At 70.3% G+C, this 41347-nt stretch carries 37 protein-coding genes and 1 tRNA gene (1 of these 38 cut by a window edge); 18 read left to right on the top strand and 20 right to left on the bottom strand.

Features of this window, described 5'->3' with window-relative positions:
• Positions 1–1528, bottom strand: a 1528-nt coding sequence (locus VF522_RS19575) for a HAMP domain-containing protein (protein WP_330909990.1), incomplete at its 3' end; no start/stop codon positions are given.
• A gap of 526 nt (positions 1529–2054) precedes the next feature.
• On the opposite strand from VF522_RS19575, the gene VF522_RS19570 reads away from it, so the two are divergent.
• A complete protein-coding gene (locus VF522_RS19570; protein WP_330909987.1) occupies positions 2055–2753 on the top strand; it encodes a hypothetical protein in 699 nt (232 codons plus the stop codon).
• A 133-nt stretch (positions 2754–2886) separates the two neighbouring features.
• Here VF522_RS19570 and VF522_RS19565 read toward each other — a convergent pair whose 3' ends face one another.
• Entirely contained in the window at positions 2887–4278 is a 1392-nt protein-coding gene (locus VF522_RS19565) for an amidase (RefSeq protein ID WP_330909986.1), read from the bottom strand.
• 41 nt (positions 4279–4319) lie between these two features.
• On the opposite strand from VF522_RS19565, the gene VF522_RS19560 reads away from it, so the two are divergent.
• Positions 4320–5330, top strand: a complete 1011-nt coding sequence (locus VF522_RS19560; protein WP_330909985.1) for a LysR family transcriptional regulator — start codon at positions 4320–4322, stop codon at positions 5328–5330.
• Here VF522_RS19560 and VF522_RS19555 read toward each other — a convergent pair.
• The 7 genes from VF522_RS19555 to VF522_RS19525 all read right to left on the bottom strand — a co-directional run bounded on the left by VF522_RS19555 (position 5302) and on the right by VF522_RS19525 (position 12473).
• Positions 5302–6267 (bottom strand): tripartite tricarboxylate transporter substrate binding protein, encoded by a 966-nt coding sequence (locus tag VF522_RS19555; protein ID WP_330909984.1) that lies wholly within the window; start codon positions 6265–6267, stop codon positions 5302–5304. The genes VF522_RS19560 and VF522_RS19555 overlap by 29 nt on opposite strands.
• A gap of 48 nt (positions 6268–6315) precedes the next feature.
• Entirely contained in the window at positions 6316–7002 is a 687-nt protein-coding gene (locus tag VF522_RS19550) for an RraA family protein (protein ID WP_330909983.1), read from the bottom strand.
• Between the two features lie 114 nt (positions 7003–7116).
• Positions 7117–7923: an alpha/beta hydrolase family protein gene (locus tag VF522_RS19545; RefSeq protein WP_330909982.1), complete on the bottom strand. Its 807-nt coding sequence runs from the start codon at positions 7921–7923 to the stop codon at positions 7117–7119.
• Positions 7898–9040: a DUF3182 family protein gene (locus VF522_RS19540; RefSeq protein ID WP_330909981.1), complete on the bottom strand. Its 1143-nt coding sequence runs from the start codon at positions 9038–9040 to the stop codon at positions 7898–7900. Before VF522_RS19540 ends, VF522_RS19545 begins: the two co-directional genes overlap by 26 nt.
• A 79-nt stretch (positions 9041–9119) precedes the next feature.
• Positions 9120–10124, bottom strand: a complete 1005-nt coding sequence (locus tag VF522_RS19535; protein WP_330909980.1) for a hypothetical protein — start codon at positions 10122–10124, stop codon at positions 9120–9122.
• Between the two features lie 125 nt (positions 10125–10249).
• A complete protein-coding gene (locus VF522_RS19530; protein ID WP_330909979.1) occupies positions 10250–11365 on the bottom strand; it encodes an alpha/beta hydrolase in 1116 nt (371 codons plus the stop codon).
• 100 nt (positions 11366–11465) lie between these two features.
• Positions 11466–12473 carry a tripartite tricarboxylate transporter substrate-binding protein gene (locus VF522_RS19525; protein ID WP_330909978.1) on the bottom strand — a complete coding sequence of 336 codons (1008 nt, stop codon included), beginning with the start codon at positions 12471–12473 and terminating at the stop codon, positions 11466–11468.
• 130 nt (positions 12474–12603) lie between these two features.
• Between VF522_RS19525 and VF522_RS19520 the strand changes: the two genes are divergently transcribed.
• From VF522_RS19520 to VF522_RS19485, 8 genes are all read left to right on the top strand, one after another.
• Positions 12604–13515 carry a CoA ester lyase gene (locus tag VF522_RS19520; RefSeq protein WP_330909977.1) on the top strand — a complete coding sequence of 304 codons (912 nt, stop codon included), beginning with the start codon at positions 12604–12606 and terminating at the stop codon, positions 13513–13515.
• On the top strand, positions 13512–14654 hold the full coding sequence (locus VF522_RS19515; protein ID WP_330909976.1) for a CoA transferase: 1143 nt from the start codon (positions 13512–13514) through the stop codon (positions 14652–14654). Before VF522_RS19520 ends, VF522_RS19515 begins: the two co-directional genes overlap by 4 nt.
• A gap of 32 nt (positions 14655–14686) precedes the next feature.
• Positions 14687–15664 (top strand): Bug family tripartite tricarboxylate transporter substrate binding protein, encoded by a 978-nt coding sequence (locus tag VF522_RS19510; RefSeq protein WP_330909975.1) that lies wholly within the window; start codon positions 14687–14689, stop codon positions 15662–15664.
• A gap of 227 nt (positions 15665–15891) precedes the next feature.
• Positions 15892–17598, top strand: a complete 1707-nt coding sequence (locus tag VF522_RS19505; RefSeq protein WP_330909974.1) for a methyl-accepting chemotaxis protein — start codon at positions 15892–15894, stop codon at positions 17596–17598.
• 130 nt (positions 17599–17728) lie between these two features.
• Positions 17729–18739 carry a Gfo/Idh/MocA family oxidoreductase gene (locus VF522_RS19500; protein ID WP_330909973.1) on the top strand — a complete coding sequence of 337 codons (1011 nt, stop codon included), beginning with the start codon at positions 17729–17731 and terminating at the stop codon, positions 18737–18739.
• A 29-nt stretch (positions 18740–18768) separates the two neighbouring features.
• Complete coding sequence (locus VF522_RS19495) at positions 18769–19722, top strand: tripartite tricarboxylate transporter substrate binding protein (protein WP_330909972.1); 954 nt, start codon at positions 18769–18771, stop codon at positions 19720–19722.
• Entirely contained in the window at positions 19719–20609 is an 891-nt protein-coding gene (locus VF522_RS19490) for a polysaccharide deacetylase (RefSeq protein WP_330909971.1), read from the top strand. The genes VF522_RS19495 and VF522_RS19490 overlap by 4 nt, the downstream gene beginning before the upstream one ends.
• A 4-nt stretch (positions 20610–20613) precedes the next feature.
• Positions 20614–22191, top strand: coding sequence for a gamma-glutamyltransferase (locus tag VF522_RS19485; protein ID WP_330909970.1), 1578 nt, complete (start codon positions 20614–20616; stop codon positions 22189–22191).
• Positions 22192–22199: 8 nt separating this feature from the next.
• On the opposite strand, the gene VF522_RS19480 is transcribed toward VF522_RS19485, so the two are convergent.
• From VF522_RS19480 to VF522_RS19450, 7 genes are all read right to left on the bottom strand, one after another.
• A tRNA-Leu gene (locus tag VF522_RS19480) sits at positions 22200–22284 on the bottom strand.
• 66 nt (positions 22285–22350) lie between these two features.
• A complete protein-coding gene (locus VF522_RS19475; protein WP_330909969.1) occupies positions 22351–22608 on the bottom strand; it encodes a hypothetical protein in 258 nt (85 codons plus the stop codon).
• Positions 22609–22793: 185 nt separating this feature from the next.
• Positions 22794–23273, bottom strand: coding sequence for a hypothetical protein (locus VF522_RS19470; RefSeq protein WP_330909968.1), 480 nt, complete (start codon positions 23271–23273; stop codon positions 22794–22796).
• Between the two features lie 71 nt (positions 23274–23344).
• Complete coding sequence (locus tag VF522_RS19465; protein ID WP_330909967.1) at positions 23345–23746, bottom strand: hypothetical protein; 402 nt, start codon at positions 23744–23746, stop codon at positions 23345–23347.
• An 18-nt stretch (positions 23747–23764) separates the two neighbouring features.
• On the bottom strand, positions 23765–24550 hold the full coding sequence (locus VF522_RS19460; protein WP_330909966.1) for a thioredoxin family protein: 786 nt from the start codon (positions 24548–24550) through the stop codon (positions 23765–23767).
• 102 nt (positions 24551–24652) lie between these two features.
• Positions 24653–25321, bottom strand: a complete 669-nt coding sequence (locus VF522_RS19455; RefSeq protein WP_330909965.1) for a glutaminyl-peptide cyclotransferase — start codon at positions 25319–25321, stop codon at positions 24653–24655.
• A 48-nt stretch (positions 25322–25369) separates the two neighbouring features.
• Positions 25370–26590 carry a helix-turn-helix domain-containing protein gene (locus VF522_RS19450; protein ID WP_330909964.1) on the bottom strand — a complete coding sequence of 407 codons (1221 nt, stop codon included), beginning with the start codon at positions 26588–26590 and terminating at the stop codon, positions 25370–25372.
• Between the two features lie 427 nt (positions 26591–27017).
• Here VF522_RS19450 and VF522_RS19445 point away from each other — a divergent pair, with 427 nt between their 5' ends.
• Positions 27018–28712 carry a multicopper oxidase family protein gene (locus VF522_RS19445; protein WP_330909963.1) on the top strand — a complete coding sequence of 565 codons (1695 nt, stop codon included), beginning with the start codon at positions 27018–27020 and terminating at the stop codon, positions 28710–28712.
• Positions 28696–29376 carry an SCO family protein gene (locus tag VF522_RS19440; protein ID WP_330909962.1) on the top strand — a complete coding sequence of 227 codons (681 nt, stop codon included), beginning with the start codon at positions 28696–28698 and terminating at the stop codon, positions 29374–29376. The genes VF522_RS19445 and VF522_RS19440 overlap by 17 nt, the downstream gene beginning before the upstream one ends.
• Before the next feature lie 7 nt (positions 29377–29383).
• Here VF522_RS19440 and VF522_RS19435 read toward each other — a convergent pair whose 3' ends face one another.
• A complete protein-coding gene (locus VF522_RS19435; protein ID WP_330909961.1) occupies positions 29384–30127 on the bottom strand; it encodes a sulfite exporter TauE/SafE family protein in 744 nt (247 codons plus the stop codon).
• Positions 30128–30203: 76 nt separating this feature from the next.
• Between VF522_RS19435 and VF522_RS19430 the strand changes: the two genes are divergently transcribed.
• The 6 genes from VF522_RS19430 to leuD all read left to right on the top strand — a co-directional run bounded on the left by VF522_RS19430 (position 30204) and on the right by leuD (position 37644).
• Positions 30204–31091 carry a LysR family transcriptional regulator gene (locus VF522_RS19430; protein WP_330909960.1) on the top strand — a complete coding sequence of 296 codons (888 nt, stop codon included), beginning with the start codon at positions 30204–30206 and terminating at the stop codon, positions 31089–31091.
• An 87-nt stretch (positions 31092–31178) separates the two neighbouring features.
• The gene (locus VF522_RS19425; RefSeq protein WP_330909959.1) at positions 31179–33983 is read left to right on the top strand and encodes a PAS domain-containing protein; all 2805 of its coding nucleotides are present in this window, start codon (positions 31179–31181) and stop codon (positions 33981–33983) included.
• Positions 33984–34058: 75 nt separating this feature from the next.
• Entirely contained in the window at positions 34059–35045 is a 987-nt protein-coding gene (locus tag VF522_RS19420; protein ID WP_330909958.1) for a tripartite tricarboxylate transporter substrate binding protein, read from the top strand.
• A gap of 6 nt (positions 35046–35051) precedes the next feature.
• The gene (rraA, locus tag VF522_RS19415) at positions 35052–35600 is read left to right on the top strand and encodes a ribonuclease E activity regulator RraA (protein WP_330909957.1); all 549 of its coding nucleotides are present in this window, start codon (positions 35052–35054) and stop codon (positions 35598–35600) included.
• Entirely contained in the window at positions 35597–37027 is a 1431-nt protein-coding gene (gene leuC, locus VF522_RS19410) for a 3-isopropylmalate dehydratase large subunit (protein WP_330909956.1), read from the top strand. The genes rraA and leuC overlap by 4 nt, the downstream gene beginning before the upstream one ends.
• Positions 37028–37029: 2 nt before the next feature.
• Complete coding sequence (gene leuD / locus VF522_RS19405) at positions 37030–37644, top strand: 3-isopropylmalate dehydratase small subunit (RefSeq protein ID WP_330909989.1); 615 nt, start codon at positions 37030–37032, stop codon at positions 37642–37644.
• Positions 37645–37651: 7 nt separating this feature from the next.
• Here the strand turns inward: leuD and VF522_RS19400 are convergent, their stop codons facing one another.
• The 3 genes from VF522_RS19400 to VF522_RS19390 form a co-directional block, all read right to left on the bottom strand.
• Positions 37652–38731: a hypothetical protein gene (locus VF522_RS19400; RefSeq protein ID WP_330909955.1), complete on the bottom strand. Its 1080-nt coding sequence runs from the start codon at positions 38729–38731 to the stop codon at positions 37652–37654.
• Positions 38732–38758: 27 nt separating this feature from the next.
• Positions 38759–40843, bottom strand: coding sequence for a winged helix-turn-helix domain-containing protein (locus VF522_RS19395; RefSeq protein WP_330909954.1), 2085 nt, complete (start codon positions 40841–40843; stop codon positions 38759–38761).
• Between the two features lie 114 nt (positions 40844–40957).
• On the bottom strand, positions 40958–41347 hold the final stretch of the coding sequence (locus tag VF522_RS19390) for a hypothetical protein (RefSeq protein WP_330909953.1). Its footprint extends 636 nt past the window's final position; the window shows 390 of its 1026 coding nt (coding positions 637–1026); its start codon lies off the right edge, out of view; the stop codon is at positions 40958–40960.

The raw sequence follows: 41347 nt of genomic DNA, 5'->3' as shown, positions 1-41347 counted from the left end.
CCACCCGCGTCACTTCGGAGGCGAAGCCGTTCAGCTGGTCCACCATCGTGTTGATGGTGTTCTTCAACTCCAGCACCTCGCCGCGCACGTCCACGGTGATCTTCTTCGACAGGTCGCCGTTGGCCACGGCCGTCGTGACTTCCGCGATGTTGCGCACCTGGCCCGTGAGGTTCGAGGCCATGAAGTTCACGTTGTCCGTGAGGTCCTTCCAGGTCCCTGCCACGCCGGGCACCTGCGCCTGGCCACCGAGCTTGCCTTCGGTACCCACTTCGCGCGCCACCCGCGTCACTTCGGAAGCGAAGCCGTTCAGCTGGTCCACCATCGTGTTGATGGTTTCCTTCAGCGCCAGGATCTCGCCCTTCACCTCCACGGTGATCTTTCGGCCGAGGTCGCCGCGCGCGATGGCGGTGGCGACGTCGGCGATGTTGCGCACCTGGCCGGTCAGGTTGTTCGCCATCGAGTTGACGTTGTCGGTCAGGTCCTTCCACGTGCCCGCCACGCCCGGCACCTGCGCCTGGCCACCGAGCTTGCCTTCGGTCCCCACTTCACGCGCGACGCGCGTCACTTCCGAGGAGAAGCCGTTCAGCTGGTCCACCATCGTGTTGATGGTTTCCTTGAGCTGCAGGATCTCGCCGCGCACGTCCACCGTGATCTTGCGCGAGAGGTCGCCCTTGGCGATGGCGGTCGCCACGTCGGCGATGTTGCGCACCTGCGCCGTGAGGTTCGACGCCATGAAGTTCACGGAGTCCGTGAGGTCCTTCCAGGTGCCGGCCACGCCGGGCACCACCGCCTGGCCGCCGAGGCGGCCGTCGGTGCCCACCTCGCGCGCCACGCGCGTCACTTCCGAGGCGAAGGAGCGCAGCTGGTCCACCATGGTGTTGGTGGCTTCCTTCAGCTGCAGGATCTCGCCGCGCACGTCCACCGTGATCTTCTTGGACAGGTCGCCGTTCGCCACCGCGATCGTCACTTCCGCGATGTTGCGCACCTGCGCCGTGAGGTTGCCCGCCATCTGGTTGACGGAATCGGTCAGGTCCTTCCACACGCCCGACACGCCCTTCACCTTGGCCTGGCCGCCCAGCTTGCCCTCGGTACCCACTTCGCGCGCCACCCGCGTCACTTCGGAGGTGAACACCGACAGCTGCTCGATCATGGTGTTGACCAGCTTGGCGGATCGCAGGAACTCGCCCTTCAGCGGACGGCCGTCCACCTGCAGGTCCATCGACACGCCCAGGTCGCCCTTGGCCACGGCGCCGATCGTGCGCGAGATGTCGTTGGTGGGCCGCACCAGGTCGTCGATCAGCGTGTTGAGCGAATCGACCTGCGTGGCCCAGCTGCCCATCGCACCGGGCGCCGAGATCCGCTGCGACAGCCGGCCTTCCTTGCCCACGGTGTTGGACAGGCGCGCCGCTTCGGCGGTGATGCGATCGGCATTCTGGATGCAGTGGTTGAACGCCTCCGCGATGCGGCCGTCCACGCCGGACCAGTCCGCCGGCAGGCGCGCATCGAAGTCGCCGCCGGCGAAGGCCATGAGCGCGGCGAGCACCTGGCGCGATCGCGCCTCGGCGGCATCCGCCTGGGAGAGGGTCCGGATCGGAGGGATCTTCACCGGGGCCTGCTTCGCCGGTGTGCGGGACGAGGCGGCGGCGCCCTTGCTGCCCGGGGCGCGCGCCGCGGCTTTGGCGCCCTTCTTCTTCGACGACGGGGAAGTGACGGCCTGGTCCATGGTGACTCCGGGTTGGCGGAAGCTTCTTCGCGCGCGGCAGGCTGACATCCTGTATTTGTCGAACGTCGAAGGCAGGATCGCGCGCCAGAAAAAAGTTCGAGTACCTGCCCGGCGTGAAACGGAAGGTTTTCCGCCGGCCGCGTAGTGTCGACGTCATTTTCCGAGCTTGCCGTAGGACTGCGCCGACATTGGTTCGTGAACGGATGGGCAGATCGCCAGCTGCGTGAATCCTTCACGGTGGCATGTGCATGACCCGCACATCGTATTCAGCGAACGTTCATGCCTCCACCCGCAGACTGCCTCCATGCCAACCCTGACGGAGAACCTTGCCATGAAGAATACTTTCCGCTTCCACGCCGCCGCCGCTCTGGCCCTGCTGCCCCTGGCTGCTGCCGTGCTTCCCGCTTCTGTCGCAGCGCAGCATCGCGACCCGGTGGCGCGCGTGGCGACCGTCGCCGCTACCCCGGCGATCGAGCGCTTCACCGTGCGTCCCGACGGCAAGCTGCTCCCGGGCCGCCAGTTGCGCTTCCAGTTGGTCGGCCTGGCCGGCGCGCGCGCCTCGCTGGACATCCCCGGCGTCGTGCGCAACGTCGCCCTGCGCGAGACGCGGCCCGGCGTCTACGAAGGCCGCTACACGATCCGCCGGCGCGACGACCTCCAGGCCTTCGACCGCGCCGTCGCGACGCTGCGCCGCGGCCCCGAGCGCTTCACCGCGCAGGTGGCGTTCGCCGAGCGCGGCGACCGCAGCGCGCCGCGCATCTCGCAGGTGACGCCCGGCAACGGGGCGCGCGTCGGCGAACGCGGCCGCACCTTCATCCAGGCGCGCCTGAGCGACGACCGCAGCGGCGTCGACCCGCGCTCGGTACGCCTGATCGTGGACGGACTCGACGTGACCGCCGACGCGCGCATCCGCGACGACGAGATCGGCTACCGCGAGCGCCTGGGCCGCGGCCTGCACCACGCCGAACTGGTGGTGCGGGATCGCGCCGGCAACGAGGCGCGCTCGGCGTGGACTTTCGCCGTCGTGTGACCCTGTGCACCACCACCGCAGGCTGGCGGTGGAGCGAAGCGCAACCCCGGCGATGCGCCGCAAGCGCTGGGGATCGGCCTTCGGCGCTCACCGCCAGCCTACGAGCACCCCAGCCCCAGCCCCAGCCCCAGCCTCAGCCCGGCCGCCGCTGGTGCCAGTCCGTGGCCTGCTGGTACGCCCACCCGATGCGCAACGCGGTCGCTTCCTGGTAGCCGCCGCACACGACCTGCAGCGACGTCGGCAGGCCGTCCGGCGCGATGCCGTTGGGCACGGCCAGCGCGCACAGGTCCAGGAAGTTGCCGAAGCGCGTGTAGTGCGCCGGGGCCTTGGCCTGGTCCACTTCCTCCAGCGGCAGCGCGGTCGTCATGGTGGTGGGCGTCAGCAGCGCGTCGATGCCCTCCATCGCCGCCGCGTACTGCCGCTTCATGTCCTCGCGCACCTGCAGCGCCTCGATGTAGGCCTGCGCGCTCAGGCCGCGGCCGGCGGCGATGCGCGGACGCACGTGCGGATCCAGCGGAGCCCGCTCGTCGTCGATCAGCTCGCGATAGAGCGCGTAGCTCTCCGCCGCCATGATGCGCAGGTTGTACGCGGCGACGTCGGCGAACAGGAAGGGCAGCCGCACGTCGACGATCTCCGCGCCCAGCCGCTCCAGGTCGGCCAGCGAGCGGTCGTAGGCCGCCAGCACGTCGGCCGAGGCGAACTGGCGCTCGCCCTGCGGCATGCGCGCCAGGCGCAGCCCGCGCACCCCGCGTTTCAGCGTCGGCATCGGATCGTCGAAGCGCACGCCGCGGGTATGCGGATCCTGCGGGTCCTCGCCCTGCAGCGCGACGTACAGGAGGGCGGCGTCTTCCGCCGAACGCGCCATCGGGCCGGGCGTGTCGAGCGTCGGGCTCAGGGGCAGCACGCCATGCGTGCTGACACGGCCGATGGTGGTCTTCAGCCCGGTGATGCCGCACCACGACGCCGGCAGCCGCACCGAGCCGCCCGTGTCGGTGCCGATGGCCCAGGGCGCGAGCGCCGCCGCCACCGCGACTCCGGAGCCGCTGCTCGAGCCGCCCGGCGTGCGCGCGCGCTGCAGGTCCCAGGGGTTCCAGGGCGTGCCGCGGACGGAGTTGGTGCCCCAGCCGCCCATCGCGAATTCGACCGTGTGGGTCTTGCCCAGGACGATCATCCCCTGCGCCAGCAGCTTGCGCGCCAGCGTGGCGGTGCGGGTGGCGCGGCGGGCTTTCCACGCCTCGCTGCCGCCGGTGACCACCTTGCCTTCCAGTTCGACCAGGTCCTTCAGCGCCACGGGGATGCCGTGCAGGGGCCCGACCGCATGGCCGGCGCGGATCGCCGCCTCGGCGGCGCGGGCGGCCAGGCGCACCTCCTCGCCGTAGACCTCCACGAAGGAATGCAGCTTCGCATCGTGCTGCGCGATGCGGGCGAGGAAGGCTTCCGTGAGTTCCACGGGGGACAGGCGGGCGGACTGGAGCAGTGGCGAAAGCTCGTGCGCGGGCAGCAGGGTGAGGTCTTGACCGGTCATTTTTTTCTCCGTGTCGGGGGGCTTGATAGGATTTGCGGATCATGCGAGTCACGCTCCGCCAGATCGAGGCCTTTTACTGGACGGCCAAGCTCGGAAGCATCCACGCCGCGGCCGATCATCTCAACTTCAGCCAGCCGGCGCTTTCCTCGCGGGTGAAGGAGCTGGAAAGCGCGATGAACATGGAACTGTTCTCGCGCAAGAACCAGCGGGTGCAGCTCACGCCCGGCGGGCGCAATGCGCTGGCCCACGCCGAACGCGTGCTGCACGCGGCGCAGGACTTCGAGCGCCTGGGCGGCGGCGTGCCGCCGCTGGAGGGCGTGCTGCGCCTGGGGTCGGACGAGTCGACCGCGATGCTGGCGCTGACCGAAGTCCTGAGCCAGCTGAAGCTGCGCCATCCCAAGCTGATCGTCGAACTGAGCATCGACCTCGGCGCGGTGCTCACCGAGAAGCTGCGCAAGCGCGAACTGGACGTCGCGCTGCACACCTACGGCGGCGCCGCCTCGCACGTGATCGACGAACTGCTCGGATGGGAGGAGTTCGAGTGGGTCGCGTCGCGCGAGCTGGACATCCCCGACGGCGACTTCACGCCCGCGGTGGCGGCCCGCTTCCCGATGGTCACCAACTCCCCGCCCTCGACGCTGAACGCGCTGGTGCGCAAGTGGCTGGAAGGCGGCGGCCAGGAATTCGAGGGCGTGAACTCGTGCAACTCGCTGCAGCTGATGCTGCAACTGGTGCGCGCCGGCCACGCGATCGCGGTGCTGCCGGTGCCGGTCGTGCGCGAACACCTGGCCAGCGGCGAGCTGCGCGTGCTGCACGCGCGGCCGCACATCCCGCCGGTGCCCTATTACGCCTGCTACCTGAAGGAAGCGCGCGGCCCCGGCATCGCGGCGATCGTGGAGATCGCCCGCTCGGTGCTGGAGAACGTGCGCTTCCTGGCCCGCATGACGGAGCCGGTGCCGCAGGAACTGGGCGCCGCCCAGGATCCGGCGGCGGCGCGCGCGGAGCCGGATCTGCCGCAAGCCCTTACTGCGGCTCGACGCCCGCGGCCTTGAGGATGCGGCCGTACTCGGCCTGGTCCTTCCTGATCGCGTCCGTCATTTTCTGCGGCGTGCCGCCGGCCGGATCGAGCGCGATGTCGGCGAACTGCTTGCCCATCTCGGCCTGCAGCCCCTTGTTCAGTTCCGCGTTGACGCGGTCGATGATCGCCTTGGGCGTGCTCGCGGGCGCCACCATTCCGATCCAGGTCACCGATTCGAAGCCGGGGATGCCGGCTTCCGCGACGGTGGGGACGTTGGGCAGCGACGGCGAGCGCCTGGCGCTGGTGATCGCGATGCCGCGCAGCTTGTTCTCCCTGATGACCGGCACCGCGGTGGGCGAGGTCTCGAACATCGCGTTGATCTGGCCGCCCAGCAGGTCGGCGAGCGCCGGCGCGCCGCCCTTGTAGGGCACGTGCAGCACCTTGGCACCCGTCGTCGTTTCGAACTGGCGCGCGGCGATGTCCTGGCCGGTTCCGATGCCGGCATTGCCGATGGTGACCTTGCCCGGCTGCGCCTTGGCCAGCGCGATCAGCTCCTTCAGGTCCTTCGCCGGCACCGAGGGATGGACCACCAGGACGTGCGGCTGGATCACCAGCTGGATCACCGGCGCGAAGTCCTTCAGCGTGTCGAAGCCGGGGCGCTTGTAGAGGAACTGGTTGGCCGCCAGCACGCCGGAGCTCGCGACGAAGAAGGTGTGGCCGTCGGCCTGCGCGCGCGCGGCGGCTTCGGCGCCGATGTTGCCGGAGGCGCCGGCGCGGTTGTCCACGATCACCGGCTGGCCCAGCGCGTCGCTCATGCGCTTGCCGACGGCGCGCGCCACCATGTCGACGCTGCCGCCCGCCGGGAACGGCACGATGATCTTGATCGGCCCGGTGGGCCAGGTCTGGGCGGAAGCGGTGCCGGCGGCGAGAAGCGCGAGGGCGAGCAGGCTGCGGCGGATGCGGTCGATCATGGTCTTGTCTCCTGATTCGGTAGGGTTCGGGGAATGGCGGCGAAGCGCTTACTGCTTCAGCTTCTGCCGGTGCTTTTCGATGGTCTCGAGGATCACCTGCGTGGTCCCCATGATGTCGGGGTACTTCTCGCCGGCGTCGAGGCGCGCCAGCGTCTTCTTCTCGTCCTTCATCATCTGCAGCGCGCGCCTGGCGGAGTATTCGATGTCGGCCGCGGGCAGGACCAGGATGCCGTTCTCGTCGGCGAGGATCGCGTCGCCCGGGTTCACCGCGACACCGCCGCAGGTGACGGGCACGCAGAACTCGCCGCCCAGGCCGAGGGTCTTCACGGTGACGGCGGAGGTGCCCTTGGACCACACCGGCACGCCGTAGGCGCGCAGCTCGCCGAGGTCGGTCACGAGACCGTCCACCACGATGCCGGCCACGCCGGCCCTGCGCGCCGCGTAGGCCACCGCGCCGCCGAGCGAGGCGATCGACATGTCGCCGCAGCGGTCGATGACGATGATGTCGCCGGGACGCGCCTGGCCCACGGCGTAGTGGACCATCGCGCCGTCCATGCCGGGCATGCGGATGGTGATCGCGGTGCCGGCCACGCGGCGGTCCTGGAACAGCGCGCGGAGTTCCGGGTTCATGAACCCGGTGTAGCGGAAGTGGCCGATCACGGCCGGCTCGGCCTGCACCAGCAGGTCCAGCAGCTGGGGGTCGACGGCGGGAGGAAGGGAATGGAGCTCGTACATCGCGGGGCGTTTGGGCAGGCTTGGCAACAAGTCGGCCAATGTGCCAGCAGCCCCGCGACGAGAAAAGCTCGTTATCTGGACGCTATTTGATCAGGATTTTGGATCACACGCGTCTCAGTCGCCGCCGCGCGGGGTGCGCTGCACGGAATCGGCCAGGGGCACTTCCGCCGGCGCGCCCGTCTTGCCCGCGCGCGCGTTCAGCACCATTTCGTTCATCCAGTTCACCAGCAGGGAGGTGTAGTTCTGCTGCCAGGACTTCTCGGACAGCGCGTGGTCCGCGCCCGAGATCACGCGGTAGGTGAGCGACTGCGCCTGCGAGCAGGCGTCGCGGTAGTTCTGGATGGTCTGGTGCGGCACCAGGTCGTCGTGTTCCGATTCGACGATCAGCGCGTCCCCCTTGAAGGCGGCGCAGGCTTCCAGCGCGCGATTGCCCTCCGGGGGCAGCTCGCGGTGGCGGTAGGCCATCAGCCGCTCGCGACCGAGCTTGTTCTTCGGGACCTCCCAGTCGGCGTCTTCGTACAGGGCGGGCACGCGCAAGCCGAGCCAGCGCACCTTGCGCAGCGAGGTCGCGATGGCCGCGAGGTAGCCGCCGTAGCTGCTGCCCACGATGGCGATCGCATTGGGATCGACCGCGGGGTGGCCCACCAGTTCGTCGTAAGCGGCGAGCAGGTCGCGCAGATTGTCCTCGCGCGTGACCGCGTCGCGCTCGGCCTTGTGGCGCACGTGGCCGCGCAGGTCGAAGGTGAGGCAGATGCAGCCGAGGCTCGCGATCTCGTGCGCGCGCGCGATGTACTGGTCCTGGCTGCCGTCCCAGCCGTGCACCAGCACCACGCCGGGCACCCCGGTGTCCGGGCCCACGAGCGTGCCCGCGATGTGCTTGCCGTCGACCGCGATGTCAATGGTGTTGGCGCGCGTCGTCATCCTGCCGAACGATCGTGTACTTGGTCACGCGGCCCATGTGGGGATCGTCGCCGCGGTAGTAGACCGTGGCGCGGGCGGGCGGCTCCGGGCTGTCGCCGAAGACCTCGTAGCAGGAGGCGCGCACCAGCCGGCGGTCCGGCTCGGCACGGAAGCATTCGAGCGCGGCGATCTCGGGACCGGTGGCGCCGCCGGCACGCCAGGATTGTTCCAGCACGGCGGAGCGCGTGGTGCCCGCCGCGTCGCGGCCGAGCAGGATGTCGTAGTTGCTGCGCGAGGCATAGAAGCCGGGGAAGCAGGCGCGCACGGCCGCGTCGTAGCGCCGCGCCTGCTCGATCGCATGGCGGATCTTCGGCGCCGGATTGCACGCCAGCAGCGCATCGAAGCCGCCGCGCGCGACCGTGAGGTCCGAGCCGCCGAACACCTGGTGGCCTTCGTTGTTGGGCGTCAGGCGCTGGAAGCCGTAATAGGTGGCGACGAGGTCGCCCACCTGCACCTGGCCGACGCTGAAGGTGGACTCCTCCTCCAGGTCGCCCTCCAGCACCAGTCCGTGCCGCTCGATCTCGTCGCGATCCATCGCGTCGAGTGCGGCGCGCAGTTCCTCTTCCCTGCGCACCACCGACTGCCCGCGGCCGCCGCTCGCGCGCACCGGCTTCAGGCGCAGCGGGCCCGCGGCCAGCAGGCGCCGGCCCGCCGCCAGCGCGTCCTCGCGAGCGAACACCGTGTAGCCGGGCAACACCGCGTCGGCGATGCTCGCGCCGAGCTTGCGCGACCAGCCCTCCACCGCGCGCGCATCCGCGTCGACGAGAGGATGGCTGATCGCCTTGGTGGCGACGAAGGCATGCGGCACCACGCCGCCGAACAGGTCGTGCAGGCCGGCGATGCCCAACGCCTGCGCCTGCCGCGCGGTGAGCGTGCTGCTCGGCACGAAATACAGGGGAGCGTCGTAGCCCAGGGCGGGATCGAAGAAGCCGCCCGCGACGTCGCCGCGCAGCCGCGCGATGCGCCGCGCGAACTCGCGCAGGGTGCAGCGCTCGTGCTCGCTCGCATGGTCGTTCGGATCGGGTATGTGCGCGACCACGATGCCGCGCGTTCCTGGGAAATGCTGGTCGATCGCCACCGTCGCCCCATGAGCCGGGATGCCCCAGTGTTTTGCGGCGACCTGCCCGGCGCTGTCGGACGGGAAGCCGAAGCCTGCCTCACTCCTTCTTGTTCGACCGCAGCAAGGCCATCAGCGTGCCCGGCACGGTGCGGCGGGCCTGGATGTCCGGCGCGGCCTCGACCTGCGGCAGCGACTCGAACTCCGGCACGGAAGGCGGCTCCTGGCTGCGCCGGCGCAGCAGGTTCTGGAAGACGGCGGCCTTGCCCGGATCGGTGGTGATGCTGCCGGCCAGGTACAGCGCCGTGAGCGCCTGCACCAGCACCTCCGGCCGCAGGCGGGTGCTCGCCCCGAGCGCGGCCAGCGTCTGCGGCGCGGCCATCAGGTCCGACAGCACCAGCAGGTCGACGTCGCCCAGCAGGCGGCGCCGGATCTTGGGCACCGCGCGGAACAGGATCGGCAGGCTGCGGTACTTGTCCGGCAGCAGTTCCAGCCGCATGCGCTTGGCGTACAGCCACATCATCTCGGCGAACCCGACGCGCTCGAAGCCGAAGGGAAAGCCCGCCACCTTCCTTCCGTGCGGGATGCACTCGGCCTCGCCGATGTCGTGCGGCCGCGCGTGCGGATGCACGGCCACCCAGTGCGCCACGTTCACCACGCCGACCAGCTGGTCGCCGCGGCGCAGCTCGTAGGTGGGATGGGACAGGCGGCCGGCCGCCTCGATCAGGCGGCCGGCGACGGCCAGCTGCACGGCGAGCGGCAACAGCTCCTTTTCCGCCTCGCGCAGGGCCGCGTCGATGCTCCTGGCATCCCGCGGGTCGAAAGCGGACGGCGCGTGCAGCTTCGGGTCGGCCAGAGGCAGCGAGAACCAGAAGGGACGCTGGATCGAGTGCAGGTCCAGCGTGGTGGCGACCGGAGGGAAATCGGTGGTGACGACGCGCACCATGCCGTTGTCGAGCACCTGCGCGCCCGCGCCGTTGATCCAGAGCGCATCGGCGTCGACGGCGGCCCAGCTTTCCCAGCGCACGGTCACCCGCGTCCTCAGCACGATGGCGAGGAAATCCTCGTCGGCAAAGCCGATGAGGCCCATGCGCAACCTGGGCACGGTCAACCGGTCCTCCCTCCACTCTGGCGCTCCTGTTGCACATGTTGCGTTCTTCACGGGGAAGAACGCAATCCCCAGCATGGATGAACGGTGTCGTTACCGGTTGTCCTGACGGCGGGGAAGCCTCAGTCGCCCACGCGCAGCACGCCGCTGCTGGCGCCCTTCACCCGGCCGTCGCGCAGCCACTCGACCGTGGCGTCGTAGAGCTGGCGGCGATGCTTCTCCCACATCGCGTTGTGCGAGGAGCAGCCCATTTGCAGCAGCACCTTGTCGCGGCCGCCCCAGTCTTCGTAGAGCTCGCGCACGCGCTGCGGCAGTACCTGCTTGTCGTGCTCGCCGGCCACCATCAGGAAGGGCGTCTGCAGGCGCGACGCCACCGCGCGGTTGAAGCCCCAGGTGGGCACCGCCGGCGCGCGCCGCACGCCCGGCCCCCAGCGGGCGCCGGCCGGGTCGGACTCGAGCATCTCGTCGAAGATGCGCGCGGCCGCGGCCGCGTCGTACTGGTCGCGGCAACCGACCTGGAGGTCCCAGTTGGCGATGAAGTCCTGCCGCGACTGCACCGTCATGCTGGCCGGCAGGCTGGGCAGTGGATTCGGCGCGGCGGTCGCGGAGTCGCGCGTGTACGCCGGCGCCAGCACCGCGATGCGCTCGACCTTCTGCGGGTGCAACGCCGTGAAGCCGACGATGCGCGGCCCTCCCTGGGACCAGCCCACCAGCGAAACGCGGTCGACGCCACGCAGGCGCCGCACGTAATCGACCACCGCGTCGAGATCGTCCCAGTCGGACGACATCGTGCTCATCGGCCGCGGATACGAAGGCTCGCAGGGCGCGGGAATCATGGCGGGGATGAAGCGGGCCTGCTGCTCCTTCGACAGGTTGCAGGGGTCGTTCAGCGCCGCGGGACGCGTCGAGCGGCCGTAGCCCGTGAGGCTCACGGAGAACACGTCGAAGCCGGCCCGCGCCACGCTGGCGAGCCAGCTGTAGTCCGGCATGCTGGAATCGAAGGACACTTCGGCGGGCGTACCCGAACCGTGCACGAAGACCACGGCCTTGCGCGGGCCGGCCGGCGCGGCCGGCGCGATCTCGCGCACGTACAACTGCACCTGCTGGCCCTGCGTGGCCGGCGCCGTGGACACGACCGGCACGCGGTGCTCGGTGGTGACGAGGCCCGGCCCGGGCGAGAGGCTGGAACAGGCGGACAACAGCGCGGCGGCAGCCGCGCAGAACAAGCGTACGCGCATGGAGTCTCCTGGTGGACCGCAGCTCGTGGCGGCTGCGTGCGCGCGATGCTAATGGGCGCGGACGCGCGCGGCAAGGCGGCGCGTCCGACGGCCGGTGGACTTACTCCACGTACACCCCCGCCGCCTTGATCGCCGGCGTCCACTTGGCGATTTCGCCCTGCACGAACTTCTTGTGCTCCGCCGGTTCGACGCGGTTGTCGTTCACCACCACCGCGCCCAGGCCTTCCTGCTTCCTGATGAAGTCGGGATCCTTCACCGCCACCTTCAGCGCCTCGTTCAGTTTCTTCAGGATGCCGGGCGGCGTGCCCTTGGGCGCATAGAGGCCGTGGAAGATGCTCACGCTGAAGCCCTGGTGGCCCATCTCCTGCAGGGTGGGCAGGTCCTTCAGTACCGGCGTGTTCACGCGCTGCGCCGTGGTGACCGCGTAGGCCTTCACCTTCTTCGCCTCGATCTGCGAGGTGGTGTTGGTGGTCTGGTCGCACATCAGGTCGATCTGGCCGGCGATCAGGTCCGTCATGGCGGGACCGGTGCCCTTGTATGCGACGGCGGTCATGTCGGTGCCCGAGGCCTGCTGGAACAGCATGCCGCACAGGTGCGAGGCGGAGCCGACGCCGGCGTTCCCGAGGTTGATCTTGCCCTTGTTCTGCTGGATCCAGGCCTGCAGCTCCTTGTAGTCGTTGGCCGCCAGCGCGGGCTTGCCGATCACGGTCATGGGCACGTCGTTGATCAGGCCCAGGTACTCGAAGTCGTTCTCCACGCTGAACGGGATGTTGCGCACCAGCGAAGGCATGGTCGCCATGCCGATGTGGTGCACCAGCAGCGTGTAGCCGTCGTTCTTGGCCTTGGCCACCTTGTTGGCGCCGATCGATCCGCCGGCCCCCGCGGCGTTGTCGACCACGATGGTCGCGTTGCCCAGGGGCTTGCGCATCGCCTCGGCGAGGTCGCGCGCGACGCGGTCGGTGGGACCGCCGGCGGCGAAGGGCACGACGATCGTGATGGCCTTGTCGCCGGGGTAGCCGGCGGCCTCGTCCTGCGGCTGCTTGCTGCAGCCGGCGGCGGCGATGAGGATGGTGAGCGGCAGTGCGAGCCGCAGCAGTTTCTTGTCCATGTTCTTTCTCCCGATGAGACGCACCGATGATAGGCAGCGCCGCGCTGGCCGTGGGGTGAGCCCGTGTAGGAGAAAGCAGCAAGGGTAATCCGCGAAGCGGCCGCGCAGCTCGGCCACGCAGAATCGGACGATGACCCGACCTTCCCCGGAACCCTGTTCCATGCTGTTCGTGCCGGCCGATACCGACCGCTTCGTCGACAAGGCCGGCCAGCGCGGCGCCGATGCCCTCATCCTCGACCTCGAAGACGCCGTGGCGCGCCCCGCCAAGGCCGCCGCCCGCGCCAATCTCGCCGCCTTCGCGTCGCGGCTGCAGCGCAGCGGCGTGCCCGTCTACGTGCGCGTCAACAACGAGCCGGAGCTGCTCGCGCCCGATCTCGAAGCCGCGGTGGCCTGCGGCGCCGACGGCCTGCTGATGCCGAAAGTGGACACGCCCGAGCAGGTGCTGCAACTCGACGCGGACCTGCGACGGCTGGAAGCGAAGCACGGCCGCGCGGCCGGCGCGATGCCGGTGCTGGCGCTGATCGAATCGCCACTCGGCCTCACGAACGTCGTGCAGATCGCGCGCTCCTCGCCGCGCCTGAGCGGCCTGCTGTTCGGCGTGGAGGACTTCGGCGCGGTGATGGGCATGGAGTCGCGGCCGGAAGGCATGACCGGTCCCGCGCAGACGATGGCGATTGCCGCGGCGGCCGCCGGCCTGCAGCCCATGGGACTGCCCGGCAGCGTCGCGGAGTTCAGCGACCTCGACGCCTATCGCGCGCTCGCGGTGCACGCGCGCCGCATCGGCCTGCGCGGCTCGATCTGCATCCATCCGGCCCAGGTGCCGGTGATCAACGAGGTGTTCGGCGGCAGCGACGAGGAAGCGGACAACGCGCGGCGCATGCTCGAAGTGTTCGATGCCTCCATCGCCGCCGGCAAGGGCGCCGTAGCCTTCCAGGGCCGCATGGTCGACGAGCCGATCGCGGCGCGGGCGCGCCGCTTCCTGCAGCGGCACGACGCGCTCAAGGCGCGCCGCCGGCAGGCCGCGGCGGAGGCCGCGCGATGACGCAGAAGAACGAGACGCGCCTGCCGCTGGCGGGCATCCGGGTGCTGGACCTGTCGCGGCTGATGGCGGGCAACATGCTCACGCTGCAGCTCGCCGACTTCGGCGCCGAGGTCATCAAGGTCGAGAGCGCGCAGGGCGACACGCTGCGCGACTGGAAGAACGACGGCAAGGCGCTGTGGTGGAAGGTCTACGGCCGCAACAAGAAGAGCATCTGCCTGGACCTCAAGAGCGAGACGGACCGCGGCAAGCTGCTGCGCCTGCTGCCCGAGGCGGACGTCGTGGTGGAGAGCTTCCGCCACGGCGGCATGGAAGCCTTCGGGCTGGGCCCCGAAGTGCTGCACGCGGCCAACCCGAAGCTCGTGATCGTGCGCATCTCCGGCTGGGGCCAGACCGGTCCCTACGCCGAGCGTCCCGGCTTCGGCACGCTGCTGGAAGCCTTCTCGGGCTTCGCCGAACGCAACGGCTTTCCCGACAAGCCGCCGGCACTGCCCAACCTCGGACTCGCCGACATGATCGCGGGCCTGTCCGGCGCGTTCGCCACGCTGGCCGCGGTGCGCGAGGTGGAAGTCAACGGCGGCCAGGGCCAGGTGGTGGACCTCTCGCTGCTCGAACCCATGATCGGCGTGCTCGGTCCCGACGCCGCGATCTTCCAGCACACCGGCAGGCGGCCGCGCCGCCTGGGCAACCGCGCCGAAAACGCCGCGCCGCGCAATGCCTACGCGTGCAAGGACGGCCAGTGGATGGTGATGTCCGGCTCGACGCAGCGCATGGCGGAGCGCGTGTTCGACGCGATCGGCCGCGGCGAACTGAAGGCCGACGCGCGCTTTCGCGACAACACCGCGCGCATCGCGAACATCGAGGAACTCGATCGCCTGATCGGCGACTTCGTGCGCGGGCGCACGCTGGAGGAGAACCTCGCGCACTTCGGCGAATTCGAGGTGACGGTCGGCCCGGTGCTCAACGTCGACCAGCTGATGCAGGACCGCCACGTGCGCGAACGCCAGGTGCTGGTGGACGTGCCCGATCCCGAGTTCGGCAGCGTGACCATGCACAACGTCACGCCGCGCCTGTCGCGCACGCCGGGGCGCATCCGCACCACCGCCCCTTCGATCGGGCAGGACCAGAAGCTGGTCGAGTGAACATTCCAACCATTCCAACAGGAGACGATCCCATGACGCGCCCCATCGGCCGCCGCACCTTCGCCGCGGCCACTGTCCTCGCACCCTTCGCCTTGCCTTCGTTCGCGCAGGGCACGCTGCCCAAGACGATCACGTTCCTCGTGCCGAACGCCGCCGGCGGCTCCAACGACGTGATGGCGCGCGCAGTCGCCATGCGGCTGTCGCAGTTCCTCGGCTCCAGCGTCGTCGTCGACAACAAGCCCGGCGCGGGCGGCAACCTCGGCTCGGCCTGGGTGGCCAAGTCCGCGCCGAAGGACGGCAGCACCTGGCTCGTGACGGTCAACAGCGCGCAGACCATCAACCCCGCGCTGTACCGCCACACCGGCTTCGACCCGATCGCCGACTTCGACGCGGTGGCCGGCATCGCCGTCGTGCAGCACGCCCTGCTCGCCACGCCCAGCCTGCCGGCCGGCAACCTCGCCGAACTCACCGCGCTGGCGAAGAAGGAGCCGGGCAAGTACACCTACGGCTCGGCCGGCAACGGCAGCTTCGCCCACCTGCTGATGGAGATGTTCAAGAAGACGCAAGGGGTGAACCTCACGCACGTGCCCTACAAGGGCGTCGCGCCCGCGCTCACCGACCTGGTCGCGGGCAACCTGCACGTGCTGGTGAGCACGATCCCGGCCTGCATCCAGTTCATCAAGGGCGGCCAGGTGAAGCCGCTGGCGGTGCCTTCCCTGCACAAGGCGCCGGCACTGCCCGCCGTGCCGCTCGCCAACGAGACGGTGCCCGGTCTCGCCGGCGACCTGTGGGTCGCGGTCTACGCGCCCAAGGGCGTGCCGAAGGAGATGATCGAGCAGATGCGCGCCGGCATCGGCAAGGTGCTGGCGCTGCCGGAGATGGACACCTTCTTCGCGGCGCAGGGCGCGTCCGCGCTGAAGGCCGGTCCCACCGAGCTGCTCGCGATGACGCGCGAGGAACTGGCCAAGTGGGGCCCGGTGGTGCGCGACTCGGGCATGAAGATCGATTGAGGCTTGCGCCTTAGCGCCTAAGTCTTCACCACGGGCAGCGCGCCTTCGCCGCGCAACGCGCGCTGCCCGCTGGTCCCGCACGCGACGCCGCCAATCCGCGGACGGTGTCCCCGGGATGTAAGGGTTTGTACCATGCTCTTCCGTGGGGGCCGCAGAGAACACGCCGCCACGTCAACCGGCGGGGCACACGCGACGCGATGCACCCGCGCCAAGCAGCAAAGAACCCGATGTCCGACATCCACTTCCAGGGCGGTGGCTTCGCGCGCCGCGTGAGCATCCGTGTCCGTCTTGCCGCCGCTTTCGGCGTGCTCATCTTCCTCATGGCCGCCATGGCCGGCATCGGCACCTGGCGCCTCGCCGAGCTCGATCGACGCACCAACGAGATGGCCACCGTCAACCTGCGCGTGGAGCGCGTGGTCGGCGAATGGCTGGCGCTGACCCGCGCCAACCTCGTGCGCCGCCTGGCCGTGACGCGCACCGACGACCCGCTGCTCGGGAAGGTGTTCGGGCCCGAGCTCGCGGCCGGCACGAACCGGATCAACGAGTTGACGAAGGAAGTGGAGACGCTGGTGCGCACGCCCGCGGCGCAGGCCCTGCTGAAGGACGCCGACCAGAAGCGCCAGGCCTTCCTGCAGGTGCGCAAGCAGGTCGCCGACCTCAAGTCCGCGGAAGACCACGACGGGGCCAACGCGATGCTGGAAAAGAAGATGGTGCCCGCCCAGAACGCCTACATCGACGCGATGCAGGCGCTGCGGGACCACTACACCGCGCTGGTGGAGCACGACGCCGTGGAAGCGGCGGCCAGCGCCCGCACCGGCCGCACCCTGCTGGTCGGCTTCTGCCTGGCCGGCGCGCTGCTGGCCCTGCTCGCCTCCTGGCTGATCGCGCGCTCCATCACGCGTCCCCTCGACCAGGCGGTGGAGGCGGCGCGCCGCGTCGCCGACGGCGACCTCACGGTGTCGCTGGCCGCCGGCGGCCGCGACGAGATGACGCAGATGCTGCGGGCGCTGGGCGACATGACGGCGCGCCTGCGCACGCTGGTCGGCGAGGTGGCGCAGGGTGCGCGCAGCGTGGCCGACACCAGCGCGCAGATCGCGCAGGGCAATGCCGATCTCTCGCAGCGCACCGAGGAGCAGGCCAGCACGCTGGAAGAGACGGCGAGCTCGATCGAGGAGCTGACCTCCACCGTCGGCCAGAACGCCGACAACGCGCGCGTGGCGAACGAACTGGCCGCCGGCGCCGCCGCCGTGGCGCGCGAAGGCGGCAGCGCGGTGGGCCAGGTGGTCACCACGATGACCGGCATCTCCGCCTCGTCGCGCAAGATCGCCGAGATCATCGGCGTGATCGACGGCATCGCCTTCCAGACCAACATCCTCGCGCTGAATGCGGCGGTGGAAGCCGCGCGCGCCGGCGAACAGGGCCGCGGCTTCGCGGTGGTCGCTTCCGAGGTGCGCAACCTTGCGCAGCGCAGCGCGCAGGCCGCCAAGGAGATCAAGGCGCTGATCGGCGACTCGGTGCGCCAGGTGGAAGCCGGCACCGCGCAGGTCGACCTCGCGGGCCGCAAGATGCAGGACATCGTGCAGTCGGTGACGCGCGTGAGCGAACTGATCGCGGAGATCGCGTCGGCGAGCCAGGAACAGAGCAGCGGCATCGGGCAGGTGAACGTGGCCATCGCGCAGATGGACCAGGTGGTGCAGCAGAACGCCTCGCTGGTCGAGGAAGCGGCTGCCGCCACCGAGTCGATGAAGGGCGAGGCGGCGGTGCTGCTGCGCCTGGTGGGCCGCTTCCACGTGGGCGAACGGGACGCCGCGCCGGTGGCCGCTGCAACGATCGCGCCCATCGCCTTCGTGAAGTCCGAGGCGTCCGGGGCCGAAACGCAGCGCCTGGGCCTGCGCGCCCCGGCGCAGCCCGCGGGGGAATGGCGGACCTATTGATGGGCCAGCGGCGGCCCGCAAGCTGACAAATTACTGAATTTGCGGTGCGCCGGCGCCCCGCAGCGCGGGTAAATGGGGGTGCCGGACGGCAGGCTCCTCGCTAGATTGGCGCGCAGCTAGGAGACCGCCGATGATCCGCGCCGCCATCGTCGGCCTGGGCACCTGGGGACAGAACCTTGTCCGCAGCGTGCAGGGCCAGAGTCCGTACATCCAGTTCACCGCCGCCGCCACCCGCACGCCCGACAAGGCGCGCGACTTCGCGGCGGCGCAGGGCGTGCGCATGCTGCCTTCCTACGAGGACTTGCTGCGCGATCCCGCGGTCGACGCGGTGGTGCTGGCCACGCCGCATTCGCTGCACACCGAGCAGATCGTGGCGGCGGCCCGCGCCGGCAAGCACGTGTTCTCCGAGAAGCCGCTGGGCCTCGACGCGCAGGATGCGGAGCGCGCGGCGCAGGCCTGCGCCGAACACGGCGTCACGCTGGGCGTGGGCTACAACTGGCGCTACCAGCCGGCGCTGCGCATGGTGCGCCAGCTGATCGACGACGGCGTCCTCGGCCGCGTGCTGCACATCGAAGGCAATTTCTGCGGGCCGAGCGCCTACCGCTTCCCGAAAGGCCACTGGCGCCACGACCGCGAGGAAGTGCCCGCCGGCGGCATGACCGGCCGCGGCGTGCACGTGGTCGATGCCATGCTGTACCTGGCCGGGCCGATCGAACAGGTCACGGCGCAGAGCGTGCGCCTGGCGCAGGACTTCGGCGTCGACGACACCACGTCGATGCTGTTCCGCTTCGCGAGCGGCGCCACCGGCTACCTGGGCACCGTGATCGCCACCGCGGAGACCTGGCGCATGCAGGTATTCGGCAGCAACGGCTGGGCCGAAGTGGGCGACGTCGAACACCTGCACACCTGGGACCTGAAGGTCTGCCGCATCGACCGCGAACACGTCACGGTCAAGCAGCGCCCCGAGGTGATCACCTTCCCCAAGACCAGCACCGAGCGCGCCGAACTGGAGCACTTCGCGCGGCAGGCCGCGTCGCGCCAGCCGCTGGTGCAGCCCGGCGGCCATGCCATCCACAACGTGGCGGTGCTCAAGGCGATCCTGGAATCCGTGGACACGCAGCAGTCCGTGCGCGTGGCCTGAACCGATCTTTCTTTCCTGGAGAACCGGCGATGAAGCGACGCATCTGGATCGCGGCGGCGGCCGCGCTGATCGGGGGCCTGGCGAGTGCCCAGGGCTTTCCCGCCAAGCCGATCAAGGTGGTGGTGCCTTCGCCCGCGGGCGGGCCGCCGGACCTGATCCTGCGCGCGATCATCCCGAAGCTGACGGCCTCGCTGGGCCAGCCCGTGGTGGTGGAGAACCGCGCCGGCGCCGGCGGACTGGTGGGCACCGCCTACGTCGCCGGCCAGCCGGCCGACGGCTACACGTGGCTGTTCACCACTGCCTCGCACGTCAACATCCCGCCGTTCAACGAGAACGCGAAGTACGACCCGGTCAAGGACTTCACCCACGTGACGCTGGCGGCGCAGAACTTCGGCCAGGCGCTGGTGGTGCACCCGGACGTGCACGCGAAGAACGTGCAGGAACTCATCGCGCTGGCGAAGAAGAGCCCCGGCAAGCTCACCTATGCCAATGCCGGCGACGGCACCGCGAGCCACATCCCGGCGGAAGTCATGAAGTCGATGACGGGCACCGACATCCTGTCCGTCCCCTACAAGGGCGTGGCCGAGGCGACCAACGACCTCATGGCCGGGCGCATCGACATGTTCTTCGTCGGCACCAACATCGCCCTGCAGCACGTGCAGAGCGGCAAGCTGCGCGCGCTCGCGCTCACCGGCAACAAGCGCTGGAAGGGCCTGCCCGAAGTGCCGACCATGGACGAACAGGGCCTCAAGGGCTTCAACAAGGTCAACTGGTTCGGCCTGTGGCTGCCCGCGCATGCGCCGGCCGACGTCGTGCAGAAGATCCATGCGGCCGTGGCCTCCGCGGTGAACGATCCCGAGGTGAAGCAGCAGTTCGACACGCTCGGCCTCGAAGGCGTGGCGATGCCGCCGCGCGAGTTCGCGAACTTCGTCGTCGAGGAGTCGCGCGCCGCGCAGGACATCGCCCGGAGGATCCGCAAATGAGCGAGGCGCTGCAGCCCTGGCAGTGGCCGGAGGAGCACTGGCGCGGCGTCGTCGACCACGTGCGGGCCGGCCGCTCGTACCAGCCGAAGTCCTGGCCCGGCGGCGCGCGCTGCGCCATCGCGCTGTCCTTCGATTCGGACCACGAGACCAACGAACTGCGCGAGGGCGGCGAGTCGATCGGCAAGCTGTCGCAGGGCCAGTACGGCAACCGCCAGGGCATCCCGCGCATCCTGGACATCCTGCGTCGGCACGACGTGCGCGCCAGCTTCTACGTGCCCGCCGTCACCGCCCTGCTCTATCCGGACGAACAGCGGCGCGTTACCGCCGAAGGCCACGAGGTGGCGCTGCACGGCTGGATCCACGAACGCAACTCCGTTCTGCCCGAGCCGGCCGAACGCGACCTGATGCTGCGCGCCGCCGACGTGCTGGAGAAGACCTCGGGCCAGCGGCCGGTGGGCATCCGCACGCCCTCGTGGGACTTCAGCCCCGCGACGCTGGCGATCGCGCGCGACATGGGCCTGCTGTACGACTCCTCGCTGATGGCCGACGTCGATTGCTACGAGCTGCTGCTGGATGGCACGCCCACCGGCGTGGTGGAACTGCCGGTGGAGTGGATCCGCGACGACGCCGTCTACTTCAACATGAACCGCTTCGCGGGTCTCCGCCCCTACACGCCGCCGTCCGACGTGTTCGACATCTTCCGGCGCGAGCTCGAAGCGGCGCATGCGGAAGGCGGCATCTTCCAGCTGACCATGCACCCGCACATCAGCGGCTACCGCTCGCGCGTGTGGATCCTGGAAGAGATCATCCGCCATGCCAAGCAACTGGGGAACGTGTGGTTCGCCACCCATGCGGACGTCGTGCGGCACGCGAAAGCGAATGGGTAGCGGGATGATGGTCAACGACAACCTCTCCAACGCGCAGGTCGTGCGCAAGACGGTGATCGCCACCGAGCATGGCGTCGTCGCCTCGCAGCACAAGCGCGCCGCGCAGGTCGGCGCCGCGGTGCTGGCCGCGGGCGGCGACGCCGTCGATGCGGCGGTCGCCACCTCGTTCGCGCTCGGCGTCGTCGAACCCTGGATGAGCGGCGTCACGGCCGGCGGCTGCATGGTGCTGTGGCGCGCCGCCGAAAAGAAGGCGCACGTCGTCAACTACGGCATGCGATCGCCGCGCGAGCTCGACCCGGCGGACTATCCGCTCACGGGCGACGGCCGCAGCTCGGACCTGTTCCCCTGGAAGGCCGTGGTGGACGACCGCAACGTGCAGGGCGCCACCGCGGTCGCCGTGCCCGGCGTGGTCTCCGGCATGGGCCTGGCGCACAAGCGCTACGGCATCAAGAGTTGGCGCGAACTGGTGAAACCGGCGGTGCAGCTCGCGCAGGAAGGCATGCTGTGCGACTGGTACTCGGGCCTCATCGCCGCGTCGAACGCCAAGGCGCTGGCGAGGGATCCGGACGCGGCGGCGATGTTCCTCGACGAAGGCACCTGGCCCATCGTCGGCGCCTGGACCGGCGGGCCGGAGCGCCGGCTGGACCAGCGCGCGCTGGCGGCGACGCTGCAGCAGATCGCCGAAGGCGGTCCGCGCGCCTTCTACGAAGGCCCCGTCGCGAAGGCGCTGGTGCGCGACGTGCGCGCCAAGGGCGGTTGCCTGGGCGTGGACGACCTGGCGTCCTACGAGGCCGAATGGGCCGAGCCGCTGGCGGTGCCGTACCGCGGTGGCTGCGTCTATGCCGCACCGGGCCTGACCGGCGGGCCCACCTTCGCGCAGGCGCTGCGCGCGCTGGAGAAGGAACTGCAGCCCGATGGCAGCGGCCCCGGCGCGAAGGCCTACCAGGCGATGGCGCGCGCGCTGGACGCCGCCTTCCGCACGCGGCTGGAGAACATGGGCGACCACGAGAGCCCGCAGGCGCCGCCCTGCACCACGCACTTCAGCGTGGTCGACCGCAGCGGCAACATGTGCGCCGTCACCCAGACGCTGCTGTCGATCTTCGGCTCGCGCGTGGTGTCGCCCTCCACCGGCCTGGTGTTGAACAACGGGATCATGTGGTTCGACCCGGAGCCGGGCAAGCCCAACTCGCTGGCGCCGAACAAGCGCGTGCTGGCCAACTACTGCCCGGTGGTGGGCGTGGGCGCGGACGGCCGCCAGTTCGCGATCGGCGCCTCCGGCGGCCGCAAGATCCTCGGCGCCGTGATGCAACTGAGCTCCTTCATGCTGGACCACGGCATGTCGCTGGAACAGGCCTTCCACCAGCCGCGCATCGACGTGAGCGGCGGCGGGCAGGTCACGGCGGACCAGATGCTGGGGCCGGAGATCCTGGCGGCGCTGGCGGAAACGATGCCGGTGGTGCCGGCGAGGAGGATGGCGTTCCCCTACCTGTTCGCGTGCCCGGCAGGCGTGATGCGCGCGGAGCGCCGGAACATGGGGTGCACGGAGATCATGTCGCCGTGGGGCGACGCCGTGAGCGGCTGAAGCGCCGCTGGTGCCCAGGAGAGGACTCGAACCTCCACGGAGTTACCCGCTAGTACCTGAAACTAGTGCGTCTACCAATTCCGCCACCTGGGCTTTCAGGAAGGCGGGATTGTAGGGGACGTTGCAACGCCAAGCTGATGCGGAGCTGAATCCGCGCGATCAGCCGTGCAGCAGCACGCCGTTGGACGGCACGCGCTTCTCCAGGTCGGCGCACTTGCCGGGCGCGGACTGCTGCGCGGCCGGCGTGCCCGGGATCCAGATACGGCACGAACCCGCCGGCGGATAGGCGCTGCGCGGGATGTCGAGCCGCTGCGGCGCGGCCGGCGGACCCGAATCGTTGCCGGGCAGCTTTTCCATCAGGGCACAGCCCGCAAGCGAAACGGTGAGCAGCAGGGCGGTGGCGGACAGGATGCGCATGTTCCGGGTCTCCTCTTTTTTTCTCCGGCATGGAGACTAGCCAGCCGGCCCGAAGCGGGTCCCCTCGTGCGATGCAAGGCTGCGCCAAAGGCACGAGCGGCGGCGCGCGTGCAGTCCGCACGTCTCGCGCAGGCGACAGGATGGGAGCCGGCGAGGCCGGCATCAAGGCCTGAAGCGAACCGCGCTCAGTCGCCCATGTGGACCCACTGGTCCTCGGGCAGGCCGATGAGGAACTCGAACATGTCCGGCAGCAGCCCGCGGCCGGCAGCCCACTCGATCTGTTCGCGCAGCCGCGCGCGCTTGGCCAGCGAGGGCGCGCGGCGGAATTCCTGCCCGGTGAGCGGCGCCGGGCCGTCCGTGCCGCCGGCATCGAACAGCACCGAGTGCAGGCGCACCCATTGCGCTTCGATGGGGCAGATGCGGTTGTAGCGGCGCGCCTCCGCCATCAGTTCGTCCACCGACAGCGTTCCGCCGCGGGTGGCGGCGTGCTGCTCCAGCGCCGCCAGCCCGGAGGGCGCGGTCTCGGAGAAGCCGTTCGAGTGCTGCGCCTGCAACTGCAGGAACATCTTCCACGTCGTCTCGGTATTGCTCTCGACCACTTCCGGCAGCGGCCCGAGGTCCACCAGGGCGGAAGGCCGGGTTCGCTGGTTCCAAAGCTCGTCCATCGTCACTCCAGGTACTGCGTGAGACCATCGAGTCTGGACCATGGTCGAGGTGGGGACGACAGGTAAACGGCTTAATCCGGGACTGCCGATGCCCTAGCCGTCGCGCGCGCCCCAGGGACATGAAGTGCGAGCCGCGCAAGGGCCGCGGCGATCGCCGTGCCGGCCAGCATCCCGGCCCCATGCGTGCCGATGGCCGCGAGCGGAAACCAGGTCGCTGCCTGCGACGCAGCGGCGGTGGCACCCGCGCGGCACACGTCGTCCAGCGCCGGTCCCGCAGCTTGCAGCGTTCCCGTCACGAACGGCCACAGCATCCAGCCGGCCTGCCCCGCGGCGAGCGGAACCAGCAGCCGCAGCCAGCCGCCCGGGTCGTGCGGCCGCGCGCCGCAGGCCACGAACATCCATCCCGCCGCGGGACTCATCCCGTGCAGGGCGCCGGCACCGGCCAGCGCCAGCCAGGCCCAGAGGCTGTCCATGTGCCTGCGCCCCGCGGTTCAGGCTTCGGAATGGCAGCACCCGGCGGCCCCCACGCTCCTGGCCGCGGCCGCGGGCTCGTAGCGATCGTGGTGGCGAACCCATTCCATCGTGTAGGCGACGTCGCGCTCGTCGCGCCCCTTGGGCGTGAGGTCCATCATCCGGTAGGCGCCCATCATCGCTTCCACGCCGCGGCCGAAGGTGGAATAGGCGTGGAAGACGTCGCCCGCTTCGTCCTTGCAGAACACGCTGACGCCGGGCGCCTCCTCGGCGGGGAACGGCGTCCAGCCGTAGTTGTAGTAGACCTCGCCCTTGGCCAGCTCCTCCGGCGTGAAGCTCACGGCGAAGTCACGGTTGAACTCGTTGGCGTTGGACGAGACCCAGCGGAACTGCCAGCCCATGCGCTGCCGGAAGCGCTGGATGTCCGCCAGCGGCGCGCGCGACACGGCCACGAAGGTGATGTCGCGATGGGCGAGATGCACGTTCATGCCGTCGGTGTGGTCCGCCATGTACGAGCAGCTCGGGCAGCCCTGCTCCCAGCCGGGCCCGAACATGAAGTGCTGCACCATGAGCTGGCTGCGGCCGTCGAACAGTTCCGCCAGCGCGCGCCTGCCTTCGTTCGTGTCGAAGACGTAGGGCTTCGCGATGCGCCGCCAGGGCAAGGCGCGGCGCGCGGCGGACACCTGGTCCTGCAGGTGCGTCAGCTCCTTCTCGCGGGCGAGCAGCTGCTTGCGCTGCGCCAGCCATTGCTCCTCGGAAACGACGGCGTGCGTGCCGCCGGCGATGCGTGCATGGGATGAAGTCATCGTGTGCTCCTCTGGCCGGACCGGCCGCTGGTGAAGAAACGATCCGTCCATGCGGCGGCCCGGCCGGGACCGGCCGCCATCGCTCGTGGACGGGAAATTGCCTTAGGTGCGCGCGGCCTTCGGGCGCTTCACGGCGCGCACCTTGCCGCTGTTGCCGCCGCCGCAGTAGAAGAGGTCGGCGCCGTCGGACTCGAGGCCGCTCACCATCACGCCGGCCGGCATCTCCAGGCGCTGCAGCACCTCGCCGCTTTGCGGGTGGATGCGGCGCAGCTCGCTCTCGTCGCCCTCCCAGGTGCCGTGCCACAGCTCGCCGTCGACCCAGGTGACGCCGGTGACGAAGCGGTTCGATTCGATCGTGCGGCGGATCGCGCCGGTGGCGGGATCGATCTGGTGGATCTGGCGGCCGCGGTAGTTGCCCACCCACAGGCTGCCTTCCGCCCAGGTGAGGCCGGAGTCGCTGCCGGCGCCCGGCGCGGGGATCGATGCCAGCACCTTGCCGCTGGCGGGATCGATCCTGTCGATGCGCGATTCGGCGATCTGGTACAGGTGCTTGCCGTCGAAGGCCGTTCCCGCATCGCAGGGAATGTCCAACGAACGCGTCACTTCGCCGCGCTGCGGGTCGATCGCGAGCAGCTGCGCGCCGGTGGCGGCCCACACGCGGGCGCCGTCGTAGCTCACGCCGGCCACCCCGCTCTCGCCGGGAAAGGGGCCGTACTCGCGCACGATCTCGGCGACGTGCGAGGCAGGCTGGGGGGTCGTTCTCGTGCTCATGGCGGCGGCTTCCTTTCGGCGTTCCATTGCGATGCGATGGAAGGAACTCTACGCACCCGGCAGCGAAGCGGGGAGTAACAAGATTGTCGTGAAATCCACCAGCGGCGGCGCCAGCCAGCGCCGCGCCCGCGCCTGGCCGATCGCGCGCACCTGGCCCGCGGCCTGCAGATCGGCCAGCGCGCGCTGCACGGTGCGCTGGCTCGCGCCGAGCGCCAGCGCGAGGGCGGAGGTCGACCACGCGGCGCCGTCGGAGAGCACGGCCAGCAGCGCGGCCTGGTCCCCGGCGAGCGGCGGCTCGAGCACGACGACGTCGGAATCCACGCGCGGTTCGAGCACGAAGCCCCTGGCCGTGGGCGCGATGCCGGCCAGGTCGCGCAGCAGCGCGCGCAGGCGGCCGATCTCCACGCGCAGGCGGGCGCGATGCGTTTCGTCGGGGCGGCGCGTGCGGAAGGCGATGGCGATCAAGGCGTCGCGGTCGGCGTCTTGCGGCCAGGCCTTGGCGAGTTCGTGCGCCAGTGCGAACAGGATCGGGCGGCGGGCCAGCGAAAGCCAGGCGCCGGCGCAGGCGAAGCCGCGCCTGCCGGCGTCCAGCACCAGCGCACCGGAGGCGAGCAGCGACTCGATTTCCTCGAGCCGCAGCGACTGCCCTTCGCCCTGGTGGAAGCGTCGCGCGGCAGGCCGGTCCAGCGATGCGCGCGCCTCGGCCACCTCCGCGAGCAACGCGGGAATGCCGGCGCGATACGCCGCCTGGTGCGCGCGCGCCAGGGCCGCCCGCGCGGGCGCGCACTGCAGGGCGCGCAGCGCGAGTTCGGCAGCGGTCATGTGCGCGACGGCGGCCAGGGCGGGCGGCAAGGCGCTGGCGTCGATCGGCTCCATGACTTCGTGGGCCTCGGCGAGGCGCCCGAGCAGGAGCAGGCGCCGCGCGGCGACCAGGCGCGCGTGCGAAGCGTTGGCGCGGTCGCCGTGCTGGTCCAGCTGCGCCGCTGCCGTGACGAGCGCGCGCGGCGAACCACCGAAGTCGCGCATGGCGAGCGCCACCTCGGCCTCGGCCAGCACGCAGCGCGCGCGCGCCAGTTCCTCGCCGGCACCGAAGGAGCGGATCGCGCGCCGCAGGAGATCGCGCGCGACCGGATGCTCCCCGAGCTGTGCCATCGCGATGCCGCGCAACGCGAGCGCGGGCGGATCGTCACGCAACGCGACGCGCTTGAGCGCACCGAGCGCGTCGCCGGTGGCGAGCGCGCGGGCGGCCGCGGCGATGAGGGAGTCCATCGCGCAAGCCTACCGCAGCAACTCGGCCGCTGCCTGCGCGCCGCGCGGCGCGTGCCCTCCCCCAAAAGAATTCTTGAAATTCAGAACGAGCGCGTCGAAACTGTTTCGACAAAATCGCAAATAAGAGTCTGAGCAAGTTGGTTGGGAACTGGTGAGCGTAGCCAGGAGCACTGCCATGTCGAAACAGACCACCGCCACGGATCCCGTCCATCCCGCCCTCGACGGCAATTCCCAGGGGCCCTGAGGCCGGCTGAGGCCTGCGCCGCCGTTTTCGGCGTCGGTCGCGGCCGCAAGGCCGCGGCCCGAAGTACCCCATCTCCGTCCTTTTCCTGCGCAGCGCCGCATCGCACGGCACAGCGCGAGCGTGCGCGTGCGCCCTCGAACAGCAAGTCCTCTCTCATCCGTGCGTTTTCATGAAGGAAGTGCCATGGAACCTGCAGACCGACCCCAGAACCGCGCCGCCGGCCCGTCGAGTCCGGCGCGCCGCTCGCTGATGAAGGCGGCCGGGACCGCCGCCGCGGCTGCGGTGGGCGTGACGCGCAACGCCGGTGCCCAGGTCGTCCCCGTGCGAAGCCCGTTCACCACGCCGTGGCTGCAGCCGCTGCCCGTGCAGGCGCCGCTGAAACCCCTCGACAAGCTGAGCCCGGAACCGCTGCTCGATGTCGACAGGGCCGGGGAGGAATGCGGACGCGCCACGCACCCCGCGTTCAAGGACTTCGCCCCCAAGGACTTCTACGAGATCACCGCGGCCAGGGGCCAGCACGAGTTCCACCCCGAGCTGCCCCGGCAGGACGTGTACGGCTACAACGGCCAGGTCCCGGGACCCCTGTTCCATGCGCGCTATGGCCGGCCGGTGCTCGTGCGCCTGCGCAACAACCTGCCCAACCTGCGGCGGGGCTACGGTTCACCGGACGTGTCGATGCACCTGCACAACATGCACACGCCGTCGGAGAGCGATGGCTATCCCGTGGACTGGTGGAGTGCCTTCGCCTATGCCGGCACGCTCACCCGGGCCGGCCGCTTCAAGGATCACCACTATCCGATGATCTACGCGGGCAACGACGAGCGCGAGGCCCTCGGCACCCTCTGGTACCACGACCACCGCGAGGACTTCACGGCGGGCAATGTCTACGGCGGCATGGCCGGGTTCTTCCTGGCCTTCGACGAGATCGACTCCGGCGACGAGAACGACGGCGACAACGATGCCCTGCGGTTGCCGAGCGGCGAATTCGACGTGCCTCTGATGATCGGCGACAAACAATTCGACAGCAGCGGTTACCTGGTTTTCAACCAGTTCGACAACGACGGGTTCATCGGCGACAAGTTCCTCGTCAACGGCAAGATCCAGCCCTTCTTCCACGTGGCGCCGCGTAAATACCGCTTCCGGCTGCTGGTCGCTTCGACCTCGCGCGTGTTCGACCTGCAGCTGCGCTACCAGGACAAGGTGCAGACGCTGACGCAGATCTCCGCCGACGGCAACGTGTTCACCGCACCGATCCTGCGTCCCAACGTGCAGCTCGGCGCCGCCGAGCGGGCCGACATCGTGGTCGACTTCTCGAAGTTCCCGGTGGGTGCCGAGGTGTTCCTGACCAATCGGCTCGCGCACCTGGACGGCCGCAAGCCGGAGAAGGAGTTCCTCAGGACGCCCGTGCAGCTGCTCAAGTTCATCGTGGACAAGCCGCTGCGCTCCCCCGACAACAGCCGGGTGCTCGACGCGTTGCGCAAGCAGCCGGACATCGACCTGGGCGAAGTGAAGAAGACCCGCACCTTCTCCTTCGCGCGCGATGGCGGCGCGTGGACGGTCAACGGCAAGCTGTTCGAGGACAAGCGCGGCGTCGTCGTCGAGAAGGGCACCGCCGAGATCTGGAACCTGCGCAACGACAGCGGCGGATGGGCGCATCCGGTCCACATCCACTTCGAGGAAGGGCGCGTCCTCAAGCGCAACGGCGGCACGCCGCCGCCCTGGGAGCGCGGGCGCAAGGACGTCTACTTCCTCGGGCCCAACGAAAGCGTCAGCGTGTTCCTGCGCTTCCGCGATTTCACCGGCAGGTACGTCATGCACTGCCACAACACGATCCACGAAGACCACGGAATGATGATCCGCTATGACATCGAAGACTGACACGCGGAGCGTGGCCGCCAATCCACGGCATCTGCGGGCGCGCCGCGCCTGGCTCCTCGCCCCGGCCGCGGCCGCCGGCGTGGCCGCTGCCGTGCTCGCCACGCGCAAGGCGTCCGCGCCGCCGCACAGCGGGGACGCACGCTACGGCGTGCCCGACGTTCCGCTCGTGACGCACGAGGGCAAGGCCGTCCGCTTCCACACCGACCTGGTGCGCGGGCGCATCGTCTTCATCAACATGATGTATGCGCAGTGCACCAACCGCTGCCCGCCGATGACGCAGAACCTCAAGCAGTTGCACGCGCTGCTCGGCGAGCGCATGGGCCGCGACATCTTCATGCACTCCATCAGCCTGCAGCCCGAGTTCGACCGGCCGCAGGACCTGCGGGCCTACATGAAGCAGCAGGGCGCCGACCTGCCCGGCTGGACCTTCCTCACCGGCGCCAAGGCCGACGTGGAGAAGCTGCGCTGGGCCCTGGGCTTCTACGACCGGGATCCCGTCCTGGACGGCGACATCACCCAGCACACCGGCCTGCTGCGGATCGGCAACGACGCGCTGGACCGCTGGAGCATGTCGCCCGCATTGATGAAACCCGAGCGGCTCCTGGAAAGGCTGATGGGCATCGACCCGGTGTCGCGGGCCCTCGGCCGCAAGCCGGTGGGATAGGACGCCGTCAGCAAGTCGCCACGAGCCAGCCTCCCAGCAGGCCCATCCCTCCGAAGAAGCACCTGCGGAAGCTGGCTTCGCTCATCCAGTCGCGAAGTTTCTGTCCCACCAGCATGCCGGCCAGAGCGGGCGCGAGGGCCAGGGCCGAGTGCAGGGAGCCCGAGAACCCGAGGTGGCCGCGCGCCGCCAGGAGGACGGCCAGCGCGATGGTGGACGTGGAGAAGCACAGGCCCAGCGCCTGCACCATGTCCTTGCGATCGAGCTGCAGGGTCTGGAGATAGGGCACGGCCGGGATCACGAACACGCCCGTGATGCCCGTGATCACGCCCGTGACGACACCGGCCGCAAGGGCTGCGACACCCTGGCCGCGCTCCGCGATCGGGCGCGGCCGCCATCCGGCCAGGCCACTGATCCCATACGCGAGCAGGCACGCTCCCAGCAGCAGCCGCGCGATCCCGTCCCCCTGCACCGGAAGCAGGCCGGCACACACGACGCCGGCCACGATGCCAAGCTGCAGCCGCCATAGCTTCGCCACCAGTCCGCGCAAGGGCCTTCCGGCCACGGCCTGCCAGACGTTCGTGACGAGCGAGGGGAGCGTGAGCAGGCTCGCGGCCTGCGGCACGGGCATCAGCAGGCCCAGCAGGCCCATGGCGAGCGTGGGCAGCCCCATCCCCAGCATGCCCTTGACGATGCCGGCGGCGAAGAAGATGCCGCTCACCAGGAGGAAGGCGGGGATGGGCGTGTGATCCATGGCGGCCAGTGTGGCGACGCCGCACGGCTTGCACCATCAATCTTTCCTTGAGCCTGGCCGTCCGGATAATCGGCCCATGCGCTTCGACTGGACCGATCTGCAGATCTTCCTGCACGTGTGCGAGGCCGGCAGCATGACCGGCGCCGCGGCGCGCTGCCACCTGACCCTCGCCGCCGTCAGCGCGCGCATCCGCAGCCTGGAGGACTCCAGCGGCATCGTGCTGCTGGAGCGGCAGGCCCGCGGCGTGACGCCGACGCCGGCGGGCGAAGTCCTGGCCGCGCACGCGCGCGTGGTGTTCGACCAGCTGCAGCAACTCGAACGCGACTTGCTGCACCGGCGCAGCGGAACGGCGCCGCAGACGGTGCTGCTGGCCAACAGCGCCGCGCTGGCGCGGCCCCTCGCCGACGCACTCGTAGCGCCGGAACAAGGAGCGGTCCTCGTTCGCGAAAGCGCCAGCGAAGCCACGGTGCAGGCCCTCCTCTCGGGCGCGGCCGATGTCGGCATCGTCTCCGATGCCGTGGTCACCCGCGGGCTGGTGGCGATGGACCTGGGGCCGGATCCGCTTGTGGCGGTGGTGGCCCAGGCGCACCCGCTCGCTGCGCGATCCAGCGTGCGCTTCGACGAGGTACTCGAACAGCCCTGGATCGCCTGGGGCGAGCAGAGCGCGCTGTCGACGCACCTGCAGCTGCGCGCGGTGGCATCGGGCCACCGCATCCAGGCGCGGATCACCTATCCGCGTCTCGACGGCGTGCTGCGCCTCGTCGCGCGCGGCCTCGGCGTGACCATCCTGCCGCAGGCCCTCGTGGCTTCGCACGCGGCGGCTTCGGCCATCGCGTGCCTGCCGCTCGAGGACGCCTGGGCGAACCGGCGCCTGCTGGTGTGCCATCTGGAAGGCGACGAACCAGCGCGCCGGCAACTGGCGGACGGCATCGGGCGGCTGTGGCTGGCGTTCGGGCGGTCCTGAGCTGGGCCGCATCTGCGCTCCCTCTCCTATCCGCCCTTCAGTGCTTCGCCCACATCGCCCGCCGCGTGGCCGGTTCAACTTCGCCGGGTGCCCCCGAACCGATCGCCTGCTCCCGAAGCGCCGCAGCTGACCTTGAGCGAGCGGCCCGCCGACGCGAGCTCGCGTCGTGCGGCGATGCTGGTGGTCGCGCTGTCCGCCGGCATCTTCCTCGCACTGGCCCCGCTGGCCGACGTGCCGCTGGCGCAGGCCGCCTGGTTCATCCCGCTGATCCAGTCCGCGCTGATCATCAACGACCTGACGACCGCGGCACTGCTGTTCGGCCAGCTCCGGTTCAACCGGCAAAGCGCCGTCGTCGTGCTGGCCGGCGGCTACGTGTTCGCGGCGGTGATGGCAGGCATCCACATGCTGACCTTCCCCGGCGTGTTCTCCGCCGGCGGCCTGCTGGGCGCGGGCACGCAGACCACGGGCTACCTGTACGTGTTCTGGCACCTGGGCACGCCGCTGGCCGTGCTCGCCTACACCGCATTGCGCCAGCGCAAGCGCAAGCTGAAGCGGCCGGCGCCCGTGGCGATCGCCGAAGCCCTGGCCGTGGCGGTGCTGCTGGCCGGCGGACTGGCCTTGCTGGCCACGCGCGGCAACGACCTGCTGCCGCCGATGCTGGACGGCATCCGCTACTCGTCGGCCTTCAACAGCGGCCGCTACGGGCAATGGGTGGTGACGGGGCTCGCCATGGTGGTGCTGTGGCGGCGGCGCACGCATTCCGTGCTGGACGTGTGGCTGCTGGTGATGCTGTGCGACAGCTTCTTCGAGATCGCGCTGGTCTCCATCTTCAATGCGGGGCGCTACGACGTCGGCTTCTACGCCGGCCGCGTCTATGCGGTGGTCGCGTCGTCCATCGTCCTGGTGATGCTGCTGACCGAGTACGGGAAGATGTACCGCGAACTCGCCGGGGCGCAGGAGACGGCGCGCTCGGAGGCCTCGCTGCGCGAAAGCCGCGAAGTGCTGAGCCTCGCGATGCACGGCGGCCGCATGGCCGCGTGGACGCGCGACCTGGAGCACGGCACGACGTGGTGGACACCGGAAGTGGAGGAGCTGACCGGCTGGCCCGCGGTGGCGCTGGGCGCGTCCGACCGGTTCTTCTTCGACCGGGTCCATCCGGCCGACCGGGAGAACGTGCGCGCGATGATGGATGCGGAGGCGGCCCCGCAGGAGGAGTTCGCGGTGGAATTCCGGCTGCGCCATGCCGACGGCCGCTGGCGCTGGCTCGAGGCGCGCGGCCAGGCCCTGCTGGACGAGGACGGCGCCCTCACGCGCCTGTTCGGCGTGGCGGTGGACATCACGGTGCACAAGCAGAGCGCGCAGGCCACCGCCGAACTGGAAGCACGCTTCCGCGCGCTGGCCGATGGCATGCCCCAGCTCGCCTGGATGGCGCGGCCCGACGGCTGGATCTACTGGTACAACCGCCGCTGGTACGAGTACACGGGCACCACCTTCGAGCAGATGGAAGGCTGGGGCTGGCGCAGCGTGCAGGACCCGGTCGTGCTGCCGGCCGTGGTGGCACAGATCCGGCGCAGCTTCGAAACCGGCGAGGACTTCGAGATGGTGTTTCCGCTGCGCGGCGCCGACGGCGAGTTCCGGCCCTTCCTCACCCGCATGCTGCCGCTGAAGGATGCGGAAGGCCACGTGCTGGCCTGGTTCGGCACCAACACCGACATCACGCAGCAGCGCGCCGAGGAGGAAGCGCTGCGCATCGCCGACCGGCGCAAGGACGAATTCATCGCGACGCTGGCGCACGAACTGCGCAACCCGCTGGCGCCGATCCGCACCGCGGTCGAACTGATCGGCCGGGCCGGGCCGCTCCCGCCGACGGTGGTGCGCATGCGCGAGATCCTGGACCGCCAGTCACGGCACCTCACGCGGCTCGTCGACGACCTGCTGGAAGTCTCGCGCATCACGCAGGGCAAGCTGCTGCTCCAGCGCAGCAGGGTTTCGCTGTCGGAGTGCGTGCACGATGCCGTGCATGCGGCACGACCGGCGCTGGAGGCGGCGGGGCACCAGCTGGTGGAGCACACGGATCCGGAACCCTTGTACGCGAACGCCGACGCCACCCGCATCACGCAGGCCGTGGTGAACCTGCTGAACAACGCCTCCAAGTTCACGCCGCCGGGCGGGCGCATCGTGGTGTCGTCCTGGCGCGAGGACGGCAAGGCCTGCATCTGCGTCGCCGACAACGGCATCGGCATCGCACCGGAGCACCTGCACAGCATCTTCGGCATGTTCTCGCAGGTGAGCAGCGCGCGGGAGCGCAGCCACGGCGGCCTGGGCATCGGGCTGGCCCTGGTGCGCGGCTTCGTCGAACTGCACGGTGGCACGGTGGAGGCCCGCAGCGCCGGCACCGGCCAGGGCAGCGAGTTCCTGATCCGGGTTCCGCTGCTGCAGTCGGACGCGCCGTTGGCGGAGACCGGCCGTCAGCCCGCCCGACCCGCGATGCTGCGCCGCGTGCTGGTGGTCGACGACAACGTGGACGCGGCCACCAGCCTCGCCGCGCTGTTGTCGCACGAGGGGCACGAGGTGCGCGTGGCGCACGGCGGCGAGGAAGCGCTGATGCTGGCGTTCGAGTTCGAACCCGAAGCCGTGTTGCTGGATATCGGGATGCCCGGAATGAACGGCCTGGAGGTCGCGCGCGAGTTGCGCCGGCGGATGGGGACCGGCGTGCGGCTGATCGCCGTGACGGGATGGGGGCAGGCGCAGGACCGGGAGCTGACGCGGGAGGCGGGGTTCGATTTCCACCTGACGAAGCCGGTGGGGCAGGTGGAGGTGGAACCGTTGCTGGCGACGCGTATTCGGGCGGGCGTGGGGGTGGCGGAGAGGGGTGCCGTGCAGAGGCATTGAAGGCGGGGCCTGCAGCCTCGCCTCCCACCCCGGGCAAAATGGCCCCCTCTTCCCCGAAGTTCCCGGAGACAAACCATGCGCTTCCCTTCCCGCCGTGCGGTGCTGGCCGCGGCCGCCCTTGCCCTCCCCTTCGCCACCGCCCCCGCCTTCGCCCAAGGCCCCTGGCCCGACAACAAGCCGATCCGCATCGTCGTCGGCTTCGCGCCGGGCGGCTTCACCGACGTCCTCGGCCGCCTGATCGGCCAGAAGCTGTCCGAACGCCTGAACACGCCGGTGGTCGTCGAGAACAAGCCCGGCGCGGCCGGCACGCTCGGTGCCGACCTCGTGGCCAAGTCCAGGCCCGATGGCTACACGCTACTGCTCGCGCACAGCAACTCCAACTCGGTGGCGCCGGCCCTGTATCCCAAGCTGCCGTACAACATCGTCACCGACTTCACGCCCATCATCCCGGTGGCCAACACGCCGCTGCTGCTGACGGTGAATCCCGCCGTGCCGGCGAAGAACGTCGCCGAGTTCATCGCGCTGGCCAAGGCCAAGCCGGGCGCGCTGCGCTTCGCGTCTTCCGGCGGCGGCAGCGCGCAGCACCTTGCGGCCGAGCGCTTCCAGCTTGCCACCGGCACGCAGATGACGCACATCCCCTACAAGGGCAGCGGCCAGGCGATCGTCGACCTGCTCTCCGGCCAAGTGGAACTGAACTTCGAGAGCCCGCCCAACGTGATGACGCACGCCAAGGCCGGCAAGCTGCGCCTGCTGGCGATCACCAGCAACAAGCGCTCGGCGCTGCTGCCCGACGTTCCGACGATGGCCGAGGCCGGCGTGAAGAACGCGGAAATGCTGCAGTGGTTCGCGGTGATGGGCCCGGCCAGGATGCCCGCCGACATCACCAGGCGCCTGAATGGCGAGATCGCCGCGATCCTGAAGATGCCCGACGTGCAGGAAAAGATCCTGTCGCAGGGCGGCGAGATCATGGGCGGCTCCGCCGAGGACTTCGCCAAGTTCCTCGCCGCCGACAGCGCCGCCTTCGCCAGGCTGGTGAAGGAAGCCAGGATCACGCTCGATTGATCCGCGATGACGCTCAAGACCTCCGACCTCTGCGACGCCTGCGAAGAAGCCCTGCCCTGCGCCCTGCCCTTCCGGGGCTGGGGCCAGCGGCGCGCCTTCGCCGGCAACATCCGCACCATCCGCTGCCATGAAGACATCGCGCTGATGCGCGACATGGTCGGCTCGCCCGGCCACGGCCAGGTGCTCGTGATCGACGGCGGCGGCTCGCTGAACCGCGCGGTCTTCGGCGACGTGATGGCCGGCGTGGCCAGCCGCAACGGCTGGGCCGGCCTGGTGATCCACGGCGCGATCCGCGACGGCCACGAGATCGACGGCATGGACATCGGCGTCAAGGCGCTGGGTACCGTGCCCAAGCGCGGCCAGCGCACCGGCGCCGGCGAAGTCGACGTGCCGGTCAGCTTCGGCGGCGTGACCTTCGTGCCCGGTCGCCGCCTCGTGGCCGACGACGACGGCGTGATCGTGCTGCCCGAAGGCGTGACCGAAGGCGAGATCGAAGTCGACGACGTGGTCGCGGCCACCGCCGCCTACGCCGCCACCGCGGGCCCGAAGAAGTGACGCCGCGCTCGCTGTACCGGCGCATCGTCGATGCGCACGCGGTCCGCCCGCTGGGCGACAAGGGCCAGGTCCTGCTGTACGTGGACCGCCAGGTCCTCAACGAGTACACCAGCCCGCAGGCCTTCGCCGCGCTGCACGCGGCGGGCCGCACGGTATGGCGGCCGAAGTCCACCATCGCGGTGGTGGACCACGTCAACCCCACCACGCCCGAGCGCAACGCGCGCACGATGGTGATCGCCGACGCCGAGCGCTCGCTGCAGGTGAAGATGCTGGCGGAGAACTGCCGCCGGCACGGCATCGAGCTGTACGACATGCTCGATGCGAACCAGGGCATCGAGCACATCGTCGCCAGCGAACAGGGCCTGGTGCTGCCCGGCATGGTGATGGCCGCGGGCGACAGCCACACGACCACGCACGGCGCCATGGGCGCGCTGGGTTTCGGCATCGGCAGCAGCGAGATCGAGCACCTGCTCGCCACGCAGACGCTGGTCTACAAGGTGCAGAAGTCGATGCGCGTGGACGTACGGGGCCGCCTCGGCTTCGGCGTGACCGCCAAGGACGTCGTGCTGGAGTTGATCCGGCAGATCGGCGCCGACGGCGCGACCGGCCACGTCATCGAATACACCGGCGAGGCGATGCGGGCCATGGGCGTCGAAGGCCGCCTGACGATCTGCAACATGAGCGTGGAGGCGGCGGCGCGCGGCGCGATCGTCGCGGCCGACGACGTGCTGTTCGACTACCTGCACGGCCGCCGGCGCGTGCCCAAGGGCGCCGCCTGGGACCAGGCCGTGGCGCACTGGCGCACGCTGCGCAGCGACGACGATGCGGTGTTCGATCGCACCGTCACGCTGGACGCCGCGAAGATCGCGCCCATGGTCACCTGGGGCACCAGCCCCGACCAGGGCGCCACCATAGCCATGACGGTGCCCGATCCCGCCGTCGAAGGCGACCCGACGCGGAAGCGGAGCGCCGTCCGCGCGCTGGAGTACATGGGGCTGCAGCCGGGGCAGAAACTCGACGGCCTTCCCATCAGCCATGCCTTCATCGGCTCCTGCACCAACAGCCGCATCGACGACCTGCGCGACGCCGCCCGCGTGCTGCGCGGCCGCCGCGTGGCGCAGGGCGTGCGCGCGCTCGTGGTGCCCGGCTCGACGCAGGTGCGCGCGCAGGCCGAAGCCGAAGGCATCGCCCAGGTCTTCCGCGACGCCGGTTTCGAATGGCGACAGGCCGGCTGCTCGATGTGCGTGGCGATGAACGACGACCACCTGGTCGCCGGCGACCGCTGCGCTTCCAGCACCAACCGCAATTTCGAGGGACGCCAGGGCCCGGGTGCGCGCACGCACCTCATGAGCCCGGCGATGGTGGCGGCCGCCGCCGTGACCGGCGCGCTGACCGACGTGCGCCGCCTGCTGCCGGAGGGCAAGTGAGCATGGAAGCCTTCAAGAGCCTCGCCGGCGTGGCCGCGGCCCTGCCCATGGCCAACCTCGACACCGACCAGATCATGCCCAAGCAGTTCCTGCGCGGCGTGGACCGCGAAAGCGGGCTGGCGGACGGCTTCCTGCACGGCCTGCGCTTCTCCGCGCCGGGACAACCGCGGCCGGACTTCGTGCTGAATCGCGCGCCGTGGACGCAGGCGACGATCCTGGTCACCGGCCCCAACTACGGCTGCGGCTCCAGCCGCGAACATGCGGTGTGGGGCATGCGCCAATTGGGCCTGCAGTGCGTGATCGGCAGCAGCTTCGGCGGCATCTTCGCCGACAACTGCGCGCGCAACGGCGTGCCGGCCATCGTGCTGCCCCTGGCCGAAGTCGAGCGCCTGCTCGCGCTGGCCGCCGATCCCGCGACCTGCGAGATGACGGTGGACCTGGAACGGCAGGTGATCGCCACGCCGGGCGACGGCCGCACGCTGCCCTTCGACTTCGATCCCTTGCGCAAGCACATGCTGCTCAAGGGCCTCGACGCCGTGGGCCTCACGATGGAATCGGCGGAGGACATCCGCCGATTCGAAGAGGGCTACTTCCGGCAGCAGCCCTGGCTCGCCTGAAGCGTTGCTACGGATTGGGCGGCGGCGCGAGCGGCTGCGTGGGCCCACGCACCGCCCGCTCCATCTCGTGCTTCAGCTCGAACATCGGGCCGCCGTACGGGGAGCTCGCATCCTGCGCGAGCTCCTGCAGGATCGCCGCGTGCACCGCGCTGCGCTTGATCGCCTCGATCATGAACTTCTTGGCGGCCGCCGCGTCCTGCGGGTCGACGAACAGGTTGTCGCACAGGCGCAGGCCGCAGTACCACGAGGAGATGTTGTCGGACGGGTAATGCACTCCGGCGAAGACCCGGCGGTCCCCGATGTCCACGCAGTACTGCTGCATCAAGGCGATGTCGTTCGCGCCGGTGATCGCGGCACGCTGCGCCACGAAACCGAGCGTCCGCACGACCAGCCCCTGCAGGCAATGGCCGCTCACGAGCGCCGGCGTCACCGCGGAGACGGCGACTTCGTAGCTGAAGGGCTGGTTCAGCAGGAACGCCGCCTGGTAGGCACGCGGACGCTGGAACTTCTCCTTCAGGCGCAGGTGCGTCGGGCCCAACCGGATGAAGCTGCCGTCGATCGCCTTGCCGAGCGCGGACAGGACGGCTTCGCTCAGGCCCGTCATGTACTTGGCCAGCGTACCCTTGGCGGACTCGTCCTCTTCCGAGAACAGCTGTCCGTGCGTGAAGGGCAGCACCTGGCCGTCGCAGGTGACCTGCTGCGACATCTTCGGGCGCAGCTTCGCCATCAGCGCGAGGTCCGTCCGGGTCAGCGCGAGCGCGTTCGCCGCCGCGGCGCCCGTCCATTGTCCTGACGCGCGGTCGTAGACGGGCCAGAGGAAGCCCGCCATGCGCGTGGCTTCGCTGTCGATGAACCGGGTGTAGTCGGCGGCGGTCGCGGGCTGCCCATCGACCTGGAAGCCCTGGGGCAGCGGGAACAGCGCCAGCTCGCGCCTGAATTTCTCCGGCATGTAGCCGTACGGCGGCAGGTTCCTGGCCAGGCCGCTCTCGCTTTCACTCTCGCTTTCACTCTCGCTTTCACTCTCGCTTTCGCTTTCACTTTCACTTTCGCTCAGCGGCCGCAGAGTTCCGTTCTCGCTTTCGCTCATGATGTTCCCCTTTCGTGGAGGCAGGTCTCACTCCGGCAAACCGGCCGAGCGAAGCCCGTCCAGCACCCGGTCCAGGTAGGGCGACTGCAGCGGATACCAATGGCCGAACGCCGCCACCCGGAACTGCGGTTCGGCGTGCAGGAACTCCCTGGCGAGTTCGCGGGCTTCCGCGGCCTCGCCGGCCAGGCTGTGGGCGGCGATGAGCATCCGCGCCGCCGCCCGGTAGCGTGGATTCAGGCGGCGGCCCCGGCTCAGCCAGGCCACCGCCTCGTCATAGCGCCCCACCACCACGCAGGCGATGCCGTTGGTGGTGCAGAAGGAAAAACTCTGCTGGTCGAACGGGCTGAGGCGCATCGCGTTGCGCACCCGTTCGAGTGCCTCCTCTCCGTGTCCGGTGTAGGCCAGCGTGGTGCCGCTGCGGGACCAGGCCCAGGCGCAGTTCGGATTGAGCTGCAGGGCCTCGTCGAACAGTTCCATCGCCGACGCGTAGCGCTTGTCCAGGAAGGACTGCAGGTGCGCGTAGGCGGTGAGGATCCAGGCGTCGCGCGCATCCAGCTCCATGCCGCGCTGCAGGAGCGCCAGGGCCGAGTGCTTGTCCTCCTCCAGCGAGCCGGTGCGCCCTTCGCCGACGCGCAGTCCGTACCACCAGCCCAGGCGGGCATGCGCCTGCGCGTAGCGGGGATCGAGCTCGGTGGCGCGGCGGAAGAAGTCGCCGGCCTTCTCGAAGTCGCCGTCGTCGGCGCCGAACTCCAGGCTGATGCCGCGCAGCATGCATTCGTAGGCGGTGAAGCTGGCGGTGGGTCGATGCAGCACGCGGTCCAATTCGGCCTCCTGCACGCGCGGGTCGATCGCGGCCGAGATCCGCGCGGCGATCTGCGACTGGAAAGTGAAAAGGTCCTCGTCGCCGCCTTCGTAGTGCTCCGACCAGATCACGCGGCTCACCTCGCAGTCGGTGAGCTCCACGTGGATGCGCAGCGTGCTGGCGAACCGGCGCACCGCGCCGGTCAGGACGTAGCGCACGCCGAGCTCGGAAGCGACCAGCTCCGTCGCCTGCGCGGCGCCGCGAAAGCGCAGCGTGGAATTGCGCGCGATCACGAACAGCGAGCGGTTCATCGACAGCGCGGTGATGATCTCCTCGGTGATGCCGTCGCCGAACCAGGAGTCGTCGACCGCACCGCAGTCGAACGGCAGCACGGCCACCGTGGGCCGGTAGTCCCACATCAGCCGCGGGCTCACCGCCGCCGTCGTGGGCCGCGTCACGCGGGCGCTGGTGCGGTACACCTTGATCGGCCGGCCGAAGTTGGAGGGCTGCTGGTCGCCCGCGAAGGCGAACGACGCCGGCAGCCGGTTCCACACGAAGTCGCGCACGACGTCGGTCACCAGCACCTCGCCGGGCGCGGCGCTGCGCTGCAGCCGCTCGGCGATGTGGAAGACGTCGCCCACCAGCTTGCCCTGGTCGACGATCACGTCCTCGGCGACCACGCCCACCTGGATGCGCAGGTCGCGCGTGCCGTCCTCCTCGGGCGCATGCGCGAGCCGCTCCTGGACGTCGAGGCTCCAGGCCACGGCATCGACCGCGCTGCCGAACACGATCAGCGTGCGTTCGGCGGTGATCTCCACCGCGTCGCCGCCGAAGTGCCGCAGGTTCGCCTCGATGATGGAGCCGCGCACCGTGCGCCAGGCGCGCACCGCCAGCGTGCCGTCGGCCTCGACCACGTCGGCCCAGCGATGCACGCCGGCGCAGGCCACCGCCGCCAGCCGCCGCGGCATGCGCTCGGCGCCCGCGCCGGACGTGGCCGGCGCGGCGGCGGCCACGGGCGTGTCGCCGGCCAGCGCGAACTGGTAGCCGCGGCCGGTGACGGTGACGATGGCGTGCGCGCCCAGCACCTTGCGCAGCGTGGAGATCTGGACGGCGAGGTTGTTCTCCTCCACCACCAGGCCGGGCCAGGCGAGATCGAGCAGTTCGTTCTTGCTGACCACGCGGTCGCGGCGCTCGACGAGCGCCAGCAGGACGTCGAAGGCACGCGAGCCGATCGGGCAGGATTCGCCGTCCAGGAGCAGCAGGCGCTCGCGTGGGCGGACGACGAAATGGCCGAAACGGATGTCCGACATGCCCGGGAACCTCCTCGCAGTCTGCTCGCTCGTCCCGTGGGCCAATGTAGCGAGCTTTGTGCTCCGCGCAAATCCTCCGCTGCTGCGAGGCGCCCGCGCGCGGCGGCGCCTCGCCTAGCTCGGCAGGGAGATGGACGCGAGCGAGACGAGCTGCAGCGCGCCCAGGGGACGCCGCGGCAGCGCCAGCGGCGGGCCCTCGTGCGCCGGCGCATCGGGCAGCCGGAACGCGAGGCGATCGAGCATGTCGCGCACGACCTGCTGCTCCTGGTGGTCGAGTTGCGCGGACTGCGCGTCGAAGACCGATGCGGCGGCGGCGCGATCGGCCACGGCGGCGTGCAGCCTCTCCTCCACGCCGGCCAGCGTCTCGCTGCCCGCGCCGCGCCGCCGCAGTTCGTCGAGCGTCTCGCGGCAGCTCGCGATCAGTCCGTCGAACAGCAGCATGGCCTGCGCGCGCTGCTCCTGCAGGCGCTCCCGCGCGGCGTCGAACCCATGGGCCACGGCGGC

Origin of the sequence: Ramlibacter sp. (genome assembly GCF_036383835.1) — a bacterium.
Taxonomy (GTDB): Bacteria; Pseudomonadota; Gammaproteobacteria; order Burkholderiales; family Burkholderiaceae_C; genus Ramlibacter.
Note: the sequence above shows the minus strand (reverse complement) of the source record. Positions and strands in the feature narration are given on the sequence as shown.

Coding starts and splice junctions, on each gene's coding strand:
- VF522_RS19570 (WP_330909987.1), top strand. CDS start 2,055: ATGAAGAATACTTTCCGCTTCCACGCCGCCGCCGCTCTGGCCCTGCTG.
- VF522_RS19565 (WP_330909986.1), bottom strand. CDS start 4,278: ATGACCGGTCAAGACCTCACCCTGCTGCCCGCGCACGAGCTTTCGCCA.
- VF522_RS19560 (WP_330909985.1), top strand. CDS start 4,320: ATGCGAGTCACGCTCCGCCAGATCGAGGCCTTTTACTGGACGGCCAAG.
- VF522_RS19555 (WP_330909984.1), bottom strand. CDS start 6,267: ATGATCGACCGCATCCGCCGCAGCCTGCTCGCCCTCGCGCTTCTCGCC.
- VF522_RS19550 (WP_330909983.1), bottom strand. CDS start 7,002: ATGTACGAGCTCCATTCCCTTCCTCCCGCCGTCGACCCCCAGCTGCTG.
- VF522_RS19545 (WP_330909982.1), bottom strand. CDS start 7,923: ATGACGACGCGCGCCAACACCATTGACATCGCGGTCGACGGCAAGCAC.
- VF522_RS19530 (WP_330909979.1), bottom strand. CDS start 11,365: ATGCGCGTACGCTTGTTCTGCGCGGCTGCCGCCGCGCTGTTGTCCGCC.
- VF522_RS19525 (WP_330909978.1), bottom strand. CDS start 12,473: ATGGACAAGAAACTGCTGCGGCTCGCACTGCCGCTCACCATCCTCATC.
- VF522_RS19520 (WP_330909977.1), top strand. CDS start 12,604: ATGACCCGACCTTCCCCGGAACCCTGTTCCATGCTGTTCGTGCCGGCC.
- VF522_RS19515 (WP_330909976.1), top strand. CDS start 13,512: ATGACGCAGAAGAACGAGACGCGCCTGCCGCTGGCGGGCATCCGGGTG.
- VF522_RS19510 (WP_330909975.1), top strand. CDS start 14,687: ATGACGCGCCCCATCGGCCGCCGCACCTTCGCCGCGGCCACTGTCCTC.
- VF522_RS19505 (WP_330909974.1), top strand. CDS start 15,892: ATGTCCGACATCCACTTCCAGGGCGGTGGCTTCGCGCGCCGCGTGAGC.
- VF522_RS19500 (WP_330909973.1), top strand. CDS start 17,729: ATGATCCGCGCCGCCATCGTCGGCCTGGGCACCTGGGGACAGAACCTT.
- VF522_RS19495 (WP_330909972.1), top strand. CDS start 18,769: ATGAAGCGACGCATCTGGATCGCGGCGGCGGCCGCGCTGATCGGGGGC.
- VF522_RS19490 (WP_330909971.1), top strand. CDS start 19,719: ATGAGCGAGGCGCTGCAGCCCTGGCAGTGGCCGGAGGAGCACTGGCGC.
- VF522_RS19485 (WP_330909970.1), top strand. CDS start 20,614: ATGATGGTCAACGACAACCTCTCCAACGCGCAGGTCGTGCGCAAGACG.
- VF522_RS19475 (WP_330909969.1), bottom strand. CDS start 22,608: ATGCGCATCCTGTCCGCCACCGCCCTGCTGCTCACCGTTTCGCTTGCG.
- VF522_RS19470 (WP_330909968.1), bottom strand. CDS start 23,273: ATGGACGAGCTTTGGAACCAGCGAACCCGGCCTTCCGCCCTGGTGGAC.
- VF522_RS19465 (WP_330909967.1), bottom strand. CDS start 23,746: ATGGACAGCCTCTGGGCCTGGCTGGCGCTGGCCGGTGCCGGCGCCCTG.
- VF522_RS19460 (WP_330909966.1), bottom strand. CDS start 24,550: ATGACTTCATCCCATGCACGCATCGCCGGCGGCACGCACGCCGTCGTT.
- VF522_RS19455 (WP_330909965.1), bottom strand. CDS start 25,321: ATGAGCACGAGAACGACCCCCCAGCCTGCCTCGCACGTCGCCGAGATC.
- VF522_RS19450 (WP_330909964.1), bottom strand. CDS start 26,590: ATGGACTCCCTCATCGCCGCGGCCGCCCGCGCGCTCGCCACCGGCGAC.
- VF522_RS19445 (WP_330909963.1), top strand. CDS start 27,018: ATGGAACCTGCAGACCGACCCCAGAACCGCGCCGCCGGCCCGTCGAGT.
- VF522_RS19440 (WP_330909962.1), top strand. CDS start 28,696: ATGACATCGAAGACTGACACGCGGAGCGTGGCCGCCAATCCACGGCAT.
- VF522_RS19435 (WP_330909961.1), bottom strand. CDS start 30,127: ATGGATCACACGCCCATCCCCGCCTTCCTCCTGGTGAGCGGCATCTTC.
- VF522_RS19430 (WP_330909960.1), top strand. CDS start 30,204: ATGCGCTTCGACTGGACCGATCTGCAGATCTTCCTGCACGTGTGCGAG.
- VF522_RS19420 (WP_330909958.1), top strand. CDS start 34,059: ATGCGCTTCCCTTCCCGCCGTGCGGTGCTGGCCGCGGCCGCCCTTGCC.
- rraA (WP_330909957.1), top strand. CDS start 35,052: ATGACGCTCAAGACCTCCGACCTCTGCGACGCCTGCGAAGAAGCCCTG.
- leuD (WP_330909989.1), top strand. CDS start 37,030: ATGGAAGCCTTCAAGAGCCTCGCCGGCGTGGCCGCGGCCCTGCCCATG.
- VF522_RS19400 (WP_330909955.1), bottom strand. CDS start 38,731: ATGAGCGAAAGCGAGAACGGAACTCTGCGGCCGCTGAGCGAAAGTGAA.
- VF522_RS19395 (WP_330909954.1), bottom strand. CDS start 40,843: ATGTCGGACATCCGTTTCGGCCATTTCGTCGTCCGCCCACGCGAGCGC.